This window comes from Methanolinea sp., assembly GCA_016699325.1.
GTDB lineage: Archaea > Halobacteriota > Methanomicrobia > Methanomicrobiales > Methanospirillaceae > UBA9949.
In genome coordinates this window covers 1,375,119-1,430,044 of the sequence record CP064971.1, presented here as the reverse complement: position 1 = coordinate 1,430,044, position 54,926 = coordinate 1,375,119, and the positions used below count along the sequence as shown (strand labels likewise).

65 protein-coding genes, 1 tRNA gene and 1 pseudogene (2 of these 67 cut by a window edge) are annotated in these 54,926 nt (G+C 55.6%); 25 read left to right on the top strand and 42 right to left on the bottom strand.

From position 1 onward, the window contains the following. The 3 genes from modA to IPI71_07545 form a co-directional block, all read right to left on the bottom strand. Positions 1–296: the 5' portion of a molybdate ABC transporter substrate-binding protein gene (gene modA, locus IPI71_07555; protein ID QQR70524.1), read on the bottom strand. Its footprint begins 514 nt before the window's first position; the window shows 296 of its 810 coding nt (coding positions 1–296); it begins with the start codon at positions 294–296; its stop codon lies beyond the left edge, outside the window. 154 nt (positions 297–450) lie between these two features. Then, entirely contained in the window at positions 451–795 is a 345-nt protein-coding gene (locus IPI71_07550) for a hypothetical protein (GenBank protein QQR70523.1), read from the bottom strand. A gap of 79 nt (positions 796–874) precedes the next feature. Then, positions 875–1,078: a hypothetical protein gene (locus tag IPI71_07545; protein QQR70522.1), complete on the bottom strand. Its 204-nt coding sequence runs from the start codon at positions 1,076–1,078 to the stop codon at positions 875–877. Between the two features lie 96 nt (positions 1,079–1,174). Between IPI71_07545 and IPI71_07540 the strand changes: the two genes are divergently transcribed. Both IPI71_07540 and IPI71_07535 read left to right on the top strand, forming a co-directional pair. Further along, positions 1,175–1,987: a uridylate kinase gene (locus IPI71_07540; protein ID QQR71986.1), complete on the top strand. Its 813-nt coding sequence runs from the start codon at positions 1,175–1,177 to the stop codon at positions 1,985–1,987. 60 nt (positions 1,988–2,047) lie between these two features. Beyond that, positions 2,048–3,193: a sulfate transporter gene (locus IPI71_07535; protein QQR70521.1), complete on the top strand. Its 1,146-nt coding sequence runs from the start codon at positions 2,048–2,050 to the stop codon at positions 3,191–3,193. Positions 3,194–3,924: 731 nt separating this feature from the next. Here IPI71_07535 and IPI71_07530 read toward each other — a convergent pair. The 7 genes from IPI71_07530 to IPI71_07500 form a co-directional block, all read right to left on the bottom strand. Beyond that, a complete protein-coding gene (locus IPI71_07530; protein QQR70520.1) occupies positions 3,925–5,013 on the bottom strand; it encodes an ABC transporter ATP-binding protein in 1,089 nt (362 codons plus the stop codon). A 4-nt stretch (positions 5,014–5,017) separates the two neighbouring features. Then, a complete protein-coding gene (locus IPI71_07525; protein QQR70519.1) occupies positions 5,018–5,743 on the bottom strand; it encodes an ABC transporter permease in 726 nt (241 codons plus the stop codon). Between the two features lie 56 nt (positions 5,744–5,799). Further along, positions 5,800–6,729, bottom strand: a complete 930-nt coding sequence (locus IPI71_07520; GenBank protein QQR70518.1) for a substrate-binding domain-containing protein — start codon at positions 6,727–6,729, stop codon at positions 5,800–5,802. A 272-nt stretch (positions 6,730–7,001) separates the two neighbouring features. Beyond that, positions 7,002–8,303, bottom strand: coding sequence for a BREX system ATP-binding protein BrxD (brxD, locus tag IPI71_07515; protein QQR70517.1), 1,302 nt, complete (start codon positions 8,301–8,303; stop codon positions 7,002–7,004). Beyond that, entirely contained in the window at positions 8,284–10,089 is a 1,806-nt protein-coding gene (locus tag IPI71_07510) for a hypothetical protein (GenBank protein ID QQR70516.1), read from the bottom strand. The genes brxD and IPI71_07510 overlap by 20 nt, the downstream gene beginning before the upstream one ends. 11 nt (positions 10,090–10,100) lie before the next feature. Then, positions 10,101–10,796, bottom strand: a complete 696-nt coding sequence (locus tag IPI71_07505) for a glycosyltransferase family 2 protein (GenBank protein ID QQR70515.1) — start codon at positions 10,794–10,796, stop codon at positions 10,101–10,103. Positions 10,797–10,814: 18 nt separating this feature from the next. Continuing rightward, complete coding sequence (locus tag IPI71_07500) at positions 10,815–11,045, bottom strand: hypothetical protein (GenBank protein QQR70514.1); 231 nt, start codon at positions 11,043–11,045, stop codon at positions 10,815–10,817. A 76-nt stretch (positions 11,046–11,121) separates the two neighbouring features. On the opposite strand from IPI71_07500, the gene IPI71_07495 reads away from it, so the two are divergent. The 4 genes from IPI71_07495 to IPI71_07480 all read left to right on the top strand — a co-directional run bounded on the left by IPI71_07495 (position 11,122) and on the right by IPI71_07480 (position 15,281). Continuing rightward, the gene (locus tag IPI71_07495; protein ID QQR70513.1) at positions 11,122–11,532 is read left to right on the top strand and encodes a PaaI family thioesterase; all 411 of its coding nucleotides are present in this window, start codon (positions 11,122–11,124) and stop codon (positions 11,530–11,532) included. A 94-nt stretch (positions 11,533–11,626) separates the two neighbouring features. Next, positions 11,627–13,207: a CTP synthase gene (locus tag IPI71_07490; protein ID QQR70512.1), complete on the top strand. Its 1,581-nt coding sequence runs from the start codon at positions 11,627–11,629 to the stop codon at positions 13,205–13,207. A 7-nt stretch (positions 13,208–13,214) separates the two neighbouring features. Continuing rightward, positions 13,215–14,132: a glutamine-hydrolyzing GMP synthase subunit GuaA gene (guaA, locus tag IPI71_07485; GenBank protein QQR70511.1), complete on the top strand. Its 918-nt coding sequence runs from the start codon at positions 13,215–13,217 to the stop codon at positions 14,130–14,132. 12 nt (positions 14,133–14,144) lie between these two features. Beyond that, complete coding sequence (locus IPI71_07480) at positions 14,145–15,281, top strand: acetylornithine/succinylornithine family transaminase (GenBank protein ID QQR70510.1); 1,137 nt, start codon at positions 14,145–14,147, stop codon at positions 15,279–15,281. Between the two features lie 26 nt (positions 15,282–15,307). Here the strand turns inward: IPI71_07480 and IPI71_07475 are convergent, their stop codons facing one another. Next, positions 15,308–16,111: a hypothetical protein gene (locus IPI71_07475; protein QQR70509.1), complete on the bottom strand. Its 804-nt coding sequence runs from the start codon at positions 16,109–16,111 to the stop codon at positions 15,308–15,310. A 118-nt stretch (positions 16,112–16,229) separates the two neighbouring features. Between IPI71_07475 and IPI71_07470 the strand changes: the two genes are divergently transcribed. The 3 genes from IPI71_07470 (at position 16,230) to IPI71_07460 (ending at position 18,686) form a co-directional block, all read left to right on the top strand. Continuing rightward, positions 16,230–17,336 carry a histidinol-phosphate transaminase gene (locus IPI71_07470; GenBank protein QQR71985.1) on the top strand — a complete coding sequence of 369 codons (1,107 nt, stop codon included), beginning with the start codon at positions 16,230–16,232 and terminating at the stop codon, positions 17,334–17,336. Between the two features lie 232 nt (positions 17,337–17,568). Continuing rightward, positions 17,569–18,081 carry an adenylate kinase family protein gene (locus tag IPI71_07465; GenBank protein ID QQR70508.1) on the top strand — a complete coding sequence of 171 codons (513 nt, stop codon included), beginning with the start codon at positions 17,569–17,571 and terminating at the stop codon, positions 18,079–18,081. Continuing rightward, positions 18,078–18,686 (top strand): CDP-alcohol phosphatidyltransferase family protein, encoded by a 609-nt coding sequence (locus tag IPI71_07460; GenBank protein QQR70507.1) that lies wholly within the window; start codon positions 18,078–18,080, stop codon positions 18,684–18,686. The genes IPI71_07465 and IPI71_07460 overlap by 4 nt, the downstream gene beginning before the upstream one ends. Before the next feature lie 68 nt (positions 18,687–18,754). Here the strand turns inward: IPI71_07460 and fen are convergent, their stop codons facing one another. Together fen and IPI71_07450 are read right to left on the bottom strand one after the other, a co-directional pair. Next, entirely contained in the window at positions 18,755–19,756 is a 1,002-nt protein-coding gene (fen, locus tag IPI71_07455; GenBank protein ID QQR70506.1) for a flap endonuclease-1, read from the bottom strand. A 26-nt stretch (positions 19,757–19,782) separates the two neighbouring features. Further along, the gene (locus IPI71_07450) at positions 19,783–20,097 is read right to left on the bottom strand and encodes a hypothetical protein (GenBank protein ID QQR70505.1); all 315 of its coding nucleotides are present in this window, start codon (positions 20,095–20,097) and stop codon (positions 19,783–19,785) included. 57 nt (positions 20,098–20,154) lie between these two features. On the opposite strand from IPI71_07450, the gene IPI71_07445 reads away from it, so the two are divergent. Then, positions 20,155–21,060 carry a hypothetical protein gene (locus IPI71_07445; GenBank protein ID QQR70504.1) on the top strand — a complete coding sequence of 302 codons (906 nt, stop codon included), beginning with the start codon at positions 20,155–20,157 and terminating at the stop codon, positions 21,058–21,060. Here IPI71_07445 and IPI71_07440 read toward each other — a convergent pair. Next, positions 21,028–21,984, bottom strand: a complete 957-nt coding sequence (locus IPI71_07440; GenBank protein ID QQR70503.1) for a 50S ribosome-binding GTPase — start codon at positions 21,982–21,984, stop codon at positions 21,028–21,030. The genes IPI71_07445 and IPI71_07440 overlap by 33 nt on opposite strands. Positions 21,985–22,033: 49 nt before the next feature. Between IPI71_07440 and IPI71_07435 the strand changes: the two genes are divergently transcribed. Beyond that, positions 22,034–22,912 (top strand): CBS domain-containing protein, encoded by an 879-nt coding sequence (locus IPI71_07435; GenBank protein ID QQR70502.1) that lies wholly within the window; start codon positions 22,034–22,036, stop codon positions 22,910–22,912. A 196-nt stretch (positions 22,913–23,108) separates the two neighbouring features. On the opposite strand, the gene IPI71_07430 is transcribed toward IPI71_07435, so the two are convergent. Further along, positions 23,109–23,714, bottom strand: a complete 606-nt coding sequence (locus IPI71_07430; GenBank protein ID QQR70501.1) for a hypothetical protein — start codon at positions 23,712–23,714, stop codon at positions 23,109–23,111. A gap of 226 nt (positions 23,715–23,940) precedes the next feature. Between IPI71_07430 and IPI71_07425 the strand changes: the two genes are divergently transcribed. Beyond that, entirely contained in the window at positions 23,941–24,609 is a 669-nt protein-coding gene (locus tag IPI71_07425) for an MBL fold metallo-hydrolase (GenBank protein ID QQR71984.1), read from the top strand. A gap of 49 nt (positions 24,610–24,658) precedes the next feature. On the opposite strand, the gene IPI71_07420 is transcribed toward IPI71_07425, so the two are convergent. From IPI71_07420 to IPI71_07405, 4 genes are all read right to left on the bottom strand, one after another. After that, positions 24,659–25,213 carry a hypothetical protein gene (locus tag IPI71_07420; protein ID QQR70500.1) on the bottom strand — a complete coding sequence of 185 codons (555 nt, stop codon included), beginning with the start codon at positions 25,211–25,213 and terminating at the stop codon, positions 24,659–24,661. A 276-nt stretch (positions 25,214–25,489) separates the two neighbouring features. Beyond that, entirely contained in the window at positions 25,490–26,377 is an 888-nt protein-coding gene (locus IPI71_07415; GenBank protein ID QQR70499.1) for a hypothetical protein, read from the bottom strand. Positions 26,378–26,494: 117 nt separating this feature from the next. After that, on the bottom strand, positions 26,495–26,884 hold the full coding sequence (locus tag IPI71_07410) for a hypothetical protein (protein ID QQR70498.1): 390 nt from the start codon (positions 26,882–26,884) through the stop codon (positions 26,495–26,497). A 158-nt stretch (positions 26,885–27,042) separates the two neighbouring features. After that, entirely contained in the window at positions 27,043–27,150 is a 108-nt protein-coding gene (locus tag IPI71_07405) for an META domain-containing protein (GenBank protein QQR70497.1), read from the bottom strand. Positions 27,151–27,429: 279 nt separating this feature from the next. Between IPI71_07405 and hycI the strand changes: the two genes are divergently transcribed. After that, positions 27,430–27,876: a hydrogenase maturation peptidase HycI gene (hycI, locus tag IPI71_07400; GenBank protein ID QQR70496.1), complete on the top strand. Its 447-nt coding sequence runs from the start codon at positions 27,430–27,432 to the stop codon at positions 27,874–27,876. Between the two features lie 303 nt (positions 27,877–28,179). Here hycI and IPI71_07395 read toward each other — a convergent pair whose 3' ends face one another. The 14 genes from IPI71_07395 to IPI71_07330 are packed head-to-tail and all read right to left on the bottom strand — an operon-like array spanning position 28,180 to position 36,255. Continuing rightward, positions 28,180–28,584 carry a 4Fe-4S binding protein gene (locus IPI71_07395; GenBank protein QQR70495.1) on the bottom strand — a complete coding sequence of 135 codons (405 nt, stop codon included), beginning with the start codon at positions 28,582–28,584 and terminating at the stop codon, positions 28,180–28,182. Between the two features lies 1 nt (position 28,585). Then, on the bottom strand, positions 28,586–29,596 hold the full coding sequence (locus IPI71_07390) for an NADH-quinone oxidoreductase subunit H (protein QQR70494.1): 1,011 nt from the start codon (positions 29,594–29,596) through the stop codon (positions 28,586–28,588). Further along, positions 29,593–30,819 carry a nickel-dependent hydrogenase large subunit gene (locus IPI71_07385; GenBank protein QQR70493.1) on the bottom strand — a complete coding sequence of 409 codons (1,227 nt, stop codon included), beginning with the start codon at positions 30,817–30,819 and terminating at the stop codon, positions 29,593–29,595. Before IPI71_07385 ends, IPI71_07390 begins: the two co-directional genes overlap by 4 nt. Next, a complete protein-coding gene (locus IPI71_07380) occupies positions 30,816–31,439 on the bottom strand; it encodes an NADH-quinone oxidoreductase subunit C (GenBank protein QQR70492.1) in 624 nt (207 codons plus the stop codon). The genes IPI71_07385 and IPI71_07380 overlap by 4 nt, the downstream gene beginning before the upstream one ends. Continuing rightward, on the bottom strand, positions 31,436–31,870 hold the full coding sequence (locus tag IPI71_07375) for an NADH-quinone oxidoreductase subunit B family protein (GenBank protein QQR70491.1): 435 nt from the start codon (positions 31,868–31,870) through the stop codon (positions 31,436–31,438). Before IPI71_07375 ends, IPI71_07380 begins: the two co-directional genes overlap by 4 nt. Then, positions 31,867–32,211: a hydrogenase gene (locus IPI71_07370; protein QQR70490.1), complete on the bottom strand. Its 345-nt coding sequence runs from the start codon at positions 32,209–32,211 to the stop codon at positions 31,867–31,869. Before IPI71_07370 ends, IPI71_07375 begins: the two co-directional genes overlap by 4 nt. Before the next feature lies 1 nt (position 32,212). After that, positions 32,213–33,784 (bottom strand): NADH:ubiquinone oxidoreductase, encoded by a 1,572-nt coding sequence (locus IPI71_07365; protein QQR70489.1) that lies wholly within the window; start codon positions 33,782–33,784, stop codon positions 32,213–32,215. Further along, positions 33,781–34,125, bottom strand: a complete 345-nt coding sequence (locus IPI71_07360) for a cation:proton antiporter subunit C (protein QQR70488.1) — start codon at positions 34,123–34,125, stop codon at positions 33,781–33,783. The genes IPI71_07365 and IPI71_07360 overlap by 4 nt, the downstream gene beginning before the upstream one ends. 1 nt (position 34,126) lies before the next feature. Beyond that, positions 34,127–34,597, bottom strand: a complete 471-nt coding sequence (locus IPI71_07355; protein QQR70487.1) for a sodium:proton antiporter — start codon at positions 34,595–34,597, stop codon at positions 34,127–34,129. After that, a complete protein-coding gene (locus tag IPI71_07350; GenBank protein QQR70486.1) occupies positions 34,584–34,868 on the bottom strand; it encodes a hypothetical protein in 285 nt (94 codons plus the stop codon). The genes IPI71_07355 and IPI71_07350 overlap by 14 nt, the downstream gene beginning before the upstream one ends. Next, entirely contained in the window at positions 34,865–35,119 is a 255-nt protein-coding gene (locus IPI71_07345; protein QQR70485.1) for a DUF4040 domain-containing protein, read from the bottom strand. Before IPI71_07345 ends, IPI71_07350 begins: the two co-directional genes overlap by 4 nt. Then, the gene (locus IPI71_07340; protein QQR70484.1) at positions 35,116–35,472 is read right to left on the bottom strand and encodes a monovalent cation/H(+) antiporter subunit G; all 357 of its coding nucleotides are present in this window, start codon (positions 35,470–35,472) and stop codon (positions 35,116–35,118) included. The genes IPI71_07345 and IPI71_07340 overlap by 4 nt, the downstream gene beginning before the upstream one ends. 1 nt (position 35,473) lies before the next feature. Continuing rightward, entirely contained in the window at positions 35,474–35,731 is a 258-nt protein-coding gene (locus tag IPI71_07335; protein QQR70483.1) for a cation:proton antiporter, read from the bottom strand. After that, on the bottom strand, positions 35,728–36,255 hold the full coding sequence (locus IPI71_07330) for a Na+/H+ antiporter subunit E (GenBank protein ID QQR70482.1): 528 nt from the start codon (positions 36,253–36,255) through the stop codon (positions 35,728–35,730). Before IPI71_07330 ends, IPI71_07335 begins: the two co-directional genes overlap by 4 nt. Positions 36,256–36,587: 332 nt before the next feature. Between IPI71_07330 and IPI71_07325 the strand changes: the two genes are divergently transcribed. Genes IPI71_07325 through IPI71_07315 form a run of 3 tightly spaced genes read left to right on the top strand, consistent with a single transcriptional unit; the run spans position 36,588 to position 39,420 of the window. Beyond that, positions 36,588–37,997, top strand: a complete 1,410-nt coding sequence (locus IPI71_07325; GenBank protein QQR70481.1) for a phosphoadenosine phosphosulfate reductase family protein — start codon at positions 36,588–36,590, stop codon at positions 37,995–37,997. Further along, the gene (hisH, locus tag IPI71_07320; GenBank protein ID QQR70480.1) at positions 37,975–38,580 is read left to right on the top strand and encodes an imidazole glycerol phosphate synthase subunit HisH; all 606 of its coding nucleotides are present in this window, start codon (positions 37,975–37,977) and stop codon (positions 38,578–38,580) included. Before IPI71_07325 ends, hisH begins: the two co-directional genes overlap by 23 nt. 45 nt (positions 38,581–38,625) lie before the next feature. Next, positions 38,626–39,420: a hypothetical protein gene (locus IPI71_07315; protein ID QQR70479.1), complete on the top strand. Its 795-nt coding sequence runs from the start codon at positions 38,626–38,628 to the stop codon at positions 39,418–39,420. Positions 39,421–39,648: 228 nt separating this feature from the next. Here IPI71_07315 and IPI71_07310 read toward each other — a convergent pair whose 3' ends face one another. From IPI71_07310 to IPI71_07295, 4 genes are read right to left on the bottom strand one after another with little or no spacing between them, the layout of a single operon-like run. Beyond that, positions 39,649–40,245 (bottom strand): helix-turn-helix transcriptional regulator, encoded by a 597-nt coding sequence (locus IPI71_07310; GenBank protein QQR70478.1) that lies wholly within the window; start codon positions 40,243–40,245, stop codon positions 39,649–39,651. Further along, positions 40,238–42,979, bottom strand: coding sequence for an alanine--tRNA ligase (gene alaS / locus IPI71_07305; protein QQR70477.1), 2,742 nt, complete (start codon positions 42,977–42,979; stop codon positions 40,238–40,240). The genes IPI71_07310 and alaS overlap by 8 nt, the downstream gene beginning before the upstream one ends. A 34-nt stretch (positions 42,980–43,013) precedes the next feature. Next, positions 43,014–43,367 (bottom strand): SWIM zinc finger family protein, encoded by a 354-nt coding sequence (locus IPI71_07300; protein QQR70476.1) that lies wholly within the window; start codon positions 43,365–43,367, stop codon positions 43,014–43,016. Continuing rightward, positions 43,358–44,065, bottom strand: a complete 708-nt coding sequence (locus tag IPI71_07295) for a Nif3-like dinuclear metal center hexameric protein (protein QQR70475.1) — start codon at positions 44,063–44,065, stop codon at positions 43,358–43,360. The genes IPI71_07300 and IPI71_07295 overlap by 10 nt, the downstream gene beginning before the upstream one ends. A 93-nt stretch (positions 44,066–44,158) precedes the next feature. Between IPI71_07295 and IPI71_07290 the strand changes: the two genes are divergently transcribed. Both IPI71_07290 and IPI71_07285 read left to right on the top strand, forming a co-directional pair. After that, positions 44,159–45,667 carry a homocysteine biosynthesis protein gene (locus IPI71_07290; GenBank protein QQR71983.1) on the top strand — a complete coding sequence of 503 codons (1,509 nt, stop codon included), beginning with the start codon at positions 44,159–44,161 and terminating at the stop codon, positions 45,665–45,667. Beyond that, positions 45,664–46,056, top strand: a complete 393-nt coding sequence (locus IPI71_07285; protein ID QQR70474.1) for a 4Fe-4S binding protein — start codon at positions 45,664–45,666, stop codon at positions 46,054–46,056. The genes IPI71_07290 and IPI71_07285 overlap by 4 nt, the downstream gene beginning before the upstream one ends. A 193-nt stretch (positions 46,057–46,249) precedes the next feature. On the opposite strand, the gene IPI71_07280 is transcribed toward IPI71_07285, so the two are convergent. After that, positions 46,250–47,566 (bottom strand): 2'-5' RNA ligase family protein, encoded by a 1,317-nt coding sequence (locus tag IPI71_07280; GenBank protein QQR70473.1) that lies wholly within the window; start codon positions 47,564–47,566, stop codon positions 46,250–46,252. Positions 47,567–47,675: 109 nt separating this feature from the next. On the opposite strand from IPI71_07280, the gene IPI71_07275 reads away from it, so the two are divergent. Then, positions 47,676–48,386, top strand: a complete 711-nt coding sequence (locus IPI71_07275) for a UPF0280 family protein (protein ID QQR70472.1) — start codon at positions 47,676–47,678, stop codon at positions 48,384–48,386. Between the two features lie 14 nt (positions 48,387–48,400). Here the strand turns inward: IPI71_07275 and IPI71_07270 are convergent, their stop codons facing one another. Next, positions 48,401–48,808, bottom strand: a complete 408-nt coding sequence (locus tag IPI71_07270; GenBank protein ID QQR70471.1) for a hypothetical protein — start codon at positions 48,806–48,808, stop codon at positions 48,401–48,403. A gap of 379 nt (positions 48,809–49,187) precedes the next feature. Between IPI71_07270 and IPI71_07265 the strand changes: the two genes are divergently transcribed. Genes IPI71_07265 through IPI71_07245 form a run of 5 tightly spaced genes read left to right on the top strand, consistent with a single transcriptional unit; the run spans position 49,188 to position 52,071 of the window. After that, entirely contained in the window at positions 49,188–49,466 is a 279-nt protein-coding gene (locus IPI71_07265) for a hypothetical protein (protein ID QQR70470.1), read from the top strand. Further along, entirely contained in the window at positions 49,467–49,997 is a 531-nt protein-coding gene (locus IPI71_07260; protein ID QQR70469.1) for a tRNA (cytidine(56)-2'-O)-methyltransferase, read from the top strand. It abuts the gene before it with no gap. Continuing rightward, a complete protein-coding gene (locus IPI71_07255) occupies positions 49,988–51,073 on the top strand; it encodes an ATP-grasp domain-containing protein (protein ID QQR70468.1) in 1,086 nt (361 codons plus the stop codon). Before IPI71_07260 ends, IPI71_07255 begins: the two co-directional genes overlap by 10 nt. Further along, positions 51,066–51,578, top strand: coding sequence for a transcription factor (locus IPI71_07250; protein QQR70467.1), 513 nt, complete (start codon positions 51,066–51,068; stop codon positions 51,576–51,578). Before IPI71_07255 ends, IPI71_07250 begins: the two co-directional genes overlap by 8 nt. Next, positions 51,571–52,071 carry an HDIG domain-containing protein gene (locus IPI71_07245; GenBank protein QQR70466.1) on the top strand — a complete coding sequence of 167 codons (501 nt, stop codon included), beginning with the start codon at positions 51,571–51,573 and terminating at the stop codon, positions 52,069–52,071. Before IPI71_07250 ends, IPI71_07245 begins: the two co-directional genes overlap by 8 nt. A gap of 4 nt (positions 52,072–52,075) precedes the next feature. On the opposite strand, the gene IPI71_07240 is transcribed toward IPI71_07245, so the two are convergent. Beyond that, the gene (locus tag IPI71_07240; protein ID QQR70465.1) at positions 52,076–52,576 is read right to left on the bottom strand and encodes a regulator of amino acid metabolism, contains ACT domain protein; all 501 of its coding nucleotides are present in this window, start codon (positions 52,574–52,576) and stop codon (positions 52,076–52,078) included. A gap of 166 nt (positions 52,577–52,742) precedes the next feature. Here IPI71_07240 and IPI71_07235 point away from each other — a divergent pair. After that, a tRNA-Leu gene (locus tag IPI71_07235) sits at positions 52,743–52,827 on the top strand. Positions 52,828–53,146: 319 nt separating this feature from the next. On the opposite strand, the gene IPI71_07230 is transcribed toward IPI71_07235, so the two are convergent. Beyond that, a complete protein-coding gene (locus IPI71_07230) occupies positions 53,147–53,701 on the bottom strand; it encodes a HEAT repeat domain-containing protein (GenBank protein ID QQR70464.1) in 555 nt (184 codons plus the stop codon). Between the two features lie 86 nt (positions 53,702–53,787). After that, positions 53,788–54,926 (bottom strand): annotated as a pseudogene (locus IPI71_07225) (IS1634 family transposase) (it continues 422 nt past the right edge of the window).

Here is a 54,926-nt window from a genome sequence, read left to right as displayed (position 1 = left end):
GCTGCGGTATAGTCCGGGGTTCCACCTGGAATAAATACATCGCCTTTACGGCTGAGCTCCATCTGGCTGATGAGGGCACCAGATCCCTGGAAATTGTATTCAACACGCACGCCGGTCATGTTCTGGAACGTCTCCCCGATTTCGAGCATCGGGGCTTTCAGGCCGGCACCGGAATAGACATAGAGGGAGCCTGCTTTGGGCTGGTCAGGGACGATTTCGTGTCCTCCCGGGGTGATACAACCGGCAGCCAGGATCGCAATTATCCCAATGATAATTAAATCTGGTTTATTCATCATTATTATTGGCACCTTTATTTTACCTTCAGCGGATGAGTGTATAAGCATTATGAAATACGTCTCGCCCCGGGTAATAAAACAGGTGAGAGAACGAATAAAACCGCTTCTCTGGGTGCGAATGGCCCCCGATCGGTTTCACCAGTTGAAATGATGATCAGGGCAGGCTGGCAATCAGTTCCGAGTAGATGGCTGGTCCGAAGAGCGCAATACCTTCGCCGGGATATCGTTCTTTCATCAGGGCCAAATACCGGGTGGTCCCGGTAGAGGTGGTCATGATTCCCACCCGTTCAGCCCTGGTGACCAGGGCCTCCTGTTCCATCATAGCAAAATATGGGAGGACATAGTAGTGGGGGACATCAAGGAACTCGGCCAGTTTTCTCGTGGTGGGCAATTTAATTTTGACCCCTGATTCCGAGAAGGTGATGGATACTGCTCTTTCTTCAAAAAGGTGAATTTGGAGGGCAGACTCAAAGATAATTTCGATGGAGAGCTGGGTCATGGAATCGTTTCTACCATACGCATTGACGGGATGGCAGAAAAAAGCATCCTACGGGATAACCCTCTCCAGGAAAAAAAGGTTAGTGTTTCTGTTTTTCTTCGTCGGGAATCTCTTCGAGATAGACCACATCTGCACCGACGTCTTTTGCAATCTGTTCGATTTCGAACTTCCGGAAGTGGGTCAGGTCTATCTGCACCTGCCCGCCGGTCACTGCGACAAATCGGAACATAGGCTGCCGGACGCCTTCCCTCACCTTCACCCGCTCTCTGACATAAATCTTCATAAATTCCACCTCAGTAACTTGTAAACCCAGACTATACCAACTGGTATCGAGCATACTGTATTAACATTCTGGAATAAAAGCTTTTGGAAGATGGCTATGAAACATGCAAGGTTCGATGTGACCAGTAAATTGCGGGGGGAGTCGCTGGTCCGACGGGGTTTGCTGGAAAAGTACGAAGGAAAGCCCCAGATCCGGTTGATGCCCGACCTGAATGTCGTAAAAATCGGTGGGCACGGGATCATCGATTACGGAAAAGAGATCCTCCTTCCTCTTCTCGATGAAATTGGTGAGCTTTCTCGCCAGAACCCAATCCTGGTGGTCACTGGCGGGGGGGTCAGGGTCCGGCATGTCCTTGATGTCGGCCTCGATCTTGGTATGCCGACCGGAATCCTTGCCGAGCTTGCCGGAAAGATCAGCGAACAGAATGCAATTATGGTATCAACCCTGCTCTCGCGATGGAAGGGAATGCGGATACATACCAGCGATCTCCTCGAACTGCCCATGCTTATGGGGCTTGGCGTTCTTCCTGTAACCCATGGAACTCCCCCATATGGATTGTATGAACAACCGCCCGAGATTGGGGCCATACCTCCCAATCGGACCGATACCGGTGCATTCCTCGCCGCCGAAGTCCTCGGCGCCAGGAACCTTATCCTAGTAAAGAACGTGGATGGACTCTATACCGACAATCCCTTCACAAATCCCGAGGCAAAACTCATTCCCGATATCACGGCATCCGAACTTCTGGCCATGAACCTTGAAGATCTTGTCCTAGAGAGAAGGGTCGTTGAGCTGCTCCGGTACGCGAAAAATATCCACGAAGTGAAAATCGTGAACGGGCACAAACCAGGGAGTATCCGGAACACACTTGCCGGGGAAAAGCCCGGGACGGTCATACGGGCGCGATAGTGGGATCGGGTAAAAAGCCTGTTTAACACGGATAGTGTCCCGCAGATGGAGCCGGATGAGATGACACAGATAGAAGACAAAAACCCCCTGTGCTTCAACCTCTCCGAGCTAGCCGGCAGTTTTGGGGATTACGGGACTATCATCCCCCTCGTTCTGGCCATGGCCGCTGTATCCGACCTTGATATCAGTTACATCTTCCTCTTTTTCGGCATATGGTTCGCCATTACAGGTCTTTACTACCGCCTGCCTATACCGATCGAGCCGATGAAGGCGGTGGCAGTCATCGTGATCGCCGGCACCCTTACCACCGGAGAAATTGCGGCATCCGGCCTGATCCTCGGCCTCATCTTTCTCATGCTCGGTTTTGGGGCCGTGATGACTGTTCTCGACCGGTGGATACCGCGAAACGTTATCCGCGGAATACAGCTCGGTCTTGCCCTCCTCCTCCTTAGGTCGTCAGCAACCTTTATTACCGGCGATCCGGCTTTTTTTATCCTCGGTGTGGCCATCATCGTGTTGTTCTTCTTCCTTGCCCGGAGACTCTCGATCCCTGACATTTCAGCCCTGATCGTCATCGCCCTGGCAGCAGTCATCGGGATCGTAAAGCTGGGGCTTCCCGGGCTTCACTTCATTGGCCCCCCGCACCTCATCGTCCCAGGGCTTGAAGACTATGGTAGAGCTCTTACCGACCTGGTTGTGCCCCAGTTCGGTCTGACCATCGCCAATTCAATCCTTGCCACCGCTCTTCTCTCCATCGATCTCTTTTCACGGGAGACCTCTCCCAAGTACCTTTCCCGGACCATCGGTCTGATGAACCTGACCACCGTGCCTTTTGGAGGAATACCTATGTGCCACGGTGCTGGAGGTTATGCCGCCCAGTACCGGTTCGGGGCCAGAACGGGTGGGGCGAATATCATCGCTGGAGCAATATTTGTTGTATTCGCCCTCTTCTTTGCAAGTCCGGAGATCCTGACCCTGATTTCACCCGGTTTCTACGGTGCGCTGTTGGTCTTTGTGGCCATCGAACTGGGCCGGCACGGTCTCAGGACCGACTCATACGCCGTCACATTCCTTATTGCTGTTCTGGCGCTGATCAGCGGGATGACCATAGCCTTCCTCATTGGCCTTGTCGCAGCCTATCTTCTTCCCTGGCTGGAGAAAAAGTATCGGGGGAAGGCCGCACAGGGTCCACTTGGTCAGGATTGAAGGCATTTCTGTATATTATTCCAGGTTTTAACCATAGTCCTGCCCGGACATGGGACAAGATGAAGATAAAGACCGATATAGACCTGATCAGGGGTCTCTACCTATTCCATGTTATGAACTTTATGCCCATTGCCCGCCAGGTGGTCTTTTCCCTTTCTTCCGCTGAGCGTTGGGGGGTCGGAACCCATCCATCGAGGGGACCCGGTTGCTGTTCCGGATGTGCTGGTTCAATCGTGCTTCAAGCTCTGCGATGCGGGCTTTCAGTTGGGCATTTTTTGCCCACAACTCTGATGCGATCTTGTTCTTTGATGATGGCGAGAAGTGATTGAATATTGGATGCAAGGGTTATTTCGTTGAGATCGTTATTCTACTGGTTTTCTGTCACTAACTGTTATTATGACGTCATTTTACAAGGATCTTGCGCTTGACCCTGAACAGTTGCAAGGTTTATTTGTATAAAAGAAGGCCGGAATGAGGTTTGCCCGAACATATCTCATCCCGACCTCCGAATCATGCAGTATTGACGCGACCGCATGCCCTCATTGTTCATGCGGCACTCTTTTTTTTGGTCTCTAAATTTAAATATATTGCCATTGAAGGAAAGTCAATCCCATTTTATTGACTTTTTTGTACGCCTACCTGGACCGGTTCGTTATTCTCTTGGAAACACCGACTGGAACAACTACAACTCCAGAAATCATTGTTGCCATCAGGTTTTTCCACCTGGATCGTCATTCTGATCCAACTCCCCTGTCTGCCATTACATGAACGGTGCTTGCTTTAAACGATAGGCGTACTTCGTCTCCTATTTTAAGCTTCATCTCTTCGGCAGATCTCCAGGTTACTGTGGCCGAAAGCTTTGCACCACAATCCACGGTAACACTCAGGAGAGGGCCACGGGGGGCGAAATGAATAATGCGGCCGGAAAAAACATTCCTGGCACTGGTCTGTTTACCATGGGACAGTAGGAGTGTGATATCTTCGGGCAGGATGGATGCCCAGACCGGTGTTCCGACCGGCAAAGAAGTAACTGCATCGAGGGTGATACCATCGGCGGTCATGGTAGCAATCCCTTCCCTCTGTTCCGTGATCGTCCCGATCAGGATATTCTTGATACCTACAAAATTCGCCACTTTTTTTTCCGATGGACTGCCAAACACCTCCCGTGGTGTACCGATCTGGGCAAACTGCCCCTGCATTATTACGCCTATCCTGGTTGCCAGGCGCTGACCCTGCTGCATATCATGTGTTGACATGATAACCGTTGTACCGGATGCCCGGTTGTAGTGCCGGACCAGTTCTTCGATCTTATGGGTGGCCAGCGGGTCGAGGTTTGCCGTAGGCTCATCGAGCAGGAGGAGCTCGGGTTCGGTCACCATGGCCCGGGCCAGGGCCACCCGCTGCATCTCGCCACCCGAGAGTGATTTGGCTTTCCTTTCGTCAAACCCGACCATGTCAATCACTTCGAGGGCTTGCCCGACCTTTCTTCGTATGGTATCCCGATCGACATGCCTGAAATGCAGGCCGTAAGCGATGTTCTCATAGACCGAGGAGCTGAACACTACAGGTTTCTGGAAGACCATGGCCATCTTCCTGCGGATGGCCTGCTGTTCGCGACTCCGATGGATATCGACTCCCTCAAGGAGGATCGAGCCTGAGGTGGGGTTATCAAGCAGGTTGATCAGCCGGAGTAGCGTGGACTTCCCCTCGCCGGAAGGGCCGATAACGGTGAACACCTCACCCTGTTTGATGGTGGCATTGATACCTTTCAGGACTTTTTTTTCACCAAATTGCTTGTACACGTCCCGTATCTCAATCATGGCTTCACCGGTTCTGAACAATGCTTATGATCACGTTGATGACGAGGGCGATGAGCAGGAGAATAATCCCTAGAGCGATTGAGAGGGCTATATCTCCCTTCCCGGTTTCAAGAGTAATTGCGGTAGTAAGGGTCCTTGTTGATGTCCAGAAGTTACCCGGGCTTGCGATGTTGCCGCCGATAATGATGGCTGCTCCGACCTCTGATATGGCCCGGCCGAATGCCAGGGCAATGGCGGCGAAAATAGCAAACCTGGCCTCTTTAAGGGCCGATATCAGGAACTGTAACCTTGTTGCCCCAAGTGACGTAATGGTATCCCGGATGGTGAGATCAACCGCAACCAGCGCCGATATCGTCAAACCGGTGATGATAGGGAGCACAAGGACCGTCTGGCCGATGATCATGCCCTGCGGAGTAAAGAGTAGGTTCAGGGGTCCAAAAGGGCCGGTTTTACGGATGAAGAGGAAAACAATCAGTCCGATAACCACCGTGGGGAAAGCATAGAGGGTCTGGATTAACCAAATCAGTGTATTCCTGCCCCTGAATTTTCCATACGCGATAACTGAACCGAGAGGGATTGATATGAGGGAACCGATGATCACGGCGCTCATCGTGATGATCAGGCTGAGTGCTGTGATGCGCAGTATCTGTGCATCGAGGCTGATTAACAGGTTGAATGCCTGCAGTAATCCCTGCCAGATTGGACTGAGTCCTTCCAGAAACCCGGCCATGATTCCCTCTTAGTGCCACGAAGATATTAAATAAAAAGAATTGATCAGGGCTGGATTCACGGAATCGGATCCTGAGTCTCAGCCTGGCTCACACCAAGGAGCTCCCATTTACCGAGGGCAGGATGGAAGAGCGGTTGCCCATACGTACTGACCCCATAATTGGCGATAAGATCCTGGCCTTTTGACGAAATCAGCCAGTTAATCCAGTCTTTCGAGAGCTGGACTTTGGTATCGGGGAACTTGGCTGGATTGACGATCATCGCGCTGTAAACGTTGAGCAGCTCGTCTCCCTGATCTACCAGAGGCACGAGGGAAAGGTTCCCTTTATACGCAAGGAAGGTACCGACATCAGAAAGGGTATAAGCATTCTTCTCTTCGGCGATTAACAGCGTCGCTCCCATTCCGGTCCCAGACTCAACATACCAGGGCCCGGATACCTGGATCGCGGAGTAGTTATACCCGGCGTTCTTCCAGAGGAACTGTTCCCTGGCATGGGTGCCGGAAGCATCTCCGCGGGAGACAAAGACGACTTTGGGATTCGTCTGGGCTTTTTTGTAAATGGTGTCGAAAGCCTGGGTCGCTGTCATGTTCCTGGTGTTAGCCGGGTCCGAAGGCGGGCCAACAATAATGAAATAGTTAAAAGCAAACACGCGCCGATCAACACCATACCCGTTCTGGAGGAAAGTGTCCTCACGTACGCGGTCATGAACCATGACGACATCCACATCGCCGTTCTGTCCCAGTTCCAGGGCCTGCCCTGTTCCTTTGGCAGTTACCCGCAGGTTCGCATTATACTCCGGCCCGAAGATACCACCCAGGTGATCCAGGAGACCGGTATCATAGAGGCTTGTCGTAGTGGCGATGAGCAGATCCTGCTGTGGCGGAGTGGGAGTCGGGGGCGTCGGAGTCGTGCATCCGGAAAAAGTAATTCCAGCCACAACGATCATCACGGCGCTGATTACGAACAGAAACCTTGTGTACTGCATACGCTGCAACATCGGCACATCCCCTCTTAACTTTTTTCTCCAATCAAATCAATTGGTTATACCAGGTGACTTACTTGGCGAACACGGGCCCCGTTATCCCTGTTGGCAATGAAGGAGAATCCCGCCACCGAATGAGAATGGAAGGTGAAGAATGTCAGCCCCTTAGTTTGCCGGATGATACTCCACAAACCCGATTCTCGATACCATGTGAGAATGATACTGAAGCCTGGTCCTCTGAATTTCATTGAGGGCATCGGTCTTTCGTAACCAGATCAGAACTCGACAACCATGACCGCCTCTTCCTCCTCGCGGAGTTCCCCCTTCAAGTGGCGAGCATCGAACTGGTAACTCTCCCAGGGATCATAGTCCTCATACAGCTCGCACTTGTCGAGGACATCCATAAACTCTTTTAAGAAAATTCGCGGGATGACATCCACTCTGCCTCCGAATTTTCCCGTCACCTTCCCGATCATGGTCCGGATGAACCGGTGCGAGACCCGGTTCTGGTCAACCTCTGCGTATGCTTCAGAATAGATCCGGATGACCTTCTGGGCAACCTGTTCGAGCTTACTTGCATCGAACCGGGAGAGGACGATCTGGGGCTGGCGGGGATTTTTGAACTCACTGGTCCCGGTGATACCTATACGGTCTGCGAGGGAAGGCAGGGAGCGGACCCCCCGGGGGCCTTCAAAGAACGCCGGAGTGCCAGTGAAGACGAAGTAACAGTACGGGAGGTCGCCGCGGTCTAGCGAGTCTACCAGGAGCCGGAGAGTATTATAGGCTTTATCCCGCTGGTTTCTCGGGAGAACCTGGGTAGTCTCGAGCTCGTCAATGGCAACCGCGAGGCCGGCATAGCCCGCGTTGACGATGATCCTGACCAGCCCCTTGAGAAAGATGAGGGCGTAGGTCTCGTCCACGTCCCCCCTGATTCCCGCTTTCTGTTTGAATTCCCGGCCGATGTTTGGTTCGGCACTGATCCACCCGATTGCCGACTGTGCGGTCTGGAAGTCGCCGGCGTTATTTGCCCGGTAGTAAGTTCGAAGCGCTGCGGCAAGCGAGGAATTCATTTCGGAGATGCTGGCAAGGGCGGTCTCGATCTCCTTGAGGGTTGCCTTCTCCAGGCTCTCCTCCTCGAGGTGATGATCGCTCACCCGCAGCAGTCGTTCTTCTATTGAGAAGAGCCAGCTGTCAATGACCGCCTTGAGGGCATGCTCTTCCTCCCGGGTCCTGAGGCTTGCACAGATCTGCTGGTAGATGTTCTTTTGCCGGTAGAGCGGTGCCGAAGGGGAGATCGTCACGTGGGCGGTGACAAACCCTTTCCCCCTGGCGATTTCGAGCGATCGGGCAACAAGGAAGGTTTTTCCGCTCCCGTAGTCTCCGCGGACGAACTTGAGATCGCCACCTCCCTTTGCAACATAGTCGAACTGGGCGCCTATTACGTCCTCCTCCAGATCGACACCAACGGCTATCCGTTCAAGACCGCCGGCAGGGACCGTCCCCCGCCTGAGAGCGTTAATAATATTCAGGCTTTCGAGACGTCTCTTCTCGATTGGGTCACCCTGCGGTATAGGCATAGATTTCTCCTCCCTCACCAATTCCCCGTTTCTCGATAACTGTAATCCCCGATGCTGCCGCCTTCTGTATGATCCGGTTCATGATTCCGACCACTCTCCTCGTATTGAGAAGTTTCCGGAGCTCGATCTCGCTTGCTTCACGGTGTTCGATGAGGTATTCAAGGATGCGCCTCTCCTGATCGCTGCAACTCTCCATGAATTCCCTGAGAGCCCTATCCTGTTCATCCTCCTCATCTTCTCTTACCTGTGCGGCCATTACCGGCGGATCACATACCCCCTCCTCTTTGCAGGCCCGGATGAGCTCGAGAAAGTCATCAGGACGGATGTTGTTTGCGATTGCCGGTACGGCATCGAGCCCCCGCAGGCAGTACTCCTTGCACAGGAGATAGTCCTTTTCACGACGGGCAATCCCAGCAGACACCAGGCAGGCAACCGCGAGATACTCCAGGCCGTCAGAACTCAGGAGGGCGAAGCGCTGCCCGAGCATAGTTACCAGCCGATCAAGCAGGCGCGGTCTCCGGTACAGTTTCCACTTCTCATCGAGGATGAGCCCGGCAACGGTCTCGATCTCCCGGATCCGCCTGGCATTATTCAATACATAGAGAAGGATCTTCTCGGCTTCCCGGAATTCGTTCTGCCCGGCCAAAAACTGTGCATAAGCCATGCCTCCATGGAGGTAATCGCTCCGGAATGCGCGGTATGAGTAGGAACGTGCTTCCGAAAGGTCTCCGATATCCTCATAAAGGCGGGCGGTGGCCAGCAGCGACACAGCATGCGGGTGAGACAGGACGATCGAGAGGAAGCGGGTCTCTGCCTCCCGGACCGGGTAGTAGGTGAGGACAAATTCACGGTAGGAAGCGAGAAGACCTGAGAGGAAATCATGATTGTCCAGGTTCCTGAGAGCATCCTGCACCAGGTGCTGGTAGCATCCGGCTGCCCGCTCCTTTTCACCGAGTTCGGCATTCAGCCTGCAGGTGAGGAGCCGGACGGTATAGTCAGGGCCCATCACATTTGAGTCAAGCAGTTCCCGGCAGAGAGCAAGCGCCTCCGCCGGCCTCTTGAACGTTCGCAGTAAGAGGGCATAATCCAGGCCGATCTCGGCGTCTTTGAGAGTGGAGAAATATTCCTTATATTCTCCCAGCGCTGCTTCCGGATCATGTAAAGCCCGGGCCCGGAGATGGATCCGTGCAAACGGGAGTTTGCCGGACAACCGGTAGGTTGTCGCAGCCTCCCGAGCAGCGTCCTGGTACCGTCCGGCGCCCATCAGGGCGGCGATATAGTCGTGATCTTCCTCCCTCCGCCTGACCTCCCGTGAAAACAGGGCGAGGGCTTCGGCACTCCGACCCGATGCCGTCAGCGCCCTCGCAAGGCACCGTGCGTCATCCTCCCTGCCTGACAAAGCCACAAGTTTCCTCAGCACCGGGACGGCCATACGGTGGTCTCCTGCTGCCACGAGGTAGGCCGCGTAACCCCGGAGTGCTTCCTGATTTGTCGGGTCGAGCAGAACAGCCCTTGCATGCTCGGAAACCGCGGTGTCATCGTTCCGCTCTTCGAGAATCCTGCCGAGGAAACTGTGGAGATATGACGATTCCGGCATCGTCCGGATCATATCCCTTACGTACGCTTCCGCTTCATCAAAACGTCGCAGGTTAAACAGGTTCCGGGCAGCGAGGATGGCAAGCTGCGGATCGGGTCTGGCAGTCCCGGCTGCACGACATAGATCAAGCGATTCGGTATACTTTCCTTCTTCAAAGAGCCGGAAGGACTCACGCCGAATATTCTCCAAGGAATCGCCAGTCATAATCCTGACCCTCCGAGGCGGAGAGAGAATAGGGCAGTGAGCATCCTGAGGATGTCTGAACCTCTCACTCTCGATGCCTCCTGGTTTCCCCAGGTGATCGGAAGCTCCTTAACCTGGAATCCCTTCCGGGAAAGCCGCCAGAGGAGTTCAACGTCAAACTCAAATCCCGTCGAGACCATGTCACCTATCACAGCATCGACGGCTGATTTTTTAAATACTTTTGCACCGCATTGCGTATCTGAATACGGGAGCGAGAAGAGGATGCGGATCATGAGGTTGAACACCCTGCTCTCCAGCCGCCGTGTCAATCCCTGCCTGGCCGTAATCACAGAGCCCGGGAGCCAGCGTGAGCCGATGACTCCGTCGGCAGCGTCGATAGCGGCGATGAGATCCTCCATCTGGGAGAGCGAGGTTGAGTTGTCGGCATCCATGAAACCGACCAGCGGCCCTGGAGCACGGGCGAAGCCCTCCCGCACCGCTCCACCCTTTCCGAGCCTCCGGGAAAAAGTCAGGCAAACCAGATCAAGATCAGGGTGTTCCCGGGAAAACGAGCGTACGATCTCAGGAGTGGTATCGGTCCCATCGCAGATGATGATGAACCGGCCGGTTCTTCCGGGCATCTGGTCCAGGAGCTCACGGATCCTCTCTTCTTCATTATAGGCCGGGATAATGATCGTAAACGCGGGATTCACTTGAGACTTCCTTCCGGGTTATCGGTGTCCGAGGAGGTGGTCGCGGAGAGCGGTCGCATCACGGTACTTCTCGACGATTTCAAGTGCTTGCTTCCGAAGCCGGTTGTGATCGGCAAGACAAGATTCAGGGGGCGGACCCTGGCGGAGTATTGACGAAACGTTCTCGGTGATCTGGATGAGCTCTGTTGCAATCACTGCATTAAGCCAGATAAGGTCATGAAGCAGCTCCCTCTCTTCATCGGCATTCATGTTAGTATGGTTGGACTGCCGACAACAAAAAGAATGTCCGGCAACCTTATCCCGATATGGGCAAAACTCCCCTGCTATGAGCTACATCGAGCGAATACGAGCGCTGGGGCGGGATGCAAACCCGTTCTTTACGCTCATGGGAGTGGAACTGGGAACCATGGAAAAAGGATCGGCCAGGATACGGATGCCGGTCCGCCCGGACATGATGAACGGGGAGGACTGGCTCCAGGGAGGAATTTTCACCGCCCTTGCCGATGAAGCCATGGTCCTTGCCATCTACCCTCTCCTCGATCCGGGTGAGCGCATTGCCACCATCTCTGAAACCACTTCATTCCTTGCCGGGGCGCAGGGAGGAGTGCTCATTGCCGAAGGAACCGTTGTAAAACGGGGGAAGAGGATCATTTTTGCAGAAGGAGAGGTCTTTTCAGAGGGGGGAGACCGGGCCCTTGCCCGGTGTTCGGCCGCTTACGCCGTAATGAGGGGTTGATCTCCTTTTCCCGAGGCCCATGGAACAAAAACTATCACCCGTAGTGTAGAATACATACAATAGAAAACCAGGAGAGCCTGGAGGGGCAATCTTCGTGAAATACATCTTCGTTACCGGGGGGGTGATGAGCGGCCTTGGTAAAGGCATCACCGCCGCATCGATCGGGAGAATCCTCAAGAACCGTGGCTACAGCGTGACCGCGGTGAAGATCGATCCCTATCTCAACATCGACGCTGGAACCATGAACCCCGGTCAGCACGGGGAGGTTTTCGTCCTCTCTGATGGTGGGGAAGTAGACCTTGATCTGGGCAACTATGAGCGGTTCCTCGATATTGATCTCACATCCGATCACAATATCACCACCGGTAAGATCTATCGGAGCGTAATCGAGAAGGAGCGGAGAGGAGAGTTCCTTGGAGAGACCGTACAGATCATCCCCCACATCACCGAAGAGATCAAGTCCTGCATCAGGGCAGCTGCCCACGATGGGACCGCTGGAAACGGGCAGGCCGACATCTGCCTGGTCGAAGTAGGCGGGACTGTTGGTGATATCGAGAGCATGCCCTTCCTCGAGGCCGTCCGCCAGATGAGGGGGGAACTCCCTGAAGAAGACACGGTCCTGATCCATGTCACCCTGGTCCCGGAAGACTCAATGGGGGATCTCAAGACCAAACCAACACAGCACTCGGTCAAAGCCCTCCGCGAACTTGGGCTACACGCTGAGATCATCGTGGGAAGAGGTGAGCGCCCCATCGGGTCCCAGACCAAGCGGAAGATATCCGCCTTCTGCGATCTTGCCCAGCAGGCGGTTATCAGCGCAGCCACGGTCCCTGACATCTACCAGGTCCCGATGGAGATGGAGAAGGAAGGGATTGCCGAAATACTCTTCCAGTATCTCAGGCTCAACGCAAGGAGTCCCGATACCAGCTGGTATACCATCGTGTCAAGGGAGTATACGAGCAGGGTGCAGGTGGGCATCGTGAGCAAGTACGGGATCGAAGACGTCTATCTCAGCATCAAAGAAGCCCTCAAGCATGCGGGGCGTGCGCTTTCCACCGAAGTGAAGATCACCTGGCTCGATGCCGAGCGTTACGATAAGCCGCAGCTTGCCGAGTTCGATGGGCTCCTCGTCCCCGGGGGGTTTGGACCGCGGGGCCTTGAAGGCAAGATCGGGGCGCTTCACTATGCACGGACGTGCCGCGTTCCCCTCCTCGGTCTATGTCTGGGTTTCCAGCTTGCCATCGTGGAATTCTCCCGCAACGTGCTCGGCTGGGAGGACGCAACCAGTGCCGAGATGGGGCAGGGTCGCCACGTGATCGCCCTGCTTCCCGATCAGGAGGGAGTGACCGATCTCGGTGGGACCATGCGTCTTGGGAACTATCCCATCGCCCTGAAAGAAGATACCCTCGCCATGCAGATTTACAGGAAAAAGGAGATAGTGGAGCGTCATCGTCACCGCTATGAGGTGAACCCCGAGTATATCCCCGATCTTGAGGAGAGCGGGCTGGTATTTTCCGGCGCGTGGAAGGACCGTGTGGAGATCTGCGAGATCCCAGGCCATCCATTCTTTTTCGCCACTCAGTTCCACCCCGAATTCAGGTCACGACCTACGAGACCCTCTCCGCCATTCGTGGGATTTGTTGAAGCATGCCGGGCACGGAGGAGCAGGAGGTAGAGAGGCTATGGTCGACACAGAACGTTTCATACGCGAAGCCATTGAAGAGATCAGGGCCCAGTCCGGGGATCACCATGTCGTCATCGCTCTTTCGGGCGGCGTCGACAGTTCGGTCTGTGCGGCCCTGGCGGCGAGAGCAATCGGGAAACGGCTCATCCCCATCTATGTAGACACCGGCCTGATGAGGAAGGGTGAGACAGAAGGTATCATCCGGATGTTCGGATCTCTGGACCTCCATATCGTCTACGCAGAAGAGGAGTTCATTGCAGCTCTCTCCGGGATTGTCGATCCCGAACAGAAGCGGAAGGTAATAGGGGAGCGGTTCATCCGGGTATTTGAACGGGAGGCGGAAAGGACCGGTGCACGGTACCTGCTCCAGGGCACCATCTTCCCTGACCGGATCGAGAGCGAGGGAGGGATCAAGAGTCATCACAATGTCGGTGGTATGCCGCTGCATATGGAGTTTGAAAAAGTCATTGAACCCCTCCGCGATCTCTACAAGGACGAGGTCAGGGAGGTTGCCGGTGCACTGGGGCTTCCTCCGGAGATACAGCACCGCATGCCGTTTCCGGGCCCGGGGCTTGCTGTCCGGATAATCGGAGAAGTGACCCGGGAGAAGCTCAATGTGGTGCGCGAGGCGAATGCCATCGTTGAAGAAGAACTGGTCGACCGGTTCCTTCCCTGGCAGTGTTTTGGAGCGGTGCTCGGTCTTGGTACCGGAGTGAAAGGTGATACCCGGGTTCACGGGTGGATAATCTCCGTACGTGCAGTCAACTCGCGGGACGGGATGACCGCCACTCCGCTCGAGATTCCGTTCAGGGTGCTCGGGCACCTTGCTTCCCGGATAACAGCTGAGATTCCAAGCGTTGCAAGGGTCGTGTATGATATCACCCCAAAACCTCCCGCAACCATCGAGTATGAATAAAAATTGGAAGGAATGAACCAGATGAACTATCGTGAATTGGAGGCACGGTACTACATGCCCGCGTTCTCCCGCGAGATCATGATCGAGCGGGGCCTCGGATCGAAGGTATGGGATGCTGAAGGGAATGAGTACATCGACTGTGTTGCAGGCATTGCAGTCTGCAGTACCGGACACTGTCACCCCCTGGTGACAGAGGCGATTTGTGAACAGGCCAGGCGCCTGATCCACTGTTCGAACCTGTATTATGTTCCGGGGCAGGCCGAACTGGCCCGGGACCTGGTCGGGATCTGCGGAATGCACAAAGCATTCTTTGCAAACTCCGGTGCAGAGGCAAATGATGGGGCGATCAAGCTTGCCCGCCTGGCGACCAGACGGATGCGGTTCGTGGCCTTTACCCATGGGTTCCATGGCCGGACCCTCGGCTCGCTCTCGGTGACCCACAAACCGGCTATCCGCGAACCGTTCCAACCCCTCGAGCCAGCCTGTACATTCGTGGAATATGGCGATTCTGCCGGGCTTGAGAAGGTCATGGATGAGAGCGTCGCAGCAGTCTTCATCGAGCCGATCCAGGGTGAAGCAGGGGTGATCATCCCCCCAGTGGAGTTCATCAGGAGCATCCGCGAGCAGTGCGATGCAACAGGGGCACTGATGATTGCCGATGAGGTTCAGACTGGTATGGGACGGACCGGGAAGTGGCTCGCAATCCAGCATACCGGGGTGAAGCCTGATATCGTTACCCTGGCAAAGGGAATCGCCAGCGGGTTTCCCATGGGAGCCCTCCTCGCCCGACAGGGCCTTGAGTTCAAGATGAGCGAGCATGGCAGCACGTTTGCCGGTGGCCCGCTGGCCTGTGCAGCGGCACGCGCAACTATCGATGTCATAGGGCGGCTCCTCCCCGACGTGGAACGAAAAGGGAGGAGGTTTGCTGATCTCCTTGCCCCCTTCAAACCCCGGCAAAAAGGGCTCATGATCGGGATTTCTGTTGGGGATTCCTGTCCCTCTGTCCAGAAACGCTGCGCAGAGAACGGCGTGCTGGTCAATTGTGCAGCGGAAGGCAACCTCCGCATTGTCCCGCCGCTGGTTATCACCGATGAGGAGATCGACCGGGCCGCACACATCGTCGGCAACGCTCTTTCAGAAATTGAATGAGATCCCGAAATGAGGTCTTTTGGGATCTATTTCATTTTATTTCCCAGAAGGATCAGGGCACCAATTGTCAGCAGGATCCCTGGTGCGGTAATGAAGGAGATCTCCTGTCTGCCACTGCCTGGCTTAGTAGTTTCAAGGGCGGGGGTGAGGGAAATAGCAGGAATCGCTGTCATCGCACTTGGTTCAGTGGCTGTTTCTTCCGGTAGGGAGACTGTAGATCCTGAACTCCCAGGTCCGGTTGCCTCGGTCGTGACGGTTGCCGGAACCTGGTAAATATCCGGTGGTGCATTGCCTGTTACGGAGGTAACAGGTAATATGGTGGCCGGAATGGAAGTCTCCCCGGTTGCTACCATGAGGGAAAGCGATGAAAGGGTCGTGGCAATCTCATTTCCATCACGATCATAGAAATTGGGATCACTGAGAACCACTTTCGTGGCCCCGATTGAGAGGCCCTTCACAGAGAGCGTGGCAAGGACGAGGTTGCTTGCATCTCTCTTGACAACTCCTCTGAGATCGACGGCCTTGATACGTACATCCGGACCAGGAGCACCGGTGATGGCCGAGAGTTCAGCCCACGAGGGCAGGGTCACCCCGGAGATCTCTCCGACCTGTGGATCCTCGCTGCTGATAGTGACCTTATATCCTGAAGTGCCGGCCGGTGCCTGGTCGAGAGTGAGATTGACCGTGGCTATCTCCCCAGGCAGCAGAGTGAGTCCCGGTTGATCGAAGCCTACAACTGTCCCCGCTGCCGGCCCGGTGACTATAGCGATCGAGAGCAGGATGGACGGCATGAATAGTGAAATCGGTGCAATCAGGTTATGATCTGCCATGGATCAGGGTTATCGTTTCATCGTGTAAAGATATCTTTCCGCAGAGAACGGTCATAATTCAACCCCGCCAATGGAGTTATCTGGTCCCATGAAGCATACTATTCCGGAAACGCCATCTATGGCCGGAAACGATGAGAGCCCAGGCGCGAGCCGGTTCAACCGGCTTGTCCGGAACCTGTACCGATCCGGGGGTTATGTCTATGCCGTAAAGCCCGGCGATGTTGCCCGACAGCATGGGATCTCCCGGATCGCCCGTCTTGCAAGCAACGAAAACCCATGGCCCCCTTCTCCAGCTGCGGTGAGGGCCGGATGCGAAGCACTTCGAGAAGCTAACCGCTATCCGGATGAGTGCATTGCGGAGCTGTCCAGGATCCTTGTCAGTTTTCACGGCAATTACTCGTTTATCACCGGAGTCGGCATGGACGGGGTTATCGAGACTCTCGTCAGGGTGCTGGTCGATCCAGGAGACAAGGTCACCGTCTCGGTTCCCACCTTCTCGTTCTATCGCCTCGCGGCCCTTGCCCAGGGCGCTGATGTGGTGGAGATCCTGAGGGCGCCGGATTTCTCTGTCGATACCCGACAGTTCATCAGGAAGGCGCAGGACGCGAAGGTATCGTTTCTCTGCACTCCGAACAATCCCACCGGGACGGTTACCCCGGTTGAGGACATCAGGGAAATCCTCTCTGCGATCGATGGGGTCCTTTTTCTGGACAATGCATACGTTGAATTTTCCGATACTGATTACCGGTCCCTGATGAACGAATTTGACAACCTGGTCATCGGGAGGACGATGTCCAAAGCATTTGCCCTGGCAGGTGCCCGGGTTGGGTATGCTTTTGTTCCACGCTGGCTGGTCCCGTTCTACCAACGGGCAGCAACCCCGTTCACCCTCAATTCCGTGTCGGCGATAGCCGCGGCCGGTGCACTCGCTGACCGGGAAAGGATGGATGAGTATGTTTCCTATGTACGGAAGTGGAGAGACCGGTTCAGGAAAGAATGCCCGCTTTCCTCCCCGGCTTCGGGAGCAAACTTCATTATGTTCGATACCCGGCCGATGAGCGGGGATGAGATGGTGCGCCTCCTTGCCGGAAAGGGCGTAATCGTCCGGTCGTGTGCGAGCTTTCCCGGCCTCCCCGATCACTACATCCGGGTGAGCATCGGTGACGTGTGGGAAAACGAGACATTCCTCACCGCCATCAGCGAAATCTGCAGGTCGCAGAGGTAAGGTCAGGTCCCTTCACCGGAAAGCCGGGTTCCCTCCCGGGCAGGTTTTGATGTAGACCGCACCGACATCTACTGCCAACAGTGACATTATGCAAAAAATATCACCATTCTGAATGAGAATGCCCCGTAACCAACCCATGCATACGATTGATCTAATAATTTGCCGTTCTGTGATAGAGAGGGAATATGTAGGGGAAGCACGAAATCTTCCCGACACCAAAGCCTGAATGATCATGATGTTTGGCATCACCGGCACTCCAGGGACAGGAAAATCTTCGGTTGCAGGGGCACTTCAGGAGCAGGGTTTTTGCATCCTGCACCTTTCGGAGACAACCGGCACCTATATTGTCGGAAGGGATCCGGTCCGTGATACCCTGGTGATCGATGAAGATCGGTGGGTGGCAGAGTTTGTTCCATTCGATGGTGTTGTCGAGGGTCATCTGGCCCACCTCCTTCCCTGCGACAGGATAGCGGTGCTCCGGTGCCGCCCCGATATCCTCGCCATGCGGCTCCGGGAACGCGGATACGGTGACGAGAAGGTACGGGAGAATGCGCTGGCCGAAGCCCTGGATATCGTGCTGGTGGAAACGCTCGAGAAATTTTCTTCTGAACAGGTTTATGAACTGGACACGACAGATATGAGTATCCAGGAATGCCGGGACCGGGTCGGCAGATTCTTCAGGGGGGAGATATCAGCGCAATCCGGATTTCTCGATTGGTCGTCATACATCGGGATGATCGAATGACCCTTGACATGTTTCGTCCACACCTTGCATGGATATACCGGCCCTTTGTCGGTATTGCCGTCCGGATCGGGCTCACCCCGGATTCATTTACCATCGCTGCATTCTTCGTGGCGATCTTTGCCGGGGTTGCCTTTTATTACGGGGATGTGCTGCTCGGGACCTTCTTCATCATGTGCAATGCCGCATTCGACTCGATAGACGGGGCAGTTGCCCGGGCCCTCAATATCCAGAGCCGGAAAGGAGACTTTCTCGATCACGTGGTGGACCGTTATGCCGACATCCTCATCATAACCGGCATTTTTGCCGGTGGATTCGCATCCTGGCAGATCGGCGTCTTCGCACTCACTGGTGTGCTGATGGTCTCCTATCTTGGTACCCAGGCCCAGGCGGTCGGTGTTGGCCGCTACTATGGAGGGATTCTCGGCCGGGCCGATCGTCTGTTTCTACTAATCATCGCCGGTATCCTGACCATCCTTATCCCTGCCGGGGTGTACGGACTGCCGTATCTCGGGTGGCTCCTGCTCATCTTCGGGATTATCGGGCATTTCACCGCAATACAGCGGTTTATTTTCGTATGGAAAGAGATCGATAAAAAACAGGATTGACCCTGAAAACCTGTATCTGGATGGTTAACCGACCGTGCGGCCTGGTTGTCTGCAGATAATTCCGCAGACTAGAACCAGGAATCGAGGGTTTTCTGCCCGGTCTTAATAGTGAGGCCGTCGATCGCTTTCTCCACGCGGTCCGGGGAGAAGTCATAGGAATCGCAGAGCATTGCGAGGATACCTTCACGGTCAGGTTGGCGCCATGCAAGGGAGTAGTCCACGCTGACAGGGGGATTGAGGAAAAATTCCGAGATCGCCCCGGTATCGATGTCGGGCAGCTTTTCCGCGGTCACCCGTTCAAACTCCCCGTTCCTGACGAGTTTGAGCGCAGTTTTGGCCCCGATTCCCCGCACCCCGGTATTAAAATCGGTCCCCACCAAAATGGCTATGCGAATGAGATCTTCACGCGAGATACGAAGGCCGGAGAGGACTTCAGCAAGCGTTATCCGCTCCGGGTTGACGGAAATCGTCCTACCATGGAGTTTCCTCCGACCACTCACGGTGAGGTTGCGCATCAGCACCGGAGCTCCAAAAAGCAGCGTGTCATAATCCTGGGAGACCACATACCGGGCATCGCCACGCTTCACCATGGCTGCGGCCTGGGCCTCACCCTCGCTCGGAGCATCGATGGACGGCATACCGAGGAGAGATATCAGGCTTTTCGATGTGGCAATAACTTCATCGTCGATTCGCGAGGATGCCCGTGCATGTTTGGCAGCCTCTTCCACCTCCCCGCGCTCCAGCGCCTTCCGCCACTGCTCCCGGGCCTGCTCACGTACAGAACGGCGCTGATTGATGGTTTCCTGCTTGAATTCAGGTGGTGTACCGTCGAATACCCAGACCGGTCGTATCCCCTTCTCCATGAAGTTGACCGCCCGGAAGAGGATACCCGACAGGTGGGAAGTGACCCGTCCCGTCTGGTCCATGAGCGGGGTGCCGTCCGGCTGCCTGATGATACTTAAAAACTGGTAGAGCGCGTTGTGCGCATCGACCGCTGCCACACCGGCAAGCGCATCCCAGGCGATCGGTGTTTTATAATTCGTGATGATGTCCCGGAGCGAAACACCCATTCCCCAACCACCGAATCCATGACTCCTTACCGATACACTCTCCGGGATACCTCATTGACGATCTCTGTGATCCGGTCAACACTGCTGTCATACCGCTGCGCCATTTTGATCGATATCTCCTCGAGGTTAGCCCGGATCATCAGTTCGCGATTGCTGATGCTGCGCTCGATGAGACGGATCCTGTGGTGGACGATTACGAACAGGCCGGTTAACGACAGCAGGATCAGGAGAGCAGCGGCCGTGATATGCCACGTTGCCCGCAACAGCGAGAAGAGCCACCAGGTCGATGCAGCAAGTATGATAATGAGTATTATATCCCCCAGATACTCACGTATATCCATGTTTTTACATGATGAGGGCCGGGTAATTAAGTTACCTGTGGGTTCCGGGGTTTTTTGATGAACTGGCCGCGCCTCCTTCCCTTCATTACCATACCCGCCATGCTCGTGCTGGTGGAAGTGATTGCACTCTTCCTCTCCCTGCCCATGCAGACTGCAGGTATCGCGGCTTTTGAAGATCCTGCATCGTTCGCAAACCCACTCATCTTTATTGCAATCCTTCTCGTCTTTACTGCATTCCTCCTGCTTCTCATCAGATACCGATGGAAAAAGGTAATCAGGGCTATCATCGCGGTTTCCATCTTCTTCACGTTTATTTATATCTATGCCGGGATTGCTGTGTACTTCTTCGGCATGGTCCCCGGAACGATTGGTGTGACCCTGGCACTCTCCTTCCTTTCCACCGCACTCCTGTTCCTCTATCCGGAGTGGTACATCATCGATGCACTTGGCATTCTCATCGCTGCTGGGGCAGCTTCGATCTTTGGGATATCGCTGGACATCATCCCGGTCCTTATCCTGCTGGTCATCCTTATGGTCTACGATGCCATCTCGGTCTATAAGACCCGGCACATGGTCACCCTTGCCGAGGGCGTCATCGATATCAAGTCACCGATCCTTTTCGTTGTCCCCAAGCGATTAGGATACAGTTACATGCAGGAAGGAATCGGGGACCTTGATAGCGGTGAACGGGCCGCTTTTGTGATCGGTATGGGGGATCTTATCATGCCTTCAATCCTGGTGGTATCAGCCAATGTCTTCCTGGACACTCCCCGGCTTTTAGGGATCATCACCCTGCCGGCGTTGGGAGCCGTCATCGGCTCGGTCGTGGGGCTGATCCTGCTCCTTACAGTGGTTCAGAAAGGGAGACCCCAGGCCGGCCTTCCGCCTATCAACGGCGGAGCAATTCTCGGTTTCCTGGCAGGGTGTCTCCTAGCAGGTTATGGCCTCTCGTTCCTGTTGTGACCGGTCCCTGAGATGGAGGAGACGATCGATGACTTCGTTGACACCTTCTCCGGTTTCGGTTGACATATTGAGGTAGCCATCAAAATAGGCGAGGTCTGATTTGTTTACCACTATCACCACAGGTTTATCGACCAAAACTTCGATCCTGTGGAGGAGCCTGACCTGCTCTTCGATGGGATACCCGCAATGTTCGCTTGCATCGAGAATAAAGAGGATCACATCGGCAAGGTTGATGATGGCGGTCATCGCCTGTCGCTCGATAACGTTTCGCTCTTCGGGTGGCCGGTCAAGGAGGCCGGGAGTATCGATGAACTGCATCCGCTCATCGCCTACCATCCGGTGACCGACAATAATGCCCCTGGTGGTAAAAGGGTAGGAAGCTATCTCCGGATCCGCGGATGACACGAGACGTATGAAAGATGATTTCCCTACGTTGGGATAGCCTGCGACCACCACGGTGAATTCATCAGATACATGCGGCAGTTTCCTGATGATGTTGCGAATCTCGTTGAGGAACAGGAGATCGCCGTCGATCTGGTGGACGACAGAAGAAAGTCGTGCTACAGCCCTTTTGCGCAGAACTGCAGTATCCTCGGCCTTCCTGGTCTGGTACGCTAGGCCCGGCCCGTGGGTCCTCGCCCACCGTGCTGCCCATCCCACTGCCCCAAGAGATTTTTTCACCCGTTCAAGACCCCACATGATATCCACGATATCGCGGTAGAACGGGGGGATTTCGCTCAATTCCGGAAACGACCGCACAATCCGTACAAGCCGGTCATGGATAGCCTGGCTCACTGCCCTGACAAATTCCTCGTTTGCCCGATCCTTGTTCTGCTTGAGCCGCATCTTGGATGCTGCCCGCCGAAAGGCCCGATCGAGGATCTCATCGGCGGTAGGCACCGTGGGGATCCTCTCAAACTCCACCGGAATTCAACCCAATCAATATATATGCAAAACCATATGATAAACCATTATGGATTTATCCCTCATCCAGAAGGATATCCTGGTCACGCTCATAAGCCTCTACCACCAGCACTCCCATCCCATCAAGGGCGAGGAGATCGCCGAAGTCATCCGGAGGAATCCTGGCACGGTCCGCAACCAGATGCAGGCCCTCAAGGCAATAGGGCTGGTGGACGGAACCCCCGGCCCGAAAGGAGGATATAATCCCACGGCACGGGCCTATCGCGAGCTGAACCTCGGGCTTACCGAGGGTGAGTATGATGTGCCGATATCCCGTGAGGGTGAGGTTATCAGGGGGGTGAAGGTTGTCGAGATCGCTTTCACTACCCTCTGTCACCCGGACATCTGCCAGGCGAGCGTACGGGTGGTGGGAAGCCTCCGGGGTTTTGAGATCGGCGACAACCTCACTATCGGTCCTACCCCTGTCAACCGCCTCCTGATCCGGGGAGAAGTCTATGGGAAGGACGAAATCTCCCAAACGCTCCTCATCTCGACCTACGAAATGATCTCACTTCCCAAAAAACAGATCCGGTACTACATGAGCAGCCCCCTTCTCACCCTCCGGAAGCATGATACTCTGGTCGATGCAGCCTCTCTCTTTTCCAGACATCATATCCATGGGGCCCCGGTCATGGCGGGCGATCGCCTCGCCGGGATTGTGACCATGAGCGACATCGCCAAGGCCATTGGTGAGGGAAAAGCCCTCACGGACCACGTCTCTTCGGTTATGACCGCTGATGTCGAAAAAGCCCCATCGACTATACACCTCTTCGAAGTAATCCGCCGGTTCAAGGAACGGGAGATCGGGAGGCTGGTAGTTATGGAAGGGGATCGGCCGGTGGGAATCCTCACCCAGTCAGATATTATCCGCCAGTTCCCGTCGCTATAGTGGCTGTTGCATGTAGTAACTCACTATTAGTTAACCAAATTCTATAACATGCCGATACGATGTTGGATTCCGGGTAACCAGCAGGAACCTCACCCCGGATCATACAACCATCTCCCGATTCCTCAAGCGATTTAAAGACCAGATCCCGCCTGTAAACACTCCCTTTTCATCCTTCTTCCGGCGGAGTCAGGTTATGTTATATCTTTACGCCCTTCCCATTCTCTTCCTTCCGGTTACGACGGAACCAGAAAATACCCATTACAGCCACGATGATCGATCCCCCCAGAACGAACATCATGTCGAGCATGGTGTCTTCAAGCCCGTTCTGCATCGGCCCGGCAAGGCTCCCTCCGAAAAAAAAGTCGATCAGGAATTCGTACATCTCCCAGAATGCTCCGAGTGCAACCCCGAAGATGATGGTAAAGAAAATGATGAATGCCGGCTGCAGGTTCATCTTCAGGTATTTGTCGAGTAAGATGACCCCGAGGAACCCGAGCAGGGCGACCGCCGTACCGGACACGAGATGGGCGATCTTGTCGTAGTAGGGGTAGAACCTCTCATAGTATCCCTGGACATAGCCTGCGGTGTGAAACCAGAGGGCCAGGGCGATCAGGAAGAAGACGAACCACGGGAACTCGACGTTTATCCGCTTTGCAACAATATAGGGAACGATCGTCAGGACAAACATGAGAATGGCGGTAAACATGGCCTGGCATTCCCCGATGAGGAAAGCATGCACTGCATTCAGGGCAATCAGCGCCTGGAAAAAGTAGGCGAGGTATATCCCATAGCTCGTTTTCATGCAGACAACTTGGAATGCCAATATTTGAAGATTTCTCAATCATATGGGTATGACAGGCCATCACACCCTGGACCAGAACCTTTTTTGGGGAGGACAGGGGATTGGAATGCAGTGAAATCCCCGAAGGTACTGAACAACTGATGAAACAGACGAACCATGACCGTTTTGGTCGGATGCTTGTTCCACAGAAGGTATGCCGGTGAACCATGGGGAGCACCGGGACCCGGTGATATCGGTGCTCGAAGTCTACAATAATGTACTGTACCGGCCCGTGGTGAGTGCGGCATTCGGCTTCTCCTGCCTTCTCCAGGAGGAAAACCTCCTCTTCGATACCGGAAGTGACGGCCGGATCCTGTTCCAGAACCTCCTGGCATTGCACGAAGACCCAAGGGACATACGGGCAATTGTCCTGTCTCATGAACATATCGACCATACAGGGGGTCTCGAAGCATTGCTGGTCGCGAATCCGGGATGTGCTGTGTACATCCATGAAGGGTTTGGCACACGGACAAGGGAACTGATCCGGAAGCACGGAGCACTCCGCATAATCAAGGGGTGGGAGGAGATAACCAGGGGAGTATTTTCTACGGGACCGCTGTCTGATGGCATTCCTGAACAATCCCTTGTGGTTTCCGTGAAAGGTGGGTTTCTCATCATCTGCGGCTGTGCCCATCCCCATATCGGAAGAATCATCTCGCACGTCTCCCGGTTTGGCCCTGTACAGGGTGCGATGGGGGGCTTTCATACCGTTTCTGAAGAGGACATCAGGGCGCTCGGAGAACTCAGATACGTCTCGCCTTCTCACTGTACGAAGAACCTGGATCTGATCCGGCGGCGGTGCAGTAAATCCTTTGTGCAGGGAGGTGCAGGGAAGATCCACCGGTTTGCACGGTAATGGGTTCCTGGACAACGATATTGCCAGGGGGCTGCGGCCTGTCCTGAAGTTAAGAGAGGATGCCGATAAGTCCCATGGCCCCAGCAGCCACGAGCGAGCTTGCAATCAGCCACCCGGTAATCATGCAGGAGATGGCCTGGATTTTGTCCCACTGGAATATCCAAGCGATAATCGGGCTGCCGTAAAGGGCGATTCCCGGTATCCAGATGACTGTGACCAGCATGATCACCCCGTAACGGTGGAGGAAGGCATACTTCCCGGTCCTCCTTGCCACCCGATCTAGCCACCCGGCGACACGGGACGAGGATTCGGCAAAGAGGTCGCAAAGCTGGAGGACAGTGATCATCACCCCGATGGCAACCGATGTGGATATCCCTATTGCCACCACCGGATTCGTCCCAAGCCCAATCCCCACCGCCACTGCAATGGCCTGGAATGCGAGTGTTGAGGTGATGAGCGCAACTACGGTCTGTTGCGGGATTTCAAAGAACCCGCCAACGCTGAGCGGGATGAGTATGACAAAGGAGAGCACCATGAAAATCGCGAGAAAAAACCTGAATGTTGCGGTGTGCCTGCCGATAATCTTCCTGCAGCTTATGATCATGCAATCCCTTTTATTTATACTGGGCCCGGAACACTCTTCAATGCTTGCAGCAGGACATTTCGCCTTGAAGGCAGGAAATGCCCGGGGATTTGCCAGTCGGGAACGGGCGTCCGGAGCGGGATGGGGCTGGAATGATCCAGCCGGGAAACCAGGTATTCCGCTCCCCGTTCCTCCTTTCAAGAATGGGGCCCGGGGCAGGTGCCCGATCCAACGCGTCTTATCAGACAGCTTACCGATAGCAGTCATAATCGGATCGATCCGCTCACGGTTTTCCCATCAGAGGTCTGTTGATCCAGCAATTTTACTCTCCCGCTTATTTTTCCGATAGAGCAGACCGCCAAGTATCATCATGAAGACCACCCCGAATACGGCAATCACCAGAACCATGAACAGGATCTGGAGCTCTTTGAAATTTGCCGAGACCACCACCAGGGCTGCGGAGACATTACGAAATGCGGTCCCGAAAGCCAGCACTTCGCGGTTCCGGAGCTCCGGTCCTCCGGTCAGATAACCGATTGCAAATGACCCGAGGATAAACAGGACGGCCACGAGAGTTCCTTCGAGACCAAGGAGAGCCCCTGCCTTAACCGAGAAGTCGCTCGTGAAGAGGCCGAAGGTATAGATGAGGAACACCGCCACAATCGAGAGGTCCGATACCCGGTCGACAACCAGGTACATTCTCCGGGCGAGCGTCGGGACCAGTGCTCGCACTGCCATAGCGGTGATGAGCGGGAAGAGCATGAATACGAAGAGGTAGAGGACAGTGCCGCTCTGGTCAACAGACACTCCTTCGATCAGGTACGGGAGCATGACTGGCATGTAGAAGAGCGTCACCAGGGTCAGGATCATGGTCAACCCTACCGCATAGGCAACGTTGCCGCCGATAATATCCATTGCCTTTGGCAGAGATGGAGCACCTGCAGCTGCGGCTACGATAATGAGGCCAGTCGCGAGGTGGGAATCGATGTGAATGAAAGTGAGGATAAGGAGGGCAAATAGCGGAACTACCACGAAATTGACGATAAGAGAGATAGAAAGGAGCCATTTCTTCTTCCAGGGGGCAAGAATTTCCTTCACGGTAAGGTTCAGCCCCATGGCCGCAATGCTGGTGACCACAAAGAACCAGATTGCGTAGTTCCCGATCTCTATCAGCAACGGATTCATTCCAATACCATCACCTATGCATGGATCGGTAAGAAAACCTCGAATAAGGTTGCATGGCGGGACTCAAGAATGGTACTGATCTGAATTACAACGGCAATAAAAAAATCGGAGAGGTTTTCAGGTCGATTTCTGTGCTGATTGGATCATGAAGGAGCCCACAATTGCGGCAAAGCCGAACACGATGCCAGGAATATCCAGCACGAACGGAAGGGCAAGTGTCGCGATGTAGGGCTGAACATGATCAACCCAAATACGGCCAAAATAAGGCCGAGAATACCGTTCGCCCAGCCACGCATATGCTATGAATGCATATGCTATGAATGCCTGCCGCAGGCAGTTCCTGATGGCGCAGATACAGAGGGGCCGTGGTGAGAGGAGGTGCAGGTTCAGGTGTGTGGGATCGGAGAGGGCCTTGTGGAATTTCACCTGGCCGGCCAGAAAAGATACACTGGGAATTGAGACTGCAGGGCCAAGGAAGACCGCCCGCTTCTCTGGAGGCCGCCGCAACTTCTTTTAGTACCTTATCGATGGTCCCTTGTTGTAAGCCCTCCCGGGAGTTTATTGTGGGATCCGTGGCAGTTCAACCAGGTGGGAGATACTTTGGAGGAGTTGTATAAACCCCTTAACGCCATTTCCCGCCCCAAAACTTTTTTGGGCCAGGGACGTTACTTCACCATGGAGATAAAGGAACCAACTGGGAAAAGATCACCCTCAATCCGGTAGCCACCAAAGTAATCGTTGCACCCTGCATTGATGCTGACCTGGGTTTTCATCTCCGAAGGCTGTGATGGTCCGGGTTTCAGGATGAAGGAGAATCAGGTCGTCGTTCCCACCGTTGTATGTGACGGAAACCCAGGACCGGAAAGATCGGAGCAGACAGGTTCTGGACGGGTGGTGCATCAACCTGAAAGAGTACCGAAGACCACCAGGGGGGGGACGAGAACCGTTTAGGTATAGTTCCTCTGCACCAACCTTCAGAACAGTTTCCGGATTCACATGCTGTGCGGCCTTTTTCACGCGGACCGTCCATATTAGGGTGCAGGAGATCGTCCATGGTACGAATGTTGCTCGGGATTGGAAACCCCCTCCGCGGTGACGATGGCGCTGGCAACTACGTGGCAGATCGGTTCAGGGCTCCAGGGTGGATTACCCTCGATTGCGGCACCATCCCGGAGAACTTCACGGGTGTGGTCAGGCGAGAGCGCCCCGATCTTCTGGTACTTGTTGATGCTGCGGACATGGGGATTGCACCGGGGGAGTTTCGCATTGTGCAACCGGATGATATCGGTGCAGTGACCTTCGGGACTCATGCCCTTCCCCTCAACATCCTGATCGAATTTCTCTCCCATGATGCGGAGCGGACACTCTTCATCGGCATCCAGCCCGGCAGGACGGGGATGAACCAGGCACTCTCGGATGCGGTACGGGTCGGTGCCGAGAAACTGATCCGGGTCCTTGAGAGGGGGGACCTGGAGAAGATTGAGAAATACCGGGGGTAATGCTTTTTTGGACTTTTTTTTTTCATTACAATTTGACTGGCAGAACGGACGAACCCGGGGAAGATCGCGCCCGGTATATTTTCAACGCTACCGGGCTCTGCCCCCTCACCGTTGGCTTGCTGTGTTGAAAAACCGGTAAGGACTTCAGAGGGCCTCTGTAACAACGATAGATTATGCACGGGAAGCCTCCTTTGGCATGAGAGAAATGGAACCAGGCCTCCCCAGCGAGGGCCAGGTCCGAAAATGGGTATGTTGCCTCAGCGATATGGCGAGAATCGGTCTCCAGAAAAAGAATCAACCACCTTACTCAACAATCAGGTTCTCATCATATCGGTCTTCAGTAGCGAGAAGGAAGATATCGCTCATATAAAGGCCGCCTTTGGGGCAGACATCGGTGCATTGACCGCAGAAGATACATTGGTCCACCCAGATGCGGATTCGTTTCGTTTCTTGTATGAGCTGGATGGCGTTGGAGGGGCAGACCTTGACGCACAGGTTGCATCCGATGCACCCGTCCCGCTGATACTCTATCTTTCCCCGGAACTTCGGTGGTGTCGGCACCGGGGGAACCAGGGTTGCCTGGCCGGCTCCGACCTTCTCCAGGAACGCGGTGACCGATGGTGGTAGGTACTTGGCCGGAAACTTGTTCGTAGCAGGAGTGCGGAAGAGCTGCTTCAAGAGCTCAGGGAACATGGGGAGGAGCGCCATGCTAGAACACCCCCGCGAGGATAGAATCGGCCATCAGCAGCAGGAGCCCGGCCAGCCCGATTAGGGCGAAGGTGATCCAGTACACCCTGACCACCTGGTTGATCCGGAAGCGGGCCATGCCCACCCGCACGAGAGTCACGGCAATGGACATCACCAGGATCACCTTGAAGAGAAAGAAGGCCAGGTCGGCGATCTGGGCAATTCCTGCCGGCATAGCCACAAATGAGGAAAGGTTCCATGGGAAAAAGACTGCGACGATGAGGGCTCCCAGCACCAGGGTTTTTACCGCGGTGGCGAGGGAAAAGAGCGCAAGGTTCCGGCCGGAGTACTCGACCAGCAGTCCACCGGCAAGCTCGGTTTCTGCTTCCTGGGTGTCGAATGGGATCCTGGAGAGTTCAGCGGGCGTAACCACTGCAAGAACGATGAGAAGGAGGATCACCCCAATAAAACCGAGCGGTCCGACAAGTCCCCAGACCGGGTTCCCTGCTATCGTCGAGAGCAGGAATGGGTAGGCAACGCCCGCTGCCCAAAGACGCCAAGCGATGGCAATCACCACGATCGCCAGCGGGAACTCGTACCCGATCATGGTCACCATTTCACGCTGCGCCCCGACGGTAGCGTATGGTGATCCTGAAGCAAACCCTCCGGCAACCATGGCGAGCGCCGGGATGGTGAGCAGGTACATTACCAAGATCAGATCGCCATACATCCCCAGTGGTGAGTTGAGGCTCCCAAGCGGTATGTAGAGCAGGATGACCAGGCTCGAGACGAGCGCGATGATCGGGGCAAGGTTGAAGATCCAGGGGATGGCGTTCTCCGGGACGATGTTCTCTTTCACAAGCAGCTTCCGGATATCGATGAACGGCTGCCGGAGGGGAGGGCCGATACGGGCCTGCATGTGGGCAGCGATCTTCCGGTCGATGCCGAGCAGGACCAGGCCGGCGATGAGGCCAAAGAGTGATACACCAACCGTCCAGAGGACAATTACACCGATAGTAGTGGGAAGGGTCATTGTTGCAGCCTCCTGGTCTTTTCAACTGACAACCGGTGCAGGTCTTCCTTGGAGAGAATCGACCGCGACCCCATTTTCACCACCGCAACCCGATCGGTGCAGGAGAGGCAGGGGTCGATTGAGGCTACAATGATGGGGATATCGGCGATCTGCTCGCCCCGTAGCATGGGGATCCAGGACATCAGGTTCGAGTACGAGGAAGCCTTGACCTTCCAGGCATGCGGGGCCTCCTTGCCTTCCATCAGCACGTAGTGAAAGCATTCTCCACGGGGGGCTTCCACCCTCCCTATAGCTTCCCCCCTGGCCTTCTTGCAGATGGCCAGGAGCTTGGCAAGCTTCGGTTCTGCGGTGATCTCACCAGCCGGCATCTCGGAGATGCACTGACGGATGATCCCGCAGGACTGGCCTACCTCGAGCAGCCTGACCACGATCCGGTCGTATACGTCTCCCCGGGTCTCGCCCGCATACTGGTCGGGGAGGATGGCCCGGACTTCGAGGTCGCCATAGGCACAGTACGGGTAATCCTGCCGGAGGTCGACATTCACCCCGGACGCACGGGCAGTGGGGCCGACAGTGCAGAGCTTCAGGGCATCGTCCTTCGAGAGCACCCCCACATCCCGGCACCGCATGGCGATGGTCTTGTCATGCAGGAAGAGATCGAGGAGCTTTGTTAGTACTCCCTCGTATGCGGAGAGGCAGTCCTCGATGACCTTGTGCTGCTCCGGGACGATGTCCCGCCGCACCCCTCCCACCTGCACGAGCCCGTAGTTGACGCGGTTCCCGGTGAGGTTCTCAATCACGTCCATCGCCTGTTCCCGAACCCTCCAGGTCAGGTGCAGCAGCGAGTCGAACCCGAGCTCATGGGCAGCCACTCCTGCCCAGAGCAGGTGGGACTGGATTCGCTCGAATTCAGCGATGATGGTGCGGATGTAATCGGCCCGCTCCGGGACCTCAATCCCTGCTACCTGCTCCACCGCACGGGAAAAAGCCAGGGTGTGGGAAACCCCGCAGATCCCGCAGATACGGTCAGTGAGGTGAACGATCTGTACCGGGTTTCTGCGCATGCCCATCCACTCGATACCCCGGTGGACGTGACCGGGTGCAAAGTCCACCTCCCTGATCCGTTCCCCTTCCATTTCGAAGGTAAACATCACTGGTTCCTTCAGCGCCGGGTGAGTCGGCCCGATGGGGACGATGTAGGGGACTTTCTTCTCCCCGCTCATGAGGATCCCTCCCCTGCAGGTGAATCTTCTGATGGAAGTTCGCACAGTTCCTTTTTTTCGGCCGGGGGAGCCGGGCGGTCGACCGGGCGCTTTGAACGCCAGAGCTCATTGATCATGCCTTCGGGAACACCGGTCTCATCCTTTCTCCACGGAAAGACACCGTCAGGGAAGTCATCGGGAAGAAAGAGCCGGCGCCCGTCCGGGATGTCTGTGACCCTGACCCCGAGGAATTCCTGTTTCTCCCGCTCGGAGAATACGGCTCCGGGGATGAGGCCTGAAATGGTGGGTACAGAGAGATCGTCCTTTGGAAGGTTGACGGAGAAGCTCACCGTGCATTCCGCTCCCCGATGCCCATAGAATACAGTGAAGTGGTAGATCAACCTGACCGCATCGCCGGTATCCACTCCGGAGATAACCGAAAGGTGGGGGAAGTGGATATCGATCAGGGTGGCAATGGCAGAGCAAAGGCTCGATCGGTCGATATCGATCCAGATGTTGAAGTTGGGGTTCTTCCGGACACCCACCCTCTGTTCGGTAATCCTGATATCGGTGACCGCCGCACCGAATCGCTCCCGGAAGACCTGGGCAACCTGGTCTGGTGTGAGTACCTTTTCTGTCATACACTGCCTCCTTCAAGCCTCTCGAGTTTCGCAAGCGCCGTGACGACTCCGTGAATTATAGCTTCAGGTCGCGGCGGGCACCCGGGCACGTAGACATCCACCGGGATGATCTCGTCCACCGGGCCCTCGAGGTTGTAGGAGTCGTAGAAGACACCACCTGAGATCCCGCAGGTCCCGATACACATTACCACTTTTGGATCCGGTATCTGGTTGTATACCCGGATCAGACGGTCCTTCATCTTTTTTACCACCGGGCCGGTGACCACCAGCACATCAGCGTGTCGTGGTGATCCTACCAGCTTGATACCAAAACGTTCGGGGTCGTACCGGGGTGTAATGGCAGCCACGATCTCGATCTCGCACCCGTTGCAGGACCCTGAATTGAAGTGGAATGCCCACAGCGACCGGTTGAAATATGGTGTAGGCTTCATATGAACATCACCACAACAAAGAGCGCTGCCATGATGCCGAGATACCAGAGCATGTAGTCGTTCAGGACACCGGTATGGGCAGGCACGATGAGGTCATAGTATCCCTTCAGGGCATCGAGATATCCCCAGTACAGGTTGGATGCTCGGACATGGACCATCTCTTTATCCGGCTCGGGGTTCCCCGAAATGAAAGGTACGGTCTGGATCGTTCCTTTCTTGTATCCCGGCTCGCCCCGATGCCGGATGAGATACACGATCACTGCTGCAACCACAACGGCGATCAGCCAGGCGAGGGGGTTCCAGAACCCGGTGCCCGTGGAGAGGGATTCAATGAGGGTCATCTCAGGCACCTCCGAGAACGGTAGCAATATACCCGCTCTGGTCTGCAAGGGCATGGGCGGCAGGGGCGATGAGGGCATCCACCACCGCTTGGGGAAAGAGGCCGAAGATGATCACGATCACCGCAAGAACCCCCATCCCTATCAGCATCGGCACCGGTGCCTCCTGCACCGTATCAAAGTCAGGGAGCTTGGGTCCCATAAATATTGAGTGAAAGACCTTGACAAAGGAGGCAAGTGTGAGGATGCTCACCACCATGGCGATCACCGCAAGAACTGGATTGAAGGCAAACACGGACTCGTATATCATTAGTTTCGAGGCAAATCCATTAAAGGGGGGTATCCCGGCAATGGCCAGGGCGCCTATGATGAAGAATACCATGGTGTATTTCATCGAGTGGCCAAGACCCCCCATCCTGTTGAGATTGTAGGTCCCGATCCTGAAGAAGATGGCCCCGGCAGTGAGGAAGAGGAGTCCCTTGTACATGGCATGGTTGATGATGTGGAATATCCCGCCTTCCATGGCGATGTACCCGAAGGATTCCATGAGCGGCTGGTTGCCGAGCACCGCGAGCCCAACGCCGACCCCGAGCAGCATGTAGCCTGTCTGGGAGATGGCATGGTAGGCCATCAACCGCTTCACATTCTTCTGGGGAATGGCCATGGTCACTCCGATTACCATGGAAAGTATCCCGAGAATGATGATGATCCATCCGACGGTCATCGCATTGAGGGTTACGTTGTAGAGGGTGAAGACCACCCGGAAGAGCCCATACAGGCTGGCCTGGCTTGCCACCACCAGCATGGCAGTTATCGATGAGGGGGCCATAGAGTAAGCGTCAGGAGTCCAGAAATGCAGGGGGACAGCCCCGCACTTCATGGCCAGGGCGGTGATGATCAGCACCAGGGCTACCTGGTCGAGTAAGGTGAGCTGCATCCGGGACGCGATCATGGCGATATTGAGGGCATTGTATTCCCCGTAGTAGATCCCGATGGCAACGAGGATTGCCATAGCCCCGATGGTCGAGAGGACGAAGTACTTGAGCGCGGCTTCCACGGCAAGACCCCCGTCAATGCGGTACGCGATCAGGCCAGCCGAGGCGATAGAGAGGATCTCGAGAAAGACAAAGAAATTGAAGAGATCCCCGGTTGAGACCATACCCATAATCCCGGTGATCATCAGGAGGAACAGGGTGTAAAAACTCTCGAGTCCTGAATGGATGCGGTCGGCCGAGAGGGAGTAGACGAGGACGGCAAACCCGCAGACCGCTGCGATCACCTGCATCAACGCGCTCATGGCATCGACGGTGAAGATGATCCGGATGGGAATACCGCCTGAATCGAGCGGGACGACAAGGTTGGGAGATGTTGCTCCGAATACATAGATCCGCGTGCCGTGCAAAAGGACGTCGGAAGCGAGCAGGAGCGCGACCAGGGTGGTCAGGGTCATGATCAGGATAATCCATGCTGACCGGACTTTTGGGGAAACCCTGCCGATGAACGGCGCCGCAAAGGCTCCGAGAAGGGGAAGCATGATCAGGAGCGCCGGTGAATGCGTGATAACGAATCCGTTCATTCGCGGAGCCTCCTGATCTGATCGGTATCGATTGTCCCGTACTTCTTCCAGATGACCACGGCGAAGGAGAGAAGGAGCGCACTCGTGGCAACCCCGATAACGATCGAAGTGAGGGTCAACGCCTGCGGAGTGGCCATGACCATATCGATTGACGGAGCTGTCGTATAGATAGGAGCGATCCCTCCCTCGCGGTATCCGAGGCTGATCAGGAAGAGGTTTACCGCGGATTCAAAGATGGTTATGCCGAGGAAGATCTTGATCAGGTTCTTCTTCATTACGATCGTTGCAAGCCCGATCAGGCACAGCACCACCACGGCTATGAAGGGGAGGTTCCAGAACATGTCAGGTTCCCTCCTCGCTCTTCAGGCCCGAGAGAAGGTACAGGAGAATGATCGTCAGGCCGCCCCATACCTCGATGCCGACAGCGATGTTCATGATCGGGATGACCCCGGCGGTATCAAGCTCACCGGGGTTTGGCCCGAAGGCAACAGGCAGGCCGAACAGGCCGCCCGAGTTGGCAAGGACGTTATAGAAGAAGGCGTATCCACAACCGAGGGCAAGGGCCGCTGCACCGATGAAGAGCAACAACCCTGCCGATTCCTGGGCCTTCATGGTCACCTTCCGGATCATCTCCGCGACATCCTCGTATGCCCAGGCTGCGATCACGATTGCCGCCCCTGTGGCTACTATTGCGCCGCCCTGGAACCCGCCTCCCGGGGTAAGGTGACCATGCATGATGATATAGAGCCCGAAGATCAGTGCAAAGGGGTAGAGCAGGTCTGCCCCGGTCCGCACAAGTTTACTCATCCTCATACTCTTCCCCCTTGAACATGCGCCGGAACATCAGCCCGGTTCCCACCACGGCAGTGAAAAGGACGACCGATTCGCCGAGGGTGTCGAACCCGCGGTAATCGAAGACCACAGAGGTGACGATGTTGTTTGCAGCCGTCTGTTCCTGGCCGTGTTCCAGGAAATAATCATCCATGTCGCTTGCTGCCGGCATCCCGAACTCCAGCAGTCCGGGAATCAGCAGGAGAGCTCCGGAGAGGATAATGAAGGTGACCACAATGAGGGCTCGTTTCATGGTCCACCTCCTTCATACCGGCTGGTTGCCCGGATAGCGACGATGAAGATGGCCGTGGTGAGCCCAGCACCGATTGCTGCCTGGGAGATGGCTACATCCGGGGCCTGGAGTATGTAGAACTCGAGAGATATCAGGAAACTGAAAACCCCTGCAGCCAGGGTTGCAGCCAGCAGGTCCCGGAACCAGTACACCATCAGCGCAGAGATGGCGAGTCCGGCGAGAACCAGCACATGGGCCAGCACTTCAATCATGGCCGAACCTCCTCCAGCCGGTCAACGACCGCCTGGGCCGGTTTGATACCGCTCCGGTGGGCTCCCCGTGCGATTGCATGCGATCCCAGCGCGTTCGTGAAGGCAAGGGCCACGGCAGCGATCAGGGTATGGATGGCGAGCACTGCATACTGGGACTCGGCACTTCCCAGGTATGAAGCGATCCCGTAGATGATCACTGCCAGTGCGGTGAAGACCGACCCAAAAGTGGTCATCTTGGTGGTGGCATGCATCCTGGTATAGACATCCGGGAACCGGAGGAGACCGATGATGCCCAGCGTGTTGAAGAAGCTCCCGATCGCAAGGCAGGCAACGATGATAAATTCCGCAATCATCTCACAGGTCACCCCCGATATACTTGGCGATGAAGAGGGTGCTGACAAAGGAGAGGAGAGCATAAACGATAGCCACATCGATGAAGATGATCTGCCTGTAGACGACGCCGAACAGGATCAGTACCGCGACCGTGAGCGTATTCACCGTGTCAACGGCGACCGCCCGGTCTGCAGGGGTGGGTCCGTGGAACAGCCGCACCATGGCCAGGAAGACCAGGGCGATCAGGATAAATGCGACGGGAGGGAAATATTCCATCATTCGGCAATCCTCCGTATCCAGGCAGGGATGTCGGCAAAGGAGAAGAGTTCACGCGCCGGAGTCACCGTCTTCTCTTCACCACCGGGTTCGATATTGATGTTATGGACGAACAGGTCGTTGGTCTTCTCATCAATATCGACCGTGATTGTCCCAGGGGTGAGGGTAATCGAGTTTGCCAGCATGAAGATTCCGAGATCGGTTTTCAGGCCAGAAGATACCCTGATGATCCCTGGACGAATCCTGCCGGTAATCACACGCACTGCTACATCTATGTTTGCCATGGTGACCTCGATGAGGAAGGGTCCGAGGATATAGACCGGTATGAGCAGGAGGCGCAATGGGTGTACCATCCGGTAGTTTTCAGAGCGGCACAGGAACTTCCTGGTTATTCCTGCCACGACGATACCCAGCCCTGCACCCGCGATGAGTTCAGAAGCTGACCAGAACCCGATTGATCCGCTCCCCGCAGTCAGAAGAAGGTAGATGAAAAAGGCGAGGAGGAATGTGACAAGAAAGGCGATCATCGGATCACCCCGGGCCCCTGGATTGGTCGGTCTGGTGTTCCATATCCCACATGACGATCACATGCACTCAGAACATGACAGGCACCTGGCCACCCGGCCACGGTGGTTTGGGGAATTGTTACTCCGGTCATATCTGGTAATATACGGAAAGGTAGCTATCTGAGGCCTGATAAACAATACTATTTGGGGTGTAAAAGAACCTCGAATTGACGACCGTTTAAATAAAATTTGGAAAATTCAACATCGTATGGCGGCAGCCACAGCATCTAGGGCTGGACTGGGCATATCATGTTCCTATTTATTGTTCAATCACCCACGTCTGATTACCAATCATGCGGCCGGCTTACCTTGGAAAGATGCATCTCCACTGGTGCGATATCTGCCACGTACCGGTTCTTTCCCCTTTCTGCGGGTGCGGGGCTGCCACGCGGAAGGTCGCGCTCACACCACCGGGTGACGCCCGCCCCGCTTTCCCGGCCGACTGCGCACTGGTCAACCGAATTTACGAGGATCATTTCGGGGCACCGCTCATCCCGGAAGGGACACTTGCTCTCTTAAACAAGGTCCCTGATACCGACCGGATGGAAGAGATCATCATCGGCGGATGCGTTGTCGGTGCTATCCGGTATGTAACCACCGGGAAGCGGTGGGAACCTCTACCCCGTCCCGAAGCGGTCCGATTACTGAGACCTGCACGCAGGTTCGTCGAGGTCGATGAAGGGGCGGTACCTTCGATACGTGACAAGGGTGCCAGTGTCCTTGCGCCTGGTCTTCGGACCATCGATCCATATGTCCGCGCTGGAGAGGAGGTCTTTATCCTCGCACCTGATGGGAGTTGCGCCGGTGTGGGGAGGGCAAAGGTCGATGCCGATGAAGCCATGGCCATGGACCACGGGGCGGTGGTCAGGACCAGAAAAAATGCCCCCTCAGTCTGTATTCCTGGGCGCTCGACATGGGAGGATGCGGTGGTTGCAAACTCGCTGGTCATCGAAGAAGCGGAGGCAGAAGCAGTCCGTTTCGTGCAGGAGGTTGCCGGGAATACCGCCCGGCCGGCGAACATCTCGTATTCGGGAGGCAAGGACAGTCTCGCCACGCTGCTCGTGGTAAAAAAGGCGCTTGGAACAGTGCCCCTCATCTTTATCGATACCGGCCTTGAATTTCCTGAAACGCTCGAGAATGTTACGGTTGCGGCCAGGAAGTACGGGCTCGAAGTGATCCGGGTGAGCGGAAAGGATGCCTTCTGGGAATCTTTCGAACGGCTGGGTCCTCCTGCCATGGACTATCGCTGGTGCTGCAGCGCCTGCAAGCTCCGGCCGGTCCGGAATCTTATTCAGGAACGATGGGGGGAATGTCTCTCCTTTATCGGTCAGCGGAGGTATGAATCGATGCGCCGGAATGAGAGCAAGCGGATCTTCAGAAACGGGATCGTGAAGAACCAGATCTCGGCAGCCCCTATTCATAACTGGACTGCGCTGCATGTATGGCTCTACCTGTTCCGCGAACAGGCCCCCTGGAACCCCCTCTATGAGCGGGGGCTCGACCGGATCGGGTGTTTCATGTGCCCTTCCAGCGATGTAGCGGTTATCGAAGAGATACGGGAACAGTACCCGGATTTGTGGCGCGGGTGGAGCGACCGGCTCGATGACTGGCAGGAGGTTCATGGACTGCCGCCGGATTGGGTGACCACAGGCGGTTGGAGGATCAGGGGGGAGACGTGCGATGAAGCGTATCGTTATAGTTGATTACGGTCTTGGAAACCTCCGGAGCGTCTCCCGTGGCCTGGAAAAATCGGGAGCAGTACCGCTTATAACCTCCGAGATCGAGGAGATCTCGGCTGCTGAAGGGATAGTGCTCCCCGGTGTGGGGGCATTCCGGGTCGGTATGGAGCAGCTTGCTGCCATGCGGCAGGGCATCACCGATGCCGCCAGATCGGTCCCCGTGCTCGGGATATGCCTCGGCATGCAGATGCTTTTTGAGTGGAGCGAAGAGGAAGGCCATCATGCCGGTCTTGGCCTCATCCCGGGAACCGTGCGAAAATTCCCAAGAACCCCGGGCTACAAGATCCCCCACGTGGGCTGGAACACTCTGCATATCGTGCTCCCCGACCATCCCCTCATGGACGGCATCCCCGAAGGATCGTACGTTTATTTCGTCCATTCATTCTATGCGGGCACGCAGTTTCCCAATACCGTCGCCACCACCCGCTTCATATGTCCGTTTGCCTCCGCAGTCGCATCCGGAACCATTCACGGCGTCCAGTTTCACCCTGAAAAGAGCGGGGCAGTAGGGCTGCAGATCCTCAAAAATTTCATCGGTCTCGTCTAGGTGGCTCCCGGAAACATATTATCGTGCCCGGGGAAACAGAGGGATATGAGACGCATTCTTTTTTTCCTGCTGTCAACCGTCCTCTTCTGCGGGGCTGTCCAGGGATATGTCATATTCATCGATGCCCCGGACGAGCTCCGTGCCGGTGCCCCGCTCCTGGTCACCGGGAATACCACGTTCCCGACAGGAGCCCAGTTTGACATCATCCTGTACAGGACGCAATTCACCACTCCCGAAGAAATCGCGAGGAGGATGATCGTTGTCGATGAATCGAAAGAATTCGATGCCACATTTCCGACCACCGGGCTGCAAGCCGGGAAGTACAAGGTGGAGGTCCGGTTCCTGCAGGATCCCGGGTCGAAACTTGGCTCAGACTCGGTTACCCTGCAGCTCGTGAATATCATCGACCGCTCCGGGGAGATTGTCCTCACCACTCCCCGCGAACAGGTTCTGCCCGAGGCGCTCCTCATCGAAGGTTACATCCCCAACCTCGGTGTGGCGACCATTACCCTGAAGATCAGTGGCCCGGGGGGTTTCTCGCTTCCAGACCAGTATGTCAGGACGACTACCAAGCCCGGAAAAATCGACGGATGGTTTTCCTACCGGGTCCCGGTGACCGAACCGGGAAATTACTACGTGGAGATCTATGACCGGGGCGGGTTCATGGCGACTATCAGGTATGCCGTTGAAGCGCCGGCCCCCGTGACCACCCCGGCAGGTACGGATAGCTCTTCGGAAGAGCCATCACCTACATCCCCGACGACAACCCCGTTTCCGCTCGCCGCCCTGGCAGCGGGAATTGCCGGTGTGGCCATCATATGTGCCGGGAGACAGGAATAATTCGTCAATTTATCCTTAATTTTTGGGCTGTCGAAAGGTAAGCGCTTTCACGGCACCCTGTGTGCACTCCACCGGAGCGTTTTCCGGAACGAGGAGGGGGGTGCCAGGCACAGGAGTTTTCTTCTTACCATAGAAGGACAGGGTATAATCGCTCATTCGGGGGTTGAACTGGTATCAGATGAGCAGCGATCCTGAAATTATGAAGAGCGGCCTTTCGGCCGTATACCGCTAGATCTTGCCCTTCTGCAATTTGTAGGCCTCATGCAAAAAGAGCAGGAGAGCAACCATGCATCCACCGAGGAAGAAGGCCAGGGCCAGGTTAACAACCCGGTCTGCCGCGACCGGTTCAGCCCCGGGAGCCTTCTCGGCCAGCATCCCCGCTCCGCCCCTTCCGTCCTGAGAGAAAGTAGGTGTTCCCGCCATGTCCTGAGGGAACCGGAACAGGGAGAGTATGGCCAGCACCGCGAGAGATGCCAGGACAACGATGACGAAAAGCGATGCATATTTCAGGAGGATGGAGCGGATGCTGGTTACTTTCGGAGCAACGATGACCAGCTGGTCCTTTAGCCGGTAGACCTTCACCTCTCTTCCCTTGACGCTATATCGGGTCTCGGAGATCTCAATGAGACCTGCTTCGAGCAGGTTGTCGATGTGGTACTTGAGTGTACCCATCGGGATGCTGAGCAGCCCGGTCAGATCCGATGCCGTCTTTGGCCCCTGCGAGAGGATGGTGAGGATATCACCTGCTGTCTGGCTGGATATCGCCTTGCCTATCTTCTGGGCCCGTTCGTCCCCTGGCTGGAGAACAATCACATCGTCAGTCATGCAATGCCGAAAATATCCGTTCCTTCCCAATCTTGAGTGCGAGCTCGATATTGTCGATATCCGGCCCGCCGCCCTGGGCCAGGGTCGGGGACCCGCCGCCTTTCCCTCCGAGGAGGCCGCAGACCTGCCCGATGATCCCCCCGGCGTTCACCTTGCTGCTCCCGGACATCAACACCACGTGGGCTCGTTCGATGCCGCTGACTAAGAGGGCAACGCCCCCCTGGTCAGATACCCGCGATGCGATGGACGCAAGATCCCGCGGCGCAAGGTCGATCCTGCGGACAACCACCGGCACTCCACCCACCGTCTCGGGAACGAGCCTTTCGATCTCCATCTCCACCATGCGCTGAGCCATTCGCTCGATCTCCTTTTTCTGGTCTTTCCACTCGGTAAAGAACCGCTGGACAGAGGATGGAAGGTTCTCCTGCTGTACAGAAAGGACAGCCGCGGAGTCGTTGATGATCTTTTCCAGCTGGTGGACATACTCCACTGCCGCCATGCCGACAGCGTACTCGAGCCGCTCGATCCCGTCCTGGATATGCTCAACCCTGATGATCTTGATCATCCCGATCTCTCCCGTAGACCGGCAATGGGTACCTGCGCAGGCCTCGATGTCTCCGGCGACCTGGACAATCCGGATCTCCCTGCCCGGAGGCACGCCTCCCTGGTAGAGCGCAAACCCGTACATTTGTTCCGCCTTTGTTCGGTCCTCGTGTTTGATATCCACCGGCTGGTCGCTCATCACCATCCGGTTGGCAATAACCTCGATCCGGTGCAGTTCTTCGGAAGTGATATGCTTGAAGTGACGGATATCGAGCCTGGCGCTCTCCTCCCCTTTCTGCGCCCCGGCCTGGTGAATGTGTGCCCCGAGAACCTCCTTTGCCGCCCGGAGGAGAAGATGGGTCGCGGTGTGATGGCGCATGAGGGACCAGCGGCGCTCTTCATCAACGATCCCCTTCACCCGGTCGCCCCTGCGGAGCAGGCCGCCTGAAGTATGGTGCACGATGACGTCCCCGATCTTGTGGACGTCATCCACCCGCACCATGCTCTCGGCACTGATCAACATGCCGGTATCTGCAGGCTGTCCGCCCCCTTCGGGATAAAAGAGGGTCTGATCGAGCACCGCATACCCCTCGAAGCAATCGAGCACCATGGCATCGAACTCCATATCGCAGGGCTGCTCGTAAAAGAGCTTCCGGGTCTGGGGCAGGCCGCCGATACGGTCGCGGAAACGGGCAAACGGGTCCTGTTCCTCCTCCTCCCCGGACTGGGAGTGCATATCGGCGATCAGTGAGTAGAAGTTGTCCGGGAGATCGATGACAGCCCCTTCCGCAACAGCGATATCCCGGGTGATCTCGGGCGGTATCCCATGGGAATCGTAGAGGGTGATGATCTCCTTGAGTGGAACCCTTTCCCGCCGGTTCTTGTAGGTCTTTGCCACTTTCTGGACGATCTTCGATCCCCGGGATAGGGTTGCATGGTATTTTTCCACCTCCCGGTCGACAATCTCCCGCACGACAACGATGTCCTGTTCAAACGATCGGGTGCCCACGATCCGTAACTGCTGCTCGATCAGGTCGGCGAGATGGTCCGGGATGCCGAGCTCGTTCATCATCCGAAGCGTTCTCCTGATGACCAGCCTGGCGAGATAGCCTTCCCTGACATTCGAGGGGACGATGCAGTCCCCCAGCATATAAGCCAGGCAGCGGGTATGATCCACGATGGCATACACTTTCTCTACTGGGGTGATCATCCGGTCAAGCTTCTCGATGGGGACATCGATTGCCGCAGCTACCTTCTTGCGGAGTTGGAAAAGGTTGGCACCGGAGATATCCATCACGCCGGCGAACCTGGCATTTAAAGAGAGAATCTTGGTATACTCATGGTTATCGAGGAAGTGATCGAGCCCTGCCGATTCCATCACCCTGCTGACCATTTCTGGAAACACGGCATCGTAGATGGTTGGCGAACCGCGTGATGCCCATACAAAACGCTCCAGGCCATAACCGGTATCCACTATCCAGTTCTTCATGGGATAATAGAGCTCGCCATGGAGATCCACGGGGGGCTTGTCAGTCTTCTGCCGTCCGAGGTTCATGAAGACCAGGGTGGCGACTTCGAGGCCGCCAATGAGAACTTCAAGGCTTGGTCCGGCGTTACCGCCACCAATCCAGGGATGCTCCTTGTAGGTGACCTGCTCGAGATTGCCACCGATAGAAGAGAGAAACTGTTCGCACAGTTCAAGCGTCCGCTCCTTCCAATAGATCTCTTTGGAATCAGAATTGAAGGCGTGGTGGGCCATCATCTCGAAGAGCGTCAGGTGCCTTCCCGACCTTCCTACCGAGTCGAGATCGTTCAACCGGATGCAGGGCTGGGAGATGGCCAGCGGGTTTGCCGGAGGGGGCACTATTCCACCGGTTACCCATGGCTGGAAGTCGGCGATAGAGGCGATCGTCAGGTAGATATCGTCCCGCCAGCGGGCCACTACCGGGTAGCGTTCGATCCGGGTGTGGTTGTTCTTCTCGAAGAACGAGAGGAAAGCCTCCCGCATCCCATCGACGGTATGTTGCCGGAAGACAGGGTTTCCGATGAAATTGTAGGTCTCGCAGGGCGCGTCACCGCAGATCTCCTGGTCCAGTTTCCTTGTCCAGAACGCCGCTCCACATTTCCGGCAGATCTTTCGGGTCAGCCCATGGGTGGTAAAATATTCGAGCTGGTATTCTTCCTCGAGCATGGAAAACCACGTGGTATGACTAATTTTGGATTTGCTACGATAAATATTGTTTGCAGGTCGGAGAACCGGCGTTCCAGCAGTCCTGGTACCAGAGGTCATATGACTCGTAGTCCCCTGAGAGTGCAGCGATCTTTACCGCAAGGACATGCCAGCAACCGCCACCCCGGTAAAAATAAACCGGGCAGGTGCAGAACTCGTCTTCGACGATATATTCGCCCGATGTGCCGACTACGATATAGAAGTCCAGGTATTTCTTGATCCGGTGCTCATCGATGGCCTTGAGGGCCTTTCGTCCCCGGTCCCCGAACATGCGGATGATCTCCTCCCGGAGTGCAGGGGTAAGTTCTCCTTTATTCCGGAGCCGGGTGAAAAAGTCCTCTACGTCCATACCGTTGTTACCGGGGGATCATCGATAAATCCCCATCCCATCTTCCCGGCAAGCGCCCGCATCCCCGGTGCTTCGAGAGCATAGTGGCTGCTCTGGAGGAGAGGGAGCGGCGAAGCCCGGGCCGTGGCATGTTTCAGGTCGGCAGAGAGAAACGCTTCTGCGCCAAGAGATGCAGCTTCCTCGATCAAATCGAGATCAAACCCGCTCCCTCCCACTACACCGAGCCTGCAGGGGAGGGGCGGTTGGCCCCAGGCAATGAGCGGTGCCCTGAGCCGGCGGGCGATCTCGGGCAGGGTGAGGTGGCAGTCCCCGCAGACACCGAGGCTCATGGGGCTTGTCCCGGAGAGGTCCAGGATCGAGGCAAGGGTATCGTTGATCCCGCCAGTGGCATGGTCGAAATTGGTATGCATCACATACACGTTCATTCCCGCGGTAAAGATCTCCCGCAGGAGTGCGGCAAGAAGGCCGGAGATCGTCGTCACGGGCACCCAGAGCGGGGTGTGGTGCACAACCAGGAGATCGGCATCCATCCTGATCGCTGCCCTGACGACCGGGAGGGTGACATCGAGTGAGCATGCCACCTGCCGGACTTCCCTTTTTCCTTCGATGACGAGCCCGATCTTCCCCGTATCCATCTCCTCAGCCAGGTCCGGCGGAGCGATCCGCTCGAGTTCCTGTATGATCTCTCCTATATCCATGGGAGAGTATCAGTTACCCTGCGTTTAAAACTAGCAATTACTGGTAGTAATATACCACATCATTAAATATTCTAAAAGATGAAGATCAGTGCCATGGAAAAGACCATCGACCTGATCAGGGAACGGATCAGGGACGGAAATGCACGGGTGGTCACGGCAGAGGAGATGCCCGTAATCGTCGAAGAACTGGGTGAGGAAGGCGCACTCCGCGAAGTCGACGTAGTCACCACCGGGACATTCGGGGCCATGTGCTCGTCCGGGGCCTTCCTGAATTTCGGACATGCCGATCCTCCTATCAAGATGGAGCGGGTATGGCTCAATGATGTCGAGGCATATGGGGGAATTGCTGCAGTCGACGCGTACATCGGTGCAACCCAGAAATCGACCACGCGGGAGGAATATTACGGTGGCGCCCATGTCATTGAAGACTTCGTATCGGGTAAAACAGTCGAGCTGCGGGCACTCTCGACCGGGACGGACTGCTATCCCCGGCGGACCATCACCACCGAGATCCTGCTCGAGAACCTCAACGAAGCCACCATGGTCAATCCCCGGAATGGGTACCAGCGGTACAACGCAGCAACCAATTCCACTGACCGGACACTAAGCACCTACATGGGGATGCTCCTTCCGAACTGTGGAAATATCAGCTTCTCGGGATCCGGGCTCCTCAATCCCATCACGAACGATCCGGCATTCCGCGTAATCGGGAGCGGTGTGCCGGCATTTCTCTGCGGGGCGCCGGGGATGATCGTTGGCGAGGGGACCCAGCACTCCCCTGCCGGAGGTTTCGGGACACTGATGGTCACTGCCGATATGAAAAGGATGTCCCCGGATTTTCTCAGGGCGGCCACCATGACCGGGTACGGCGTCACCCTCTATGTGGGCCTGGGCATACCGCTGCCGGTTCTGGATCTGGACATGGTCCGCTCGACTGCGGTTCGGGATGAGGATATAATCGTGGATATCATCGACTATGGGATTCCATCCCGGGATCGGCCCTCCCTGCGGAAGGTCAGTTACGCAGAGCTGAAGAGCGGGGGCATCGAGCTGAATGGTGAAGAGGTTCGAACGTCTCCGCTCTCCAGTTACCGGCGCGCCCGGGAGGTCGCACTCACCCTGAAGTCCTGGGTGGAGGAGGGGAAGCTCGACCTTGCCCTGCCGACCCGGAAGATCGATGCCACCAGGAAAGCCCATCCCCTTCGAGAGACCGTCCAGGGCCCGCGAGTCCTCGATATCATGGACCGGAAGGTGTTCTCCATCGGCCAGGACGAGGAGATACGCTCGGCGGCCCAGAAGCTCCTGAAGGGCGAAACAAACCACCTGCCTGTGATAGATTCCAGCGGGAGGCTGGTGGGGATCGTGACCACCTACGACATTTCGAAAGCGGTGGTCAATCCTGGCAAAGCGAAGAGGGTCAGAGACATCATGAAGAAACGGGTGATCACTACCACGATGGAAGAACCGGTGGACATCGCGGTCAGGAAGCTTGAGAAGCATAACATCAGTGCACTCCCGGTTGTCGACCGCGAAGAGCGGGTGATAGGGATGCTTACGGCAATGAACCTCGGCAAGCTCTTCGGCGGACGGTGGCTGAAATGAAGCTGATCGTGACCTTTTCCCGGAAAGCAGGGAAGAAACCGATAATCGCCCAGGTGGTCCGCGATACAGGTGTCCTGATCAACGTGGAGCGGGCGCAGATCGATTCATCCGAGGGCGAGGCGCTCATCGACATTCCTGACGATGCCTGCAGCGTGGTGAAGGAGGGGTTGTCCCGCCTCGGGGCATCGGTCCGCGTGCTAGAAGATGTCATCTCGCTTGACGAGAGCCGTTGCATTGATTGCGGAGCCTGTATCAGTATCTGCCCCCAGGAAGTATTCTCGTTCGATGAGGACTGGAAGCTCGTGGTCAGCGGGGAACGCTGCGTTCTGTGTGGTCGCTGCATCGAGATCTGTCCGCAACGGGCGCTTTCGCAGAAAGGGGAGGGGTAAGGAAGAGGTCGGCCCTTCAAGTGTGTCCGGGACGGCCTTTTTTTGGCATAAGTGTAGCGATTCCAGCGATCCAGGACCGGCGTTCGGCAGGCAACCGCTTTTTTTGCCGGAACCGGCCGTGAATGTCCTGGTTCGCGGTTTTGCCGGTCTCTGTTCCACCCTGGTGCTCCAGCCCTCACGCCGGAGGCATGAGTTATCCGGGCCGGGAGTCCCGCAGTCTCCGGGCCTCATCGAGAGTAGCCGCCTTCTCCCCGGGGCGGATGGCGCGGACAAAGGAAGCAATCTCATCGAGGCTTACGGGGGCATACTTCACGAGCTCGGCGCTTACATTGATTGTCCGCTGCTCACCGTTGATGAAAGGATAACGTTCCAGATCATTGTTATGGATGTGCCCGTGAATCACCCATCCATGGGAGTCCTCCGGCACCTCACCGGGATTGTGGATACAGAGAAAGGGGATGTCCTGGCAGGTGACCATGAGGGAGGGGACAGCGCCGGGTAGCGGGTCGTCATGGTTCCCTATGATAGAAGTGATGTTTCCTTGCAGCCGGTTCAGAAAGTGATCGGCAGGCGGAGCGCCCCTGCCATACCGGAGATCGCCCAGGTAAATGACCAGGTCGTCCGGCCGCACGGTGAAGTTCCAGTTGTCAAGGAGCACGGTATCCATCTCGATGACTGATGAGAATGGCCGGTGGCAGTAGCGGATGATGTTGGTATGACCAAAGTGGAGGTCTGAGATCACGAAAATACCCGGCGTTGTCCGGTATACCGGCCCGGTGAGCTGTAATCCCTGTGAAATTCTATACTCACGGCGGGTAATAACCCAGAGATCTGGGTTGAAAGCCTCTGCCCGGGAAAGCCAGGTTCCACGGACAAGGTCTAATTCCTTCCAGAGACTTCCCCGCCGCAGTAGTGCCATCCGGAACAGTGTCAGCGGAGAGCTGCATCCATCGGCATGGATGGCCGGGGCCACCCCGCCCTCCCTGTATTCCCGGCCGGTTTGCAACGCCTCCCGGACCCTGCTTCGAACCGCATGGATCTCGCTCCGCGAGATTGAGACCCGGAGTGAGATGTGGAAGATCCGGGAGCCGGGAGGCCGGTCGATCCAGGTACACCATGCTGTCTCAGGGGACAGGGCGGTGACGAGTTTGCGGTAGAGACCAACCATGTTAGTATCCGGAGCAAGAGAGAGGGTGATAGCCATCCCTTTCCGTCCTCTCAACCAGAGCGGGTCGCCGATCATGCAGGTGACGGCCTCAGTCCCGGACGCTGCCTCCCTGATGCGGTCCAAAAGGATGGAATCGGGAGATCCGGCAGGAAGCCCAAATGGGCCAAACAGGGTGACATGGGGCGCCCTAGTCTCTCCTGAGCGGGCCGGGGTTATCTCGGTAAAGCGCGATGCCAGGGTTGCGATGCCGTGGTCGTGAATGCGTGCCAGGATGAGATACGTGGCCGGTCTACGGGTGCCACGTCGTCTCGCTCTCCGTCGCCTGGAACAGACGCTTCTCATGCTTCTCTGTAAGCCTCATCCCGGTCTCATAAATACCTGCAGGAAGCCGGTTACTGTTGCCGATCCGTGCGGCGGGTATATGCACACCGAGCAATAGACTGTACCGGTAATGATCCGGTGCCGGTTCCACCTCAGGGAGACCATCGCGACCATTCTTGCCGATGAGCAGGGGCATATCGCCGCTGCACGGGAAGGGATCATCTCCGCCCGCCAGGAGCTTGAACGCTATGCTATCGGCGATCCCTTTTTTCTCTCGACTCTCGAACCCTATCCGGTTAGAACCGGGATTGGTGTCGTGGATCGTATGGCAGAAGCGGGAGAGTCCGCAGGAGTCGGCCCGATGGCCGCGGTTGCCGGGGCTATTGCGTGGGCAGGGGTTGAGGCGATGCAGGAGGCCGGTGCGCTCTTTGGGGTGGTCGATAACGGTGGAGATATCGTCCTTGTCACAGACCGGGAGGTTACCATCGGAATCCATGCGGGGGCTTCACCCCTGTCTGACAAGCTGGGCTTCGTCATCGGCCCGGACCCTGTCATTCGCGGCATCTGCACCTCATCAGCAACAGTTGGGCATTCCCTCTCGTTCGGGATTGCCGATTCGGTCACGGTCTTTTCCCGGAACCCTGCCCGTGCCGATGCATGGGCCACTGCCGTCTGCAACCGGATCAGACCCGGCGACACTTCGGTTTTCAGCACTCTCGATCCCGATCAGGTAGACGGAGTCTTCGCAATCATTGGCGAACAGGCCTTCCGGTGGGGACGGATTCCGGATCCGGTACGGGTGCGTGACCGCCGCGATCTCATATCCGGGGGCCTGCTCTGACCCGCATCGAGGAGTCAGAGATGTTCATCGATAAAGGATAGAGCCTTCAGATATGCATCCTGGCCGGTAAAGCTGGCAAGAACGGTTTGCCCGTCACCAACTGAAATGACCGGCGATCCACCTGCAACCAGGAAGATAACCTCGCAGGACTCGCGTTCGGCAACCACCACCCCGGTCACGAGGGCAGATCCAGGCTGGAGCATCAGCCGTTCGGCTTCGAGGTCACCGGGATTCTCGCGGAAATAGAAATAGAAGATCTGGAAGGCGTTCAGGAGGTCGGACGCAAAGAGATCTTCCCGTATCCGCGGGTCGAGCCGTTCAAGGCTCACGGCAAGGACTTCAGGGTCGTCCTCCCCCTTCTCAAGTAAAGCATCGGCGATACCGGTCAGCACGGGGTAGGGGAGGGGCTCTTCATCATTCACTTCCCTAGAGCTCGACACTCTGTGGAGAAAATGATATCCTACCTGAATCTCTAAAAAACGACTCTGTAGAAATCCTAAACAACAAGGCACGTAACGACGACCAAAAGATCTGAAGATAAGATCTGAAATTAGCGTCTCCATAATTTGATATGTCAATTAATGAGACAAACAAGAAATCAGGGAGCTCGATTATCAGGTTTATCCAGGTCGCGATTTGCGTTATAGAATCAACTCACCTCAAGGATCTTCCTCACTCGGGTAAAAGAAATCTCAGGAAAATTGATTGTCTTTAACATCCACAGACACTTACAATTTCCTTCCTGAAGGTTTTCCACAGGGCAAAAAAAACTATATTCTGGTATTCGTGGAATGAGTATACGTGAAAGATGAAGACCTGGACTGGGGGGTCTACCATCTCCTCATCGAGGATCCCTGCCAGAACAAGGAGGCCCTCGCCAACAGGATTGGATGCAGGACCGAGGAAATCGAGCAATCGCTCGGGCGGCTCGAGCAGTCGATGCTGATCTCGCAGGAGACCGGAGGATGCCGGGTTCTCTCGGTCCAGGAGATGTTCCTCAAGTGCCAATCCAGATATGACCTCCAATCACCGATAACGTTCGAGGGCGGGGTTATCCGGTTGAAAAAAGGGCATGAGTGAATGGCGCACCTGGCAGTCCTCAGGATTGGACACCGGCCGGAACGCGACCAGCGGGTCACCACCCATGTCGGGCTCGCCGCCCGGGCATTCGGCGCAGACGGGATGTACCTTGCCGCCAACGACCGAGGAGTGGTAGAGAGCATTACCGATGTCGTCAATCGTTGGGGCGGTGGTTTTTTCGTCAGGGACCACATCTCCTGGAAAAGGTGCATCCGGGAATGGAAAGAAGCCGGTGGCGTGGTTGTCCACCTGACCATGTACGGCGAACGTATCCAGGACCGTGAAGAGGAGATCCGTTCCCATAACCGCGTTCTCGTTGTTGTCGGGGCGGAAAAGGTGCCCGGTGAGATCTACGGTCTTGCCGATTACAACATCGCGGTAACCGGCCAGCCTCATTCTGAGATATCGAGCCTTGCGGTTTTTCTGGACCGGTTCTTCCAGGGAACGGAACTCTGTTCAGAATTCCCGGGTGCACGGATCCGGGTTGTCCCGAGCAGGGACATGAAGTGTACCGAGGAACGATGGGATTGAAGGTGCTGGTGGCCGGGTTTTCCACCCGCCATGTGGCCCAGTCCGCGTTTGCTGCCGGTTACGAAGTATACGCCGTCGATCATTTCTCCGACCGGGACCTCTCTTTATATACCAGGGAGAGCGTCCGTTTTGACGAAATCGATGGGATATTGCCTGCAGTCGAAGAGATGGCCCGGCGACACGCACCCGACATCGTGATTGCCACATCAGGCGCCGAGCTGCTGCCATCCCGGAACCTCTATGGAACAGCTCCTGAAAAGGTGCAAAGGTTCCTCGATAAATTGACAACCCACCAATTCTTCGATGAAATCGGGGTCCGCACGCCCATGCTGCTCTCCCCTCACCGTTTTCCCGCGATGCTGAAGCCCCGGCGCGGTTCGGGCGGCTGGAGGAACCGGATTGTCAGTTCCGCCACCGAGCTTGAAGCCTGGCGGGCGGAGTTCAACGACCCCCCGGCGCTTGCCGAGGAAGTAGTCTCCGGGGCACCCTGTTCGGTCTGCTGCATTGCGGACGGCACCCGTGCGGTTGCCATCGCAGCGAACCGCCAGATGCTCAGGGGATCGGGTAGTGCTTCATATGGCTACTGCGGGTCGGTCACCCCTTTTCTCGACCCCCGCCACAATGCGCTGATCCAGGTTGCAGAACGAATTGCTTCGGCAAGCGGTTGTGTCGGGACGCTGGGCATAGATTTTATCGCCGGGGACGAGCTGTATGCCATCGAGATAAACCCCCGGTTCCAGGCAACGCTCGACACGGTCGAGATGGCTACCGGTATCAATCTCTTCTCTCTCCACCTTGCGGCATGCAGGGGGAGTCTTCCGGCAAAAAAACCATCCTGCCTGCAGGTATCAGCACGCAAGATACTCTTCGCAGATCGCTCCTTCACCATGCATAGGGACCTCTCCCGGCTCGCACCCATTGTCTCGGACATTCCCTGGCCTGGAACCGCATTTGAGGAGGGGCAGGCTGTCATTAGCGTCTACGGTTGGGGGTCGACCGAAGGGGAGGCGATGCGTCTCCTGCACAAGCATTTTCAGACAGTCCGTCAATATACAGATGGAAGGCTTTATGGATGAGATCCTGGAAAATCCGGCTATAAAAGCATATCTGCTCAGGTTGATCGGCGAGGAGGGGATCAACCTCCTGGAAAAATTCCCACAGGAGGGCGAGTGGAGCGATGAACAGCTCGCTGCCCAGACCGGCATCAATCTCAATTCCGTCCGACACTCCCTCTATACACTATACGAGAAACGCCTTGCAGAATACCGGAGAATCAAGAACAACGAAACCGGATGGCTCACCTATCTCTGGCACCTGCGGATGGACATGATCTATGAGGTCATACAGGACGATCTCGAGACCATTCTCGAGAAACTCGAGGCGCGGGAGCGGTTTGAGGAAGAGAACGATTTTTACATTTGCAAGGCCTGCAGCATGCACTATACCTTCAACCAGGCCTTCGACTTCGAATTTATCTGCCCATCATGCGATCAGACGCTGGAGCACTTCGATAATGAGATCCTGCTGCGTGCCCTCAAGAAACGTATCGAGGCGATAAAAGAGACGCTCGGGCATGCCTGACGGGGATGCGTACTATGACGAGATGCTCCGTGCGGCCGGGTGCAGCTTACGGGTGATTGCACACTGCCACGAGGTCAGAGATCTTGCGCTCGAGTTCTGTGACCAGTCACAGGTAGCCGACAGGGCCCTTGTCAATGCTGGGGCGCTGCTCCATGATATCGGCAGGGGCATTTCCCCTGCCATCTCCCATGCACAGGACGGGGCGGTCTGGTGCCGGGATAACGGGATCCCCGAAGAGATCGTGCGGATCGTCGAGCGGCACACCGGCGCCGGGCTTACCGCTGATGAATGTACCCTGCTTCGGCTCCTTCCGGTGGACTGCATGCCAGAGACTATCGAGGAGAAGATCGTGGCCAGTGCTGATAACCTGGTCAAGGGAGGGCAAAGGATATCCATCCACGACAGGCTCGCGGCATCGCTGTACCTTGACAAAATGGTCAGGTACCGTATCTACCGGTTATGGCTTGAGACGGAGCAGTTCAGGCGTTCGTGAGTGGTTAGAGGATAACCTGCTTTACCTGGGGTAGCTTCCGGATGGCTTCGATTACTTCTCCCGGTATCTCACCCTCGACAATGATGACCAGGCGCGGCTCCTCTGAGAGCTGGGGGTCGGTCACGAAGATCTGCCGGATGGTGAGGTTCTTGCCAGACACCACCCCTACCGCCGCGCTGACGATGCCCTTTTCCCGGGCATCCTGCGGGAGTATGGTGATGGATGAGAGCCCCAGGGGGACGGTGAGCTGCGAAAGGTCCGGGGTGGCACGGATGTTGGTGAAGACCTCCCGGAGAGGCGGTGCATTGAGGATCCGCCGGGCCGTCGCATCGACCACTCTCCGGTCTGTCCCGATGGCTTTGGCGATATGAGTGGCAGGGATCTCGATGCTGTTGCAGGTGATCCTGCCCTTCCCGTTCACCCCGAAACCATTCTCGAGCAGGAACCGTGCCACTCGGCCCTGCGAGGGGGAGTCTGAAAATTCCCTGATGATATCCGACCACATAAAGGGATAACTCTTGGCACCGGCCATATTTATACATCGCTGTCAGTAAAACGACATTCTCCTGGCACCATCCCTTCACATTCTCATGCATAACTGGCATCGTATCCCTGTTCCTTCGGATGGATACATTATTTTAGATCAACGCCCTCCATATTATGGCAAACATGCGAGGGTTGCCGAGCCAGGTCAAAGGCGCGGGCTTGAGGGGTCCGTCTCGTAGGAGTTCTAGGGTTCAAATCCCTTCCCTCGCATTCTAACCTAGGTTCAATGCCCCCGGGCTTTGTTTTTCTTCCACACCTCAAACGACCGTCTGGAGGTTTTTTTTATAACTCAATTAAAAGGATATTTTATTTCTTTCACGTGGGAAACGTGGACGGAGTAAATGATTTTCCATTCTGTTTTTTTCAGCCTGATTATGAGAGCGCAGCATGGTGATGAACATGGTTTCCCAGAAATATCGGTAGTTGTATGATCCTTTCCCTCCTCCTCGCCTGTTGCCACGTATTGGTTACCAGAATCTTTCGCAAAGCTTTTTCTGAAGACGGGAATCCTTCAAAGAAAAGAGCCGTGTTACACTTTCTTAGATCTTAATTTTTCAAGGGCTTTTTCTGACTCTTTCCGCACATCGGTTTTTTCATCTTTCAGCAACGGGGTAATGGATTCAATCGCCCGCGGGTCCCCGAGCTCACCCAGTGCCCAGGCAGCATGCGCACGGACATCGTGGTAACGGTCCTTGAGGAGAGGGATGAGTGCATCAACCGCCTTGGGATCACCGATCAATCCAAGAGCTTTTGCAGCACCATGGCGAACCCATTTGTCCTCGGAGGTCAGAACATGGATGAGAGGATCTACTGCGCGTTTATCCTTCAGCTTTCCAAGAGATTTGGTTGCCAGGTATCGGATCTCGGCTGATTCATCGTCCAGCGCTTCAATAAGAGCAGGAACTGCACTGACATCCCCGATCTCACCGAGTGCATCAGCAGACTTTGTACGTTCAAGGAGATCGCCATGCTGAAGTAGTTTAATGTAATCCGGGACTACATCCAGCCTCGATTTCATGAATTCCAGGACTTTTTCAAGATCTTCATCGATGTTTTTTGATATTTCCTTATTCTCCTCAGCCATACTGCATCATCCGATTTCTATGATGCTATCATGCACGCTACCCTAAAATGTGTATCGGAAACCAAGATCCCTGACTTCCGGGTAGTTTAAGCACATAGTCCGAGTGCATCCAGGATAGTTCTCTGTTTCTTTGAAATTTCAGTTATAATCGTCTCTCCCGTCACCAATCGAATCTTCTTGATCTTGGAAAGTTCGAGGAGAAGACCATCGAGGGTATAATCTTCCAGGAGTCCAGCGTCCTTCATCTGTTTCAGCAGTTTCATCCTCAAAATGAGGCTGATAAATGTGACAAAAAGAAACCCCTTCATTGTAGACTCCTTTTTCACATTCAGAGGGAGAACCTGGAGATCCTGTTTCAAAGTTCGGAATGTTTTCTCGATATAATCGCGTTCCCGATAGACGGTGAGACACTCCTTCCAATCGAGTGGTCCATGGGACAGAATGATCTGTTTGCCCATTCTGTTAACCCTCTGTGACACGGCATTATTCCGGATTTCGACCACAAACTGGTTACCCTGCACATGCCAGGAGAAATAATTCGAGAACTTTCCTGCGCACTCCTTAAAGATATCATCGGGCTTCCGCCACCGTGGTATTTTGAGACGCTCAAGTTTCTGTTTCAGGTCATGGAGGCGAACATAGAAGAGATTTCGTTCATCCTGCTCCCGCTTCATGTCATAATAGCAAAATGCTTTGATATCATTCCCGTGCACGTCGAATGAGATAGGCTTGACAAAGATCGGATTCTTCTGGTATTTCTGCAGGTATTGCGGGCTTTCAAGGTCACGTTGAAGCTCGGTGAGAACCTCTTTGACTTGTTTGAGCGTGAGGGACGCAGGTATTACGAATGAGAATCCTTCCTGGACCAGCTCTTCCAGGTTCCCCTGGCTGAAAAAACCACGGTCGAGCACCAATGTGTAATTGTTGACCCCTATGGCTCCGATTTTCTTGATGGTATTTTTTAAGGTTACGACATCGACAATGCTCCCCTGGTAGATGTCATACATAACGGGAATGGCCTGATGCGTGTCGAGAATAAGGAGAAATTGACTTGTGGAAGGTCCAAGCCATCACGATTATGCCCCATATTCCAGGAGAGATATGAAGCTGAATAACTTGAGAGACTGGTGATGTCATAGATGAGTGTTGCATCGGTGCCGAGGTTTCGAATGAGGAGATGCATGAATTCCTCGGGAACACCGCTGTTGCCAATGGTGGAAAGAAG

Excerpts from the sequence above, each read along its gene's own strand:
- IPI71_07550 (QQR70523.1), bottom strand. The coding sequence starts at position 795 with ATGACCCAGCTCTCCATCGAAATTATCTTTGAGTCTGCCCTCCAAATT.
- IPI71_07545 (QQR70522.1), bottom strand. The coding sequence starts at position 1,078 with ATGAAGATTTATGTCAGAGAGCGGGTGAAGGTGAGGGAAGGCGTCCGG.
- IPI71_07540 (QQR71986.1), top strand. The coding sequence starts at position 1,175 with ATGAAACATGCAAGGTTCGATGTGACCAGTAAATTGCGGGGGGAGTCG.
- IPI71_07535 (QQR70521.1), top strand. The coding sequence starts at position 2,048 with ATGACACAGATAGAAGACAAAAACCCCCTGTGCTTCAACCTCTCCGAG.
- IPI71_07530 (QQR70520.1), bottom strand. The coding sequence starts at position 5,013 with ATGATTGAGATACGGGACGTGTACAAGCAATTTGGTGAAAAAAAAGTC.
- IPI71_07525 (QQR70519.1), bottom strand. The coding sequence starts at position 5,743 with ATGGCCGGGTTTCTGGAAGGACTCAGTCCAATCTGGCAGGGATTACTG.
- IPI71_07520 (QQR70518.1), bottom strand. The coding sequence starts at position 6,729 with ATGCAGTACACAAGGTTTCTGTTCGTAATCAGCGCCGTGATGATCGTT.
- brxD (QQR70517.1), bottom strand. The coding sequence starts at position 8,303 with ATGCCTATACCGCAGGGTGACCCAATCGAGAAGAGACGTCTCGAAAGC.
- IPI71_07500 (QQR70514.1), bottom strand. The coding sequence starts at position 11,045 with ATGAATGCCGATGAAGAGAGGGAGCTGCTTCATGACCTTATCTGGCTT.
- IPI71_07495 (QQR70513.1), top strand. The coding sequence starts at position 11,122 with ATGAGCTACATCGAGCGAATACGAGCGCTGGGGCGGGATGCAAACCCG.
- guaA (QQR70511.1), top strand. The coding sequence starts at position 13,215 with ATGGTCGACACAGAACGTTTCATACGCGAAGCCATTGAAGAGATCAGG.
- IPI71_07480 (QQR70510.1), top strand. The coding sequence starts at position 14,145 with ATGAACCAGATGAACTATCGTGAATTGGAGGCACGGTACTACATGCCC.
- IPI71_07475 (QQR70509.1), bottom strand. The coding sequence starts at position 16,111 with ATGGCAGATCATAACCTGATTGCACCGATTTCACTATTCATGCCGTCC.
- IPI71_07470 (QQR71985.1), top strand. The coding sequence starts at position 16,230 with ATGGCCGGAAACGATGAGAGCCCAGGCGCGAGCCGGTTCAACCGGCTT.
- IPI71_07465 (QQR70508.1), top strand. The coding sequence starts at position 17,569 with ATGATGTTTGGCATCACCGGCACTCCAGGGACAGGAAAATCTTCGGTT.
- IPI71_07460 (QQR70507.1), top strand. The coding sequence starts at position 18,078 with ATGACCCTTGACATGTTTCGTCCACACCTTGCATGGATATACCGGCCC.
- fen (QQR70506.1), bottom strand. The coding sequence starts at position 19,756 with ATGGGTGTTTCGCTCCGGGACATCATCACGAATTATAAAACACCGATC.
- IPI71_07450 (QQR70505.1), bottom strand. The coding sequence starts at position 20,097 with ATGGATATACGTGAGTATCTGGGGGATATAATACTCATTATCATACTT.
- IPI71_07445 (QQR70504.1), top strand. The coding sequence starts at position 20,155 with ATGAACTGGCCGCGCCTCCTTCCCTTCATTACCATACCCGCCATGCTC.
- IPI71_07435 (QQR70502.1), top strand. The coding sequence starts at position 22,034 with ATGGATTTATCCCTCATCCAGAAGGATATCCTGGTCACGCTCATAAGC.
- IPI71_07430 (QQR70501.1), bottom strand. The coding sequence starts at position 23,714 with ATGAAAACGAGCTATGGGATATACCTCGCCTACTTTTTCCAGGCGCTG.
- IPI71_07420 (QQR70500.1), bottom strand. The coding sequence starts at position 25,213 with ATGATCATAAGCTGCAGGAAGATTATCGGCAGGCACACCGCAACATTC.
- IPI71_07415 (QQR70499.1), bottom strand. The coding sequence starts at position 26,377 with ATGAATCCGTTGCTGATAGAGATCGGGAACTACGCAATCTGGTTCTTT.
- IPI71_07405 (QQR70497.1), bottom strand. The coding sequence starts at position 27,150 with ATGAAAACCCAGGTCAGCATCAATGCAGGGTGCAACGATTACTTTGGT.
- hycI (QQR70496.1), top strand. The coding sequence starts at position 27,430 with ATGGTACGAATGTTGCTCGGGATTGGAAACCCCCTCCGCGGTGACGAT.
- IPI71_07395 (QQR70495.1), bottom strand. The coding sequence starts at position 28,584 with ATGGCGCTCCTCCCCATGTTCCCTGAGCTCTTGAAGCAGCTCTTCCGC.
- IPI71_07390 (QQR70494.1), bottom strand. The coding sequence starts at position 29,596 with ATGACCCTTCCCACTACTATCGGTGTAATTGTCCTCTGGACGGTTGGT.
- IPI71_07385 (QQR70493.1), bottom strand. The coding sequence starts at position 30,819 with ATGAGCGGGGAGAAGAAAGTCCCCTACATCGTCCCCATCGGGCCGACT.
- IPI71_07380 (QQR70492.1), bottom strand. The coding sequence starts at position 31,439 with ATGACAGAAAAGGTACTCACACCAGACCAGGTTGCCCAGGTCTTCCGG.
- IPI71_07375 (QQR70491.1), bottom strand. The coding sequence starts at position 31,870 with ATGAAGCCTACACCATATTTCAACCGGTCGCTGTGGGCATTCCACTTC.
- IPI71_07370 (QQR70490.1), bottom strand. The coding sequence starts at position 32,211 with ATGACCCTCATTGAATCCCTCTCCACGGGCACCGGGTTCTGGAACCCC.
- IPI71_07365 (QQR70489.1), bottom strand. The coding sequence starts at position 33,784 with ATGAACGGATTCGTTATCACGCATTCACCGGCGCTCCTGATCATGCTT.
- IPI71_07360 (QQR70488.1), bottom strand. The coding sequence starts at position 34,125 with ATGTTCTGGAACCTCCCCTTCATAGCCGTGGTGGTGCTGTGCCTGATC.
- IPI71_07355 (QQR70487.1), bottom strand. The coding sequence starts at position 34,597 with ATGAGGATGAGTAAACTTGTGCGGACCGGGGCAGACCTGCTCTACCCC.
- IPI71_07350 (QQR70486.1), bottom strand. The coding sequence starts at position 34,868 with ATGAAACGAGCCCTCATTGTGGTCACCTTCATTATCCTCTCCGGAGCT.
- IPI71_07345 (QQR70485.1), bottom strand. The coding sequence starts at position 35,119 with ATGATTGAAGTGCTGGCCCATGTGCTGGTTCTCGCCGGACTCGCCATC.
- IPI71_07340 (QQR70484.1), bottom strand. The coding sequence starts at position 35,472 with ATGATTGCGGAATTTATCATCGTTGCCTGCCTTGCGATCGGGAGCTTC.
- IPI71_07335 (QQR70483.1), bottom strand. The coding sequence starts at position 35,731 with ATGATGGAATATTTCCCTCCCGTCGCATTTATCCTGATCGCCCTGGTC.
- IPI71_07330 (QQR70482.1), bottom strand. The coding sequence starts at position 36,255 with ATGATCGCCTTTCTTGTCACATTCCTCCTCGCCTTTTTCATCTACCTT.
- IPI71_07325 (QQR70481.1), top strand. The coding sequence starts at position 36,588 with ATGCGGCCGGCTTACCTTGGAAAGATGCATCTCCACTGGTGCGATATC.
- hisH (QQR70480.1), top strand. The coding sequence starts at position 37,975 with ATGAAGCGTATCGTTATAGTTGATTACGGTCTTGGAAACCTCCGGAGC.
- IPI71_07315 (QQR70479.1), top strand. The coding sequence starts at position 38,626 with ATGAGACGCATTCTTTTTTTCCTGCTGTCAACCGTCCTCTTCTGCGGG.
- IPI71_07310 (QQR70478.1), bottom strand. The coding sequence starts at position 40,245 with ATGACTGACGATGTGATTGTTCTCCAGCCAGGGGACGAACGGGCCCAG.
- alaS (QQR70477.1), bottom strand. The coding sequence starts at position 42,979 with ATGCTCGAGGAAGAATACCAGCTCGAATATTTTACCACCCATGGGCTG.
- IPI71_07300 (QQR70476.1), bottom strand. The coding sequence starts at position 43,367 with ATGGACGTAGAGGACTTTTTCACCCGGCTCCGGAATAAAGGAGAACTT.
- IPI71_07295 (QQR70475.1), bottom strand. The coding sequence starts at position 44,065 with ATGGATATAGGAGAGATCATACAGGAACTCGAGCGGATCGCTCCGCCG.
- IPI71_07290 (QQR71983.1), top strand. The coding sequence starts at position 44,159 with ATGGAAAAGACCATCGACCTGATCAGGGAACGGATCAGGGACGGAAAT.
- IPI71_07285 (QQR70474.1), top strand. The coding sequence starts at position 45,664 with ATGAAGCTGATCGTGACCTTTTCCCGGAAAGCAGGGAAGAAACCGATA.
- IPI71_07280 (QQR70473.1), bottom strand. The coding sequence starts at position 47,566 with ATGAGAAGCGTCTGTTCCAGGCGACGGAGAGCGAGACGACGTGGCACC.
- IPI71_07275 (QQR70472.1), top strand. The coding sequence starts at position 47,676 with ATGATCCGGTGCCGGTTCCACCTCAGGGAGACCATCGCGACCATTCTT.
- IPI71_07260 (QQR70469.1), top strand. The coding sequence starts at position 49,467 with ATGGCGCACCTGGCAGTCCTCAGGATTGGACACCGGCCGGAACGCGAC.
- IPI71_07255 (QQR70468.1), top strand. The coding sequence starts at position 49,988 with ATGGGATTGAAGGTGCTGGTGGCCGGGTTTTCCACCCGCCATGTGGCC.
- IPI71_07250 (QQR70467.1), top strand. The coding sequence starts at position 51,066 with ATGGATGAGATCCTGGAAAATCCGGCTATAAAAGCATATCTGCTCAGG.
- IPI71_07245 (QQR70466.1), top strand. The coding sequence starts at position 51,571 with ATGCCTGACGGGGATGCGTACTATGACGAGATGCTCCGTGCGGCCGGG.
- IPI71_07240 (QQR70465.1), bottom strand. The coding sequence starts at position 52,576 with ATGTGGTCGGATATCATCAGGGAATTTTCAGACTCCCCCTCGCAGGGC.
- IPI71_07230 (QQR70464.1), bottom strand. The coding sequence starts at position 53,701 with ATGGCTGAGGAGAATAAGGAAATATCAAAAAACATCGATGAAGATCTT.